This window comes from Cupriavidus sp. 05N38 (genome assembly GCF_056397345.1).
Genome location: NZ_JBFTNF010000055.1, coordinates 1 through 49,192 on the forward strand (window position 1 = coordinate 1; position 49,192 = coordinate 49,192).

The following is a 49,192-nucleotide window of genomic DNA, read 5'->3' on the forward strand; positions in this document are numbered from 1 at the left end:
TGGCGCCGCCTTTCGCAACCATAGTGGGACCATAGTGGGCGTTGGGAGCCGTTGCCAGGCGCAGGCTCGCTCGACGAGATGGCCCAGGTGGTCGTCACGCTCCTGGAGCCGTACCTACAGCCTGATAATTATTAAATCTATTTACGGGATGTTGTACTAGAGCGCCATCCCGCCTACTCGCTGCGCCGTGAAGCCATCGAATCCGCACGACGAAAGGATGACAGAGTGAATGTGACACCCCGCCAACTCCGGATCTTCCTGGCCCTTGCCAAGTCGCTCAACTTCAGCCGCACGGCCGAGCAGTTCTTCGTGACGCAACCATCGCTGCGCAAGGCCGTGAAGGACCTGGAGGATGCGCTGGGCGTCGTTCTGTTCGAGCGCTCGACGCGCTCGGTGCGCCTGACGCCGGTCGGCGAGCGCATGACCTCGCTGGCAAGGCGCGTCGTAGGCGAATTCGACAGCGGCCTTCAACGCCTGCAGAGCCTGACCGACCTGGAGGCCCACCATATGGCCATCGCCGCTATCTCATCGCTGGCGAACACCGTGCTTCCGGGCGTGTGCGCCAAACTGGAGAGCCGCTTCGCCGGGACACGCTTCACCATCTACGACGGCACCAACGCCTCCACGATCCAGCGCCTGATCAACTACCAGGTGGATTTCGCCCTGGCCTCCGCCGCCCCCTCGCACCCCGAACTGGAGTACGAGGAAATCATGCGCGACCGTTTTGCCCTTCTGGCACCAGCAGCATGGAAAAAGATGGTGCGGCCAGTCATGCGCATGGAAGAGCTTCCCGAACTGCCGCTCATCAGCGGCACCGACGCAAGCACCGCCAAGGAGTACGTGAACGCGGCCTTCCTGCAGCGAGGCATCGTCTTCCGGCCGAAGCTCTCGTTTGACCAGGTGGCCACCGCAGCGGGGTTCGTGCGCCAAGAGGTGGGAATCGCGATCCAACCCTACCTGGGCATCATGCCGTTGCTGGATTTGCGGGGCATGCGCCTCTGCCAGATCGAGGATGGCCCGATCCGATCCGTCGGCATCGTCAGGCGCAAGGGCTCATCCTTGTCGCCCATCATCGAGCAAGCCGTGGCAGAAGTGCGCGCGGCGGCCAAGCAATTAGTGCAGCAGCTTCCGGCCTGGATTCATCCGCCCGCGGCTTCGTGAGCGGTTCTCCTGAAGCGACGGCCTTCGACCATGATATCCCGCGGAGCCCACGCATGCGTCGTCATGCTCGGCGGCGATGGAAAAACACGGTTTCTCAACAGGAATCAATTGCGGGGCCGCCGATCTACCGCGAGCGAGGCGGAAGGCACAGCGGTCCGATTGTGTCCGGTAGCAATGTGGCACAGCCACAGCCATTGAGAAAAGGCACTGAATGCGCAGGCACTCATACTGCGGGTCGACGCTCGCAACGCGCCAAGGTGATGTATGGGACAAAATTCGTGAAAGGGTGCTACGAGGCATCGCCCACGCAAGACAGCGAGGGTATTGCACCACTGTCTGCCAACCCGGCCAGCCGCTTGGCGTCGGGACTACTTTTGTAGGACCAGATCGGGAACTGCCGGATACCATACGCACGGATACGAACCTGAGCCAAAGGCCCGCATGGCAAGAGAAGACATCAATGATTTGCTCGCTTTCGTCCATGTTGCGCGCGAGGGCAGCTTTACGCGCGCGGCGGCGAAGCTGGACGTGACACCGTCCGCGTTGAGCCATGCAGTGCGGGGACTCGAAGCCCGGCTTGGCGTCAAGCTGCTGGTCAGCACGACGCGCAATGTCTCGACCACCGAAGCCGGCGCGCGCTTGTTCGCCAGCGTCGCGCCACGGTTCGACAACATCGACGCCGAGTTGTCCGCGATTGGCGAGTTCCGGGACAAGCCGGCCGGCACGATCCGGATCAATTCGGCCGAACACGCCGCCAACAGCGTGTTGTGGCCAAAGCTGTTGGAGGGCCTGAAGGACTATCCCGACATCCACGTCGAGATTACGGTCGATTACTCGCTGGCGGACATCGTGTCGCAGCGCTACGATGCAGGCGTTCGCATTGGCGATCAGGTGGCGAAGGACATGATTGCCGTGCGTATCGGCCCAGACCAGCGCATGGCCGTGGTCGGCTCCCCGGCCTATTTTTCCGGACGCAAGCAGCCGAAGCATCCACAGGATCTGTCCGCACACGACTGCATCAATCTCCGGCTGCCAACCTACGGTAGCCTGCTGCAGTGGGAATTTGCCAAGGGCAAGCACAGTCTCAAGGCGCGCGTGAACGGGCGCTGGACCTTCAATAGCAGTTCGCCAATGTTGCGCGCGGCGCTGGCCGGGCAAGGCCTGGGCTATGTGCCTGAAGGCATGGCGCTGGAGCATATCGCCAACGGCAGCCTGATCCGCGTGCTCGACGACTGGTGCCAGCCTTATCCCGGCTACTACCTCTACTATCCCAGCCGCCGGCAATCGTCCCGCGCACTCGCCATCGTGGTCGAGGCGTTGCGGCATCGGCGCTGATTCCGTTCGGTGATGGCGTCCGGGGGCGGCCAAACTGGACGCCATTCATGAATCTGGCTCAAGATCACATGCGCCGTTGCTGTCTTAATCTGCGGCTCGGCAGTCCGTAGCATTGGGGTAACCAAAAACGCCCAGTTTGGGGGCAAACCCGCCCCTGCTTTCAGAACGCATGATCCCGCCCCAGTCACCGACCGCCCCGACCCACGCCGCACAGCCCGAGGCAACGCTGCGGCTGATGCTGATCCTCAGCGCGCTGATGTCGTTCGCATCTATCTCGACGGACATGTACCTGCCCGCGCTGCCGACCATCAGCCGGATGATGCATGCGAACCCGGCCAGCCTCCAACTGACGTTCTCCGCATTCCTGATCGGGTTCAGCATTGGCCAACTGATCTGGGGCCCCGTCGGAGACCGTCATGGCAGGCGACTGCCCATTGCACTCGGCCTGGTCCTGTTCACTATTGGTTCGGCCGGATGCGCAATGTCAACGAGCGTTTGGCAGATGATGGGATGGCGGGTGGTCCAGGCCCTCGGCGCCTGTGTCGGGCCGGTGCTGTCACGTGCCATGGTCCGCGATCTGTACGCGCGCGACGATGCGGCGCGCGTCCTGTCGACGCTGATCCTGATCATGGGCGTGGCGCCGCTGCTGGGCCCCTTGCTCGGTAGCCAGATCCTGGCGTGGTGGTCCTGGCAAGGCATCTTCTGGAGCCTTGCCATCGTGGGCCTGCTGACGATGTTTGCATTGCGGGCATTGCCGGAAACGCTGCCGCCCGCCCGCCGGACGACCACGCCGATGCGCCATGTCGTGCGGGACTACCTCGCGCTCGTCAGCGACCCGCGGCTGATCGGCTATGCCTTCTCGGGCGGATTCTTCTATGCCGGGGCCTATACGTTTATTGTCGCGACGCCGTTTGCCTACATCGACTATTACCATGTCACCCCTCGGGCTTACGGCCTGCTGTTCGGCGTGAACATCATTGGGATGATGGCGGCCAATTTTGTCAACGCACGCCTGCTGAAGACACTTGGAAGCGAGCGCCTCTTTCACCTGGGCACCTGGGTCCTGGCGATTTCGGGTGTGGTCCTTGCGCTGGACGCCCGCTTCGGCTGGGGCGGTCTGACCGGCCTGGTCCTGCCTATCTTCGTGTACATGTCCATGAACGGCTTTATCGTCGCCAACTCGGTGGCCGGCGCGCTTGCCGCGTTTCCGCACAAGGCTGGCTCGGCATCGTCGGTAGTCGGCGCCATGCACTACGGCAGCGGCATCCTGAGTGCCGCCATGGTTGGCTGGTTTTCGGACGGCACCCCCTGGACCATGGCATGGATCATGGGTGCGGCCGGCATCGGCAGCCTGGCTACGTCACTGCTCTCGCGGCACCTCGCCGCGCAAAGGGCGGGGGCGTCGTGCCCGACATAGTCATTGACGGGCCGGCATGAACGTCTCCGACGCCAGTTTTGCCAACGGAACCATCCGGGCGAACGGCCGCAGCCGCTCCCTGGCATCGTTGGCCGGCAAGGACGGCATCGTTGCGCAAGACCACATCGAGTTCGGCGATCTGGCGCGGCGATTCCAGCAATCGACGGCCGATGCGCCCGTCGACCGTTCACACGTTCTCGCGCAGCGCCTCCACCAGCACGGCAAGCGCGCGCGACGAGTGTCGGCTATTGGGGTAGTAAAGGTGATAGCCCGGAAAGACCGGCGACCAGTCTGCCAGCACCCGCACCAGCTGGCCCTGCGCAATGGCCGTATCCACGGCGCTCAGTGGCACATAGCCGATCCCGAATCCGGCCAGACATGTCGCAACGATCTGCGCGACATTGTCGAGCACGAGCTGGCCATTCACCCGCACCTGCAATGAACGCCTCCCCTTCTTGAATTCCCACGCATACAGGCCACCTTGCGTCGGCAAGCGCAGGTTGATACAGCAATGCCCGGTCAGCTCCTGTGGAGCCGCAGGTTGCGGCCGCGTCGCAAAGTATCCTGGGGTGGCGACCACCGCCATTGGCATATCCGGGCCGATGCGTACGGCGGTCATGTCCTTGGCCACTTGGTCGCCCGGCCGAATCCCTGCATCGAACCGGTTCGCCACAATGTCGGTCAGCCCGTAGTCAATGCAGACCTCGATACGGATGTCCGGATACCGCGGCAGCACGTCCACCAGTCTTGGCCACAACACCGTATTGGCCGCATGCTCGGTCGCGGTGATGCGCAGCGTTCCGGCGGGCTTGTCGCGCAACTCACCCACGTTCGATAACTCCGCCTCGATCTCTTCAAACTGCGGCGCAACGGACTGAAGCAAGCGTTCGCCCGGCGCCGTGGTCGACACGCTGCGCGTCGTACGTGTCAGCAAACGCACGCCAAGGCGGGATTCCAGAGACCGGATCGAATGGCTGAGCGCCGACTGCGAGACGCCCAGCTGCCCCGCGGCGCGCGTGAAGCTGTGCTCCCTTGCGACAGCAATGAAGGCCAGCAGATCATTGAAGTTTTCGCGTGGCATTCACGAATCCAGCTCAAGAAGATGTGTGGATTCTATCGGCTAGTTGTCTCACATCCAAGCCGATGCAGTGGTGGCACAGTCAGGGCTGCAGCAGCACCTTGATCGCCCGGCGCTCGTCCATCGCCTTGTAGCCCTCGGCCACCTCGGCGAGCGGCAGCTTCAAGTCGAACACCTTGCCCGGCTCGATCTTGCGCTGGAGCACGAGATCGATGAGGTCTGGCAGATAGCGCCGCACCGGGGCGGGACCGCCATGCAGCCGCGTCTGGGTGAAGAACAGCCGCTGGCCTTCCAGCTCGACGCCATGCGGCACCCCGACATAGCCAACCGATCCGCCCGGCCGTGTGGCATCGATGGCTTGCATCATCGCTTCGCGCGTCCCGACGCATTCCAGGACTGAATCCGCCCCGATACCATGAGTCATTTCCTTGATCCGCTGCACACCGGCATCGCCGCGTTCCGTGATGATGTCGGTCGCACCGAACTCCAGCGCAAGGTCCTGGCGCGTCTTGTGGCGGCTCATCGCAATGATGCGCCCGGCGCCCATCTGCCTGGCGGCCAGCACGCCCATCAGCCCAACGGCACCGTCGCCAACCACGACTACCGTAGAGCCCGGCCGCACGTTTGCCGCGTCCGCCGCATACCAACCGGTTCCCAGCACATCCGACACCGCTAGCAGGCTCGGTATCAGATCCTCGGGCGGCAGCTCCGCCGTCGCGATCAGCGTGCCATCGGCCAGCGGCACGCGCGCGCGCGGCGCCTGCGCACCGCTCATGAATTCGCGCTGCTGGCATGAGGACTGATATCCGAAGCGGCAATGTGGGCATGTGTTGTCGGAAAGGCAGAACGAACCGACCACAAACTGACCCGGACGCACCGACGTGACCTCGCTGCCGACCTCCTCGACGATGCCGCAATACTCGTGCCCCATCGCCTGCGGTTCCGTGACCTCGTTGAGCCCGCGATACGGCCAAAGATCAGAACCGCAGATGCAGCTCGCCGACAGGCGGATGACGGCGTCGGTTGGTTTCAGAATCCGCGGCTCCGGGCGCTCTTCGTAGCGCACGTCGCGCGGGCCATAGAGAACGGTGCCAAGCATAGCTATGTTCCTCGTTGATGTGATGTCACCCACTCGACATGCTATCGAGCGGTCCCCTGTCAGGCGCTCCCCTCGTACTGCTCGGCGCAAACTTGTTCCATCCAGTCCACTACCTTGCCATCGAGAGACTCCGCGATGGCGATGTGCGTCATGCTCGTGGCCGCCGTCGCGCCGTGCCAATGCTTGGTGGATGGAGGGATCCAGACCAGATCCCCGGAGCGGATCGTCTGGACCGGCGCGCCCCATTGCTGCACGAGGCCCGTGCCTGCCGTGACAAGCAGCGTCTGGCCGAGTGGATGGCTATGCCATGCAGTGCGTGCTCCCGGCCCGAAGATCACTGTCGCACCGCCGACGCGCGCCGGCGCTTCCGCCTGAAAAAGGGAATCGATTCGTACGCTACCGGTAAAGAATTCCTCCGGCCCGTCCTTTGATGGTTGTGAGCCGATCGGTGTCACTTTGATCATCATTACTCCTGGTGTGCCGGCGCGAGTCATGCTCGCCATCAGACTGCGCTACGGAAGCGACCGGCATTGATCCACGAAGGTTACCGTGGCAGGAGAGTTGGAACTAGCCGGGAATATCGGCAAGTTGTCGTGAATTCTATTCATGAATCCTGGCGCCCCACGCCGCCCGTCCCGACCGCTGCTTCAGGCGCGCGAAAACCATCGCGACAATAGCTGGTTGACTTCGAGCGGGCGTTCATACTGGACCCAATGCCCCGCTCCGGGTACCACGCACCAGTCGCGATGCGATACTCCGCTGGCGAGTTGCTGTGCGGCCTCGACCGCCTGCGCAGTGACATCGTGCTCGCCCCACATCAGTAGCGTCGGGCCACTGAAACTCGATAGCGCATCGCGCAGCAGCGGCTTTCTGGAAAGCGCCTTGCTATGGAACCGGGTGGCCTTGCACATGCGCTCATGCAGATCCATGGCAAGTGCGTCGATGCTGCCCTGGTCGTGCAGCATGAGCGCGCCCAGGTTGTGCCTGAGCGCAGCGAGCATCTGGCCGCGGTCGTCCGTGCGCCAGTTGACCATTTCCGCCCCCTGGCGCCGGGGGCCGCCATGGCCGGCGGAGCCCAGCAATGCCAGCCGCTCGACATTGGGCATGCTTGCCGCCATGTGAGCCGCAACGACCCCGCCAAAGGAAAAGCCTGCAAGCCCGAACCTGCTGGTGCGACCCAGTAAATCGTCGAGGCTGCCTGCCACTGTGCCGACCAGCCGCGCAAGGCGGTCGGTGGCGTGCGGATCGCCGTCGAGGGTGCCGGAGTCGCCAAAGCCGGGTAGGTCGGGCAGCCACAGCGTATGCTCCCTGCCTAGCGCCTCGATATTCCTGATCCAGTGCATCCAGCTACCATGCCCGCCATGGATCAGCACCAGCGGCGAACCTTGCCCGAACTGCCGCCACACGACCTGCGCGCCGCCGCACTGGACCCGGTGAACCACGGCCATGGCATCGAGCCGGCTGAGCAGGTCATCGGTCCCTGGCCTGTTGCAAGCGGGCGATGCCCTTGTCACCACTTCAGCACCAGTGCATCTACCGCCAGTACCCCGTGGCCTTCCGGGAACACCATGAGCGGATTCACTTCCGCCTCGGCAATCCGCAGGTCCGGCTTCACTGCGAGCTGCGAGAGTGCGGAAACGGCCCTGGCGAGGGCTTCCAGGTCCCCCCGCTGTTTACCCCGCAAACCCGAGACTGTTTTCAGCGCCTTCACCTCGGTAATCATTTCACGCGCTACCTCGACGCTGACCGGCGCGAGCCGGATACTGCGGTCACGCGCGACTTCGGCCCAGATGCCACCGGCCGCCAGCATCACGATCGGACCCGCTTCGGCATCGACGCGGTAGCCTACGAGCACTTCCGTCAGACCCTTGCTCATCGGCTGCACCAGGACTTCATCGCAGCGCTTGCCCGGCGCGCGCTCCGCCAGGTTCTGTCGCAGCGTCGCCAGTGCCGCGTCAAGCTGGGCGTGGTCCTGAATACCGAGCACCACGCCGCCGACTTCGGTCTTGTGCGGAATCTCTTCCGAGCATACCTTCGCTACGACCGGGAAATCGAACGGAAGCCGGCCTGCCGGCCCGGCCAACGGCAGCGTGACTGCAGGTGCATGCGGCACACCGACCTCGTCCAGGATGCCGTATGCCTGCGCCTCGTTCAGCGGCGTTGCCGATACCGCTGGCGCAACGCCAGCCGTGGGCTGCACCCCCGGTAACCTGCGGGCAAGCACGGACGCAATTGCATCCGCGCAGGCCTCCGGCGACCGGAAGCACGGCACGCCTGCCTTGGTCAGCGACGCAAGCGCTTCGGGCGCGTCCGGCACCAGCATTGCCGCGAGCGGCTTGCGGCTCGCCGCGCTGTCGGTGATCGGCTTGACTGCGAGCTGGGGCTGGAAGCGAGCAGAGGAGCCCACCACCGCCAGCACCACGTCAAACTCGGGGGCGTCAAACATAATGTCGAGGGCACCTTTCATGACGCCATAGTTCGTGCCGGCCAGGGTCAGATCCAGCACGCGGCCGGCGGAGACAGCGATTCCGGCTGCTTCGAGCCTGGCCAGCGTGGCCGGCGATGCCGGCTCTACCACCACGTCGCGGATGCCAAGTTGGTCGACCACCATGGCTGCGCCGCCGCCCGTCGTGGTGACGACCCCGACGCGCCGCCGCGGGGCACCCTCGGCTTCAAGCGGAATGCGCCTGGCCAGCGGGAACGCTTCAAGCAGCGCTTCGATAACGCCAACGCGGGCAATGCCCAGATCCTTCAGGAAGGCATCGGCAATGTCGTCTTCGCCCGCCAGCGCGCCGGTGTGGGTGGCAGCCATTTCAGCGGCTGCAGCTGAGCGCCCCAGCTTGTAGGCAATCACCGGCTTGCCCCGTTTGGCCGCCTCCAGCGCAAAGGCTCGCAATTTGTCACCGTGGCGCAGGCTTTCCAGGAACAGCAAATAGCCTTCGATACCCGGATCGTCCAGGGTTGCGGCACAGATCTCGCCGACACAGAGATCAGCCTCGCCGCCAACCGATACCAGGCCGGCGAAGCCCACGCCACGTGCCTTGCCCCGTGAGACCAGCGCGCCAATCATGCTGCCGCTGTGGGATGCCACGAAGACCTTCCCGCGCGGCAGCTCCGGCTCGGCAAACGCGGCATTCGCGGTGAGCACGAGCCCCGCCTCCGGATTGATTACGCCAAGACTGCTTGGCCCCAGCACGCGGACCCCGGTGGCGCGGCTCAGTTCGCGCAGCGCTTCCTCCCGTGCGGCGCCATCCGGCCCGGATTCCGAGAACCCGCTCGCCAGGATGGTGACGACCTTGACGCCAAGACGCGCGCATTCGCGCACCGCATCCAGCACCGTGTCGGTCGGCGTCAGGATAAAGACATGCTCCGGAACCTCCGGCAGCGCGGCCAGGCTCTGATATGCGGTCTCGCCCTGGACAGTCTGCCGGTTCGGATTGACCGGGTAGACCTTCCCTGCGTATCCCGCGGCACGCAAGAACTTCAGGGGCCGCCCTGCAGTCTTCGCAGCATCGTCCGAGGCACCGAACAGTGCGACGCTGCGGGGGGCCAGCAGAGCTTGGGCGAGTGCATGATCAGGTTGGTTCGAAGCGGTATTCATGTTTAGTCCAACGTTACTTTCACTGTCTTGAAGGTCTTGGCCATGTGCTCGACATCCTTGTCGATATAGGCCTTGAACTCACTCGATGTATTGCCCACCAGCACAGCCCCTTGCGGCTGCAGGTTGTCCCGCATTTCCGTGGTCCCGACCGCCTTGATGACAGCCTGCTGCAGCTTCTCGACGATAGGTCGCGGCGTACCAGCCGGGGCGAACAGGCCGCTCCAGGAATCCACTTCGAGTCCGGGCACACCGGCTTCCGCCATGGTTGGCACGTTGGGCAGCAGCGCCAGCCGCTTCGGCGCCGTCACCGCGATGGGACGGAATTGCCCGGCCTTGAGATACGGCATCGCGGAGACCGAGGTCATGAATGCCATGGAAACATTGCCTGCGATCAGGTCGGTAATCACGCCCGACGCGCCCTTGTAGGGGACATGGATCATGTTGATGCCGGCGTGTTGTTTTAGCATTTCCCCGGCCAGGTGCTGGGTGCCGCCAGTCCCGGTCGAGGCAAACGACAGCTTCCCCGGTTGCTTCTTGGCGAGCGCGATCAGTTCCGCAACCGTATGCACAGGCAAGGTCGGGCTCACTGCCAGGATCGCAGGTGCCGACATGACCTGCGAGATCGGCTCAAAGCTCTTGCGGACGTCCCACTTCAGATTCTTGTAGACGAATCCGTTCGAGGCGATCGGCGCTGCAGCAAACAGCAGCGTATAGCCGTCGGCCTTGGCGCCGGCGACCTGGTCTGAGGCGATATTGGAGCCGGCGCCGGGCTTGTTCTCCACCACGAACGGCTGCCCGAACGTAGTCTGCAATTGCTTGGCCAGCAGCCTCGCAACCACATCGGTAGGGCCGCCTGCCTGATAGCCAACGACCACGCGCACAGGCCGGTTCGGATACTCAGATGCGGGGTCCGCGCTGGCGCCGCCGCTTCCCAGTGCCAGCACCAGCGAAGCCAGCGAGAGCGCTGGGGCGCGGCTTAGTCTTGCAAACATGGTTGTCTCCGGTTCGATTTTGATTATGGGGTGCGGGCGCGTCAGCCAGCCTTGGGGGGGCGCTGCGAGAACGAACGCTCGAACACGCCTTCGGCAATCCGGTTCTTCAGCATTTCAATCGAGCCGCCGGCGATCATCCAGCCGCGGATCCGGCGCAGGCAGTATTCGACAATCGACTCCTGGCTGTAGCCCATACCACCCATTACTTGCAGCGCTTCGTTGGCGACATCCCATCCGGCCTGGTTGCAAGCCAGTTTCGCCATGGCCGTGCTATGCGCCGAAGGCAGGCCATGCTCACCCTCCATGGCGGCGCGGTACAGCAGCAGTTGCGCGGATTCCAGCTTCAATGCCATTTCGGCAAACTTCCACTGGATCCCCTGGAATTCGCACAGTTCGCGACCAAATTGCTTGCGAATCCTGGCGTGCTCCCGGGCGACGTTGAAGCAGTGGCGGCCCAGCGCCAGCGATCGCGACGAATTGCCGAGACGTTCAACGTTGAAGCCGGAAATCTGTCGCTTGAAGCCGCCTTCACCAAGCAAGAGGTTGTTGGCCGGAATGCGGCAGTCCTCGAAATAGAGCTGGCACCACGCTTCGCCGCTCATGAATTTCGACGGCTCACCCACCTGAAAGCCCGGCGCGCCGCGCTCCACCAGCACCGAGCCAATCCCGCCGACGCCCGGACCAAAGCGCACGTAGATCAGGAACAACTCTGCCTCGGGACTGTGCGTCGAGAAGATCTTGCTGCCGTTGATCACATAGTGATCGCCGTCACGCCTTGCCGAGGTCTTCAGTTCCGTGACGGCCGAGCCGGCTTCCGGTTCGGTCATGCCGAGCGCAATGAGCTTTTTCCCTGCCAGCAGGTCAGGCAGGAAACGCGCCTTCTGCTCCGCCGTTGCGTACTCCACGAAGGTGCGGATTGGACCGAAGTTGCCCGCCTGCACGATATCCGCGCTCTTGGGACACACCAGGGCCACTTCCTGGATCGCGATCACGGCGTGCATCAAGGTGCCGCCTTGTCCGCCATCTTCCTCAGGGAACGCGATGCCAAGCAAGCCCTGTTCTGCCAGCATTTGTGCGGCATCCCAGGGATATTGGGCGGAATGGGCACGTTCGAGTGCACCGGGGGCTAGCTTGTCCTGGGCGAAACGCCGCACCGATTCCGCAAACGCCTGGTGCTCTTCGCTGAGTTCAAAGTTCATGTCTGCCTCGCTTATCTGGACTGTTGACTGTTGTCAGGATCGTCCATCGGAGCAGCGTTGTGAACTTCGCGTTTGGCACCCAGCCAGAACAAAATGTAATGTCAGCTAACCTGTGTCGCCCATGRCGCCATGCGTCGAGGGCTCACCGGTCGTTCGCCCGGCCGGCCTCCATCGCGACCGTTTCAAGAAGCCAGTCGCGAAACACAGCGATCTTTCTGGCCTCACGCTGCACCTTCGGGCGTACCAGGTAGTAGGCCTTCTCACCGCGGTAGGGCAGCGCGAAGGGACGTACCAGCCGCCCTGCCTCAATCTCGGCTTTCAGCATGGCAATCTGGCCGATGGCAATGCCCAACCCGTCAAGCGTCGCCTGCCAGGTAAGAACCGAACTGCCGAAGCTCATTCGCTCGGTGCCTGTCGCGGCTTCGGCCATCCCGGCAAATATCAACCAGTCGTCCCAGTCGTTGCGGCGATAGTGGGAAACCAGCAGGCGGTGGTGCAGTAGCGATTCCAGCTTCCCCCGCGGTCCACGATGCCCCTTCAGGTAATCCGGCGTGCACACCGGCTCGATCTCGTCGGGAAAAAGAAAGTCGCTGTTTACTCGTGGCCAGCGTCCGTCACCAAATTGGATAGCCAGATCCGCGGGATCACGGTCAAAGTCCACATCGGGCGTGGCGTTGTCTATGCGCACCTCGATGCTAGGATGCTGTCGACGAAAATCGTGCAGCCGCGGAATTAGCCACTTTGCAGCGAAGGTGGTATAGGTTCGCACGCGCAAGGCGCCCTGCGAGGTACTGCCCAGCAAACGGGCCGTCGCGCCGGCGATGGCATCGAAGGCAGGAACGACTTCCTCGGCATAGTCTTTCCCCATCCGGGTCAGCGTGACGCCGTGACGCTCCCGCCGGAACAGTTCGACGCCCAGGTAGGTCTCCAGCACGGCGATCTGGCGGCTAACCGCCGATTGCGAGACATGCAACTCCTGCGCCGCCAGCGTCAGGTTCTGGGTCCGCGCAACGACCTCGAACACGCGCAAGGGATTCAGGGGGGGAATGCGTCGCGCCATGCGGCCATTGTCATGAGGAATGACTTTTTATTATATCTGAACGCATGCCCCCCAGCGCTCGCATGCCGGCCTGGCTCGCCAGTGCCCGCCCTTTGGCAAGTGCCGGATCCTTCAGAGAAGGATCTGTGCGCCTTCTCCTCGGTGTACGGCTAGAGTTCATCTAGCCCCCGCTCGCGGCCAAACGGTGGACATGGCGCCAGCCTACCCCTCCTTTGCCAACCGCGCCGCTGCGAGGTGCAGCCTCAACGGCGTCCCAGCTTCACGTAGCGTGCCAGGTGGTAGTCCTCGTCGCCCAGCGCGTGGTCGGTCATGACGAGGCCCTTGGCAAGGTGCGAAAGTGGCAGCTCCCACGTCATGCCGATACCGCCGTGCATCTGAATGCACTCCTCGGCCACGCGCGTGCCCACGCGGCCGAGCGTGACCTTGGCGGCCGACAGAGCCCGCTCGCGCTCGATGCGCCCAGCCTGGAGCGCGTTGGCCGCATTGATGACGCTCGAGCGCGACTGCGCGATGCCCAGCCAGAGGTCGACCATGCGGTGCTGCAATGCCTGGTTGCTGCCGATAGGTGCGCCGAACTGCTTGCGCGTGCGCAGGTAGTCGAGTGTCCTCGCATTGGCGGCCTCCATCGCGCCGAGTGCCTGTGCACACAGCGCCAGCACACCATGCCCCAGGGTGCGCTCGATGGCGTCGAAGGCCTCGCCCTCGATGCCGATCAGCGCCCCGTCGGAAAGGCGCACGCCGTCGAGCACAAGATCGGCACCGCGCCCCCCGTCCACAAGTGCATAGCCGCGCAACTCCAGCCCCGCAGTGTCCGCCGGCAACACGAAGAGCGACAGGCCCGCCATCTCGTCGTCGTTGCCCGCGGTGCGCGCCGAGACGATGAAGAAGCCGGCCTGTTCGCCGTGACGAACCACCGCCTTGGCACCGTCGAGCACCCAATGCCCTTTGACACGGCGCGCCCGCGTCGCCACGCGCGCGTGCTCGTACCGCGAACCAGGCTCGCCGTGTGCGAAAGCCGCCAGGACGCGACCGCCGAGGATGTCGGCCAGCAAGTCGCGATGCGCACCGCTGCTGTTTAGCGCGAGGGCCGTGCCGCTCATCAGCGTAGCCAGGAACGGTTCGAGCACCAGTCCGCCGCCAATGGTCTCAAACACCACCGCGATGTCAAAGCCACTGCCGCCGAAGCCACCATCGATTTCCTCGAAGAGTGCGCCGACCGCGCCCAGTTCGACGAAGCGCTGCCACAGCGCTGCGCTGTAGCCCTCGGCCGATGCGGCGATGCGCTCGCGCCGCTCGAAGCTGTACTGCTCCGCGATGAAGCGGCGCAGCGTGTCGGCCAGCATCCTCCGCTCGTCGGTCAGTTCGAAGTTCATTCGCCCTCCTTCACAGGTGCAGCATCGTCTTGGCGATGATGTCGCGCTGAATCTCGTTGGAGCCGCCGAAGATCGACAGCTTGCGGTTGTTGAGGTATTGCGCGCTCGCGGTCGCGGCCTCCACCGGCCCACCCGCCAGGGCCTGCGCATCGCCCAACTGCGGCTGCGCGTATGGCCCGACGGCGCGCCGGATGAGCGAGGCCAGTTCCTGCCGGATCTCGCTACCCAGAATCTTCAGCGCGGAGCTTTCCGGTCCCGGCGCGCCACCGTTCGCGACCGCGGCAGTGACGCGCAGATTGGTCGTCTTGAGGTTCTCCAGGTCGATCTCGACGCGCGCCATGCGTGCCGCGAAGGCCGGGTCGTGGCCCAGCGGCTGGCCGTTGCTCATGACCTTGGCCGCTACCGCCTTCAGGCGCTGAAGCGCCACGACCGAGAAGCCGATACCCGCGTTGCGCTCATGCGTGAGGAGATACTTGGCGCAGGTCCAGCCGTCGTTCTCCTCACCCACAAGGTTTTCGACCGGCACGCGCACGTCGGTAAAAAACACCTCGTTGACTTCATGCTCGCCATCCAGCGTGACGATCGGCCGCACCTGGACGCCGGGCGAAGTCATGTCGATCAACAGGAAGCTGATGCCGGCCTGCTTGCGCTTCTCCCTGGCGGTGCGCACCAGGCAGAAGATCATGTTGGCGTGCTGCGCCAACGTGGTCCATGTCTTCTGGCCGTTGACGATGTAGTGGTCGCCGGAGCGCACGGCCGTGGTCGTCAGTGACGCCAGGTCCGACCCCGCTCCGGGCTCGGAATAACCCTGGCACCACCAGTCGGAGCCGTCGAGGATGCGCGGCAACCAGTGCTTCTTCTGTGCCTCGGTGCCATACCGGATCAGCACCGGCCCGAGCATGATCAGGCCGAACGGCACGGTGCGCGGCGCATCGGCCAACGCGCATTCGTACTCGAAGATGTAGCGCAGGACCGCGTTCCAGCCCGGCCCGCCGTGCTCGCGCGGCCAGTGGCTCGCGAGCCAGCCGCGCGACTGCAGGATGGCGTGCCACTGCTGCATCTCGGCTTTGCCCAGCGTCCGGCCCTCGGCCACCTTGGTGCTTAGCGAGGCGGGCAGCCGCTCCGCGAGGAAGGCGCGCACCTCGGCCCGGAAGGCCTCTTCGGCGGTAGTGAAGTTCAAGTCCATCGCAAGCCTCGGAATATTTCAAAGAGCCCGGCCGCACCCATGCCGCCGGAGCACATGGTCACCACCGCATACTTCGCCCTGCGGCGCCGTCTTTCGAGCAGCACGTGACCAGCCAGGCGCGCACCGCGTGGGCGGCCAGTGCCGGACCGGGCGTGATGTTGAACTCGCCGCGAAACGACCTGGTGAGCGGCGTGCGGGCAGTGGCGACGATAACGGCTTCGCGCATGACCTTGGCCTCATTCCAGCGCGATGCCGCCGATGCGCTGGATCAGTTGACCCCACACCTGCGTGTCCTGTTGCACTGTCTTTGCGAAACCGGCGGCGGACGGGCCGCCTATCTCGTAGCCAACCTGCGCGAGTGCGGAGCGCATGTCCGCGGTCTTCATCACGCTCCCAAAGTCGGCCACGAGCGCATCGACCAGCGGCTTGGACATATTGGCCGGCCCGAAAATGCCGAGCCAGCCGACCAGCGGGCCGAGCGTGGGATAACCGGCCTCGGAAAAGGTCGGAACAGTGGGATATGCCGTGATTCGCCGTGTGCCGGTGATGGACAGGCCGCGCAGTCGGCCGCCCGGCTGCAGGAAAGCGGCGGATGAACCGATGTCGCAGAACACTGCGCTCACCTGCCCGCCGATCAGGTCATTGATGGCAGCGGCACAGCCCTTGTAAGGCACGTGGACCAGGTCGACGCCAGCCTCGTGCTTGAAGACCTCGCCGATCAGGTGGCCGAGCGTGCCGTTGCCATAGGAGCCATAGCTCAGCGTGCCGGGCCTGGCCTTGGCCGCGGCGACGAAGTCGGCGAGATCTTTCGCCGGGCTCTCGGCCTTGACCAGCATCACCAGCGGCGTGACACCGATCTGTGTGATCGGCGTGAGATCCCTGGTCGCGTCGTAGGGCATCTTCTTCATCAGATGCGGCAGCACCGTGATGGTGGAGCCCGCGGCCAGAATCAGCGAACTGCCATCCGGCGCCGACTTGACGATGTTGTCCACGCCGAGCATGCCCGATGCGCCTGGCCGGTTCTCCACGATCACCGGCTGTCCGACTGCGGGCGCCACCTTGGCCGCCAGGCGGCGCGCAATGGTGTCGATGCCACCACCCGGCGGCACCGTGACGACGATGCGGACCGGCTTGCCCGGCGTCGGGGTGGCCGTGGCAGCTTGCGCCCAGATGGGCGGCTGCAGGGCGAGCGCGCCGGCCAGGCACAGCGCGGCCTTGATCCTGATTTTCTTCATGCTTGTCTCCTTCTGTTGTCCCCGGCAAAGTCGAACTCAGATTCGACGGGCTTGATCGCGCCAGTAAGGCTCGCGCAGCAGGCGCTTGAAGATCTTTCCCGTGTCCTCTCGTGGCAGCGCCGCGTGGAAGTCGATGACGCGCGGTACCTTGAAGTTGGCGACGTGCTCGCGCAGGAAGGCCTTGATCCCGCTCGCATCGAGCCGCGCGCCGGGCCGCAGTTGCACCGCCGCCGCGACGGCCTCGCCGTACTCGTCGTCGGGGATGCCGAAGACCGCGCAGTCGGCCACCCCGGGCATGCCCTGCAGCACGGCTTCGACCTCGGCAGGGTAGATGTTGACGCCGCCCGAGATGATCATGTCGGTGCGGCGGTCGCAGATGTACAGAAAGCCCCGTGTGTCGAGGTAGCCCACATCGCCGAGCCCCACCAGGCCATCCATTTCCATCGCGTCGCGCGCTGCCTGGTTGTTGACGTAGGTAAAGTCGGGCAGCGCGGGCTGGCGCACGTAGATGGCACCGACCTGACCGGCCAGCAGCGGTTGGCCCTCATCATCGAGGATGCGCAGCTTCGCCGGCCCTAGCGCCCGGCCGACCGAGCCGGGGTTCTCCAGCCAGGTGGGCGAATCGATGAAGGTGACATAGCCGGTCTCGCTGGCGCCATAGGCCTCGGTGATCACCGGGCCGAACCACTCGATCATCCTGCGCTTCACCTCCGGCGCGCACGGCGAGCCCGTGGACGCCACGTGGCGCAGCGTGGCGACGCTGTGGCGCACACGCTCCGCATCGCCGAGCGCGAGAAGCCGGCGGTACATGGTGGGCACCAGGTAGGCGTGCGTCACCGCGTGTTGCTCGATGAGCTGGAGCGTGCGCAGCGCGTCGAAGGCCGGCTCCAGGATCAGCGTGGCACCAGCGTCGCAGGCCTGTACCAGGTACTGCGTCGACGCGCTGTGGTAGATCGGCGCGCAGAGCATAGCGGTCACCCCGGGCGCCATGCCCGAGGCGATGCGCCCGATGCGGCGCGACTCCTGCTCCAGCTCTTCGCGCACTTCGGGAGACAGCGCCAGGCGCCGCACGCCCTTGGGCTTGCCGGTGGTGCCTGAAGTGTATTGCACCGAACCGAAATGCAGGCGCGGCCGCGGTGCCATCGGCGGTGCACCGACGCCGAAGGTGGCCCACGACGCAGCGCGCCCCGAGACATCGGGCAGTGGCTTCGCTTCGTCGGCCGACACGCTCACGATGGCGACGCGCTCGGGCACGCCCGCGATCACCTGGGCGATCAGGTCGTCGTGGACGAAGAGCAGGCCGGCCCCGCTGTCCTCCAGCATGAACGCTGCCTCCGGCGCCTTGCAATGCCAGTTGAGCGACACGAAGTACACGCCAGCACGCCGGCAGGCCAGGATCAGCGCAGCATAGGCCGGGCAGTTGCGCATCATCACGGCCACGGTCTGTCCGTGCTGCACGCCGGCTGCCTGCAGGCCGGCGCTCACGCGCTCGACCTCGGCTTCCATCCACTCGGGCGTGAAAACCCGCCCTGAAAAAATGATCTTGGGGTAGCTCACTTTGTTGTCTCCTTTTTCTTCTCGCCGAGGGATGAGATGGCGTCAACCGGTCCGCGCCGTCGGGGCAAGTTGCGCGAACGCGTCCTCCGCATGGCGCGCGCCGACGGTCAGAGCCCGCCGCAGGTACAAGCCCGCGTCGTGCTCGTCGGCGAAGCCGATCGCGCCGTGGAACTGCACCACCTCCTTGGTGACACGCAGCGCAGCCGCGGCGGCGCGGTGCACGCTCRCAGCCGCAGCCCAAGCCTCGCGCCCGCCGCCGAAGGCGCGCGCCGATTCGTGCACCAGCGCGCGCGTGGCCTTGAGGTCCACGTAGCAAGCGGTGGCACGGTGCTGCAGTGCCTGGAAGCTGCCGATGGGCACGCCGAACTGCCGGCGCAGGCACAGGTAGTCGAGGGCAAGGCGCAGCGCCGCGTCCATCAGGCCGCAGAGGTAGGCGGCGTCGCCCAGCCACAGCAGGTGCCTACCGCTCTGCCATGCCGCCTGCCCGACCGAGCCCGACAGCACACGCGGCGCGTCGCTCCAGGCGGCGTGATCGATGGATAGGTCGGCGAGCCGGCTGCCGTCTACCGCGGCGCGGGTGTTGCAAACTATTCCAGGCAGGCCCCTGCGCAACAGCCGCACCTCGAAATCACGACCCTCGCCTAGTGCCACCAGCCACTGGTTGGCGGCGTCACCGTCCGGCACCAGCGGCGCCCTGACCGTGGCATCCGTCCCGACCGCAGCGGCCGCAAACGCGACGTGCCCCGCGCCCATCATCAGCGTCTGCAACGCCTCCTCGGCGGCGCCCTGGCCTTTGGCAAGCAAGAACGCGGCGGCCATGCCCATCGTCAGCGGTGGCGTCATCAGCGCGCGCCCGGCCTCTTCCGCGACCACTGCGGCGGCCGGGGCGTCGAGCGCAAGTCCTCCATTCGCCTCGGGCACCGCGATGCCTAGCCAGCCGAGTCCGGCGATGGCCTTCCACGTGGCCGCCTCCAATGCCGCACCGCCCTCATGCACCTGCCGTGCACGTGCGGTACCGCCGTGCGTGGCCGCGAAGCCCGCGGCGCTCTCGCCAATCATGCGCAGCTGCGCGGCGTGTTCGGCGTTCATGCCTTGCTCCCAGCGACGGGCAGGCCGAGCACCCGCGTCGCGATGATGTTGCGTTGCACTTCGCTGCTGCCGCCATAGATGCCGAGGCGGCGTGCCTGCAGGAACATTTCCGTGGCGTCGAGCAGGTCGTCGCCATGGCGAATGGCGTCGCGCAGTGCGGCGCCCTGGCCCGCCACCCGCTGCACCAAGTCGAGCAGCAGGTGCACGGTGTCGGTAGCGAGCAGCTTGAGATAGGAGCTGTCGGCGGCGACACCCTGCTCCGCGGCTTCGGCGGCTTCGAGATAGGCGGCGACCAGCGTCTCGACCTCCACCTCGGCCAGAGCGGCGGCCTCGTGCACGCTCTCACGCAAACGGCCTTCCGGCGCGGCGCGCAGCATCATGCGCAGGCGCTCCAGCGCGCGCAGCGCCTGGGCCGGGGAGCCGATGCGCAGACGTTCTTCGCTCAGCACCGCGGTCGCCACCTGCCAGCCCTTGTCGATCTCGCCGACCACGTTCTCGATCGGCACCACCACGTCGTCGAAGAACACCTCGRCAAACTCCTCGTCGCCGGCGATGGTGCGGATCGGCCGGCGCCGGATGCCCGGCGTCGTCATGTCGATCAGCACGAAGGTGATGCCGTGCTGCGGCTTGCCGGCGCTGGAGGTGCGCACAAGCGCGAACATCCAGTCGGCGTGGTGGCCCCAGGTGGTCCAGATCTTGTGGCCGGTGATGACCAAGGTATCGCCACGCAGCTCCGCGCGGGTGCGCAAGCTGGCCAGGTCCGAGCCCGAGCCGGGTTCGGAATAACCCTGGCACCAGATCGCGTCGCCAGAGAGGATCGGCGGCAGGTGGCGCCCCTGCTGCGCCGGTGTGCCGCGCGCGATCAGCAACGGGCCGATGTGGTTCAGGCCCTGCGTGGGAAAGTCAGGCGTGCCTGCGCGCGCCATCTCCTCCATGAGGATGACCTGTTGCACCGGGCTGGCCCCCATGCCTCCGTGCGCGCGCGGCCAATGTGGTGCGATCCAGCCGCGCTGGTAAAGAGCCCTGTACCACTGCATGCCTTCTGCGGGCAGCGGCCTGAAGGTCTTGTGACGCAATGCATCGGGTACATGGGCGGCGAGCCATTCGCGCACCTCGTGCCGGAAGGCTGCTTCCGTGGTCGATTCGGGTCTCAGCATTTTGCAATAGCGGCGGCGTCAGAGGCTGCCGATCTCCTGATAGACATGTTTGATTTCGAGGAAGTCGTGCATGCCCTCGGCGCCATGGAGGCGACCGAAGCCGCTTTCCTTATAGCCACCGACCTCGGCCTCCGCGAAGAGCTTGTTATGCGCGTTGATCCACACCGTGCCGCAGCGAAGTTCTCTGGCGATACGATGCGCCCTTACGCTGTCGCGCGACCACACGCTGGCCCCCAGACCGAAGCGCGTGGCATTGGCCAGCGCGAAGCCGGTGCGGTCGTCGTCGAACACCTCCAGCGTCATCAGGGGCGCGAAGTGCTCGGCCTGAACGGCTTCGCTTTGCGGATCGTCGACTTCGACCAGCGTCGGCGAAACAAACGCCCCATGGGCCGGCAGATTAGCCACCGGGCCGCCCCGCACCAGCATGCGATGGCGGTCGGCAAGTTCATCGACAAGGGCGAGGATCCGGTCGCGGTTTGCCATATCGATGACGGCGCCCATTTGGCTGTCCGGCAGATGGCCCGGCCCGACGGGGAAGTGCCGCATCGCCGCGACCATGGTGTCGCGGAAATCGTCATAAATCCTCCTGTGCACCAGGATGCGGCTCGCCGCCGTGCATTGCTGGCCCGACAGGATTGTCCCCGCTTCGAGGATGGCTGGGATAGCAATGGCCAGATCCGCGTCGTCGCACACCACGCAGGGCGCCTTGCCGCCGAGTTCCAGCGACAGACGCTTTAGCTGCGGCGCCGCCGCGGCCATGATGGTCTTGCCAACGGCGGTGCTCCCGGTATAGCTGACCACGTCGACATCAGGCGAGGCGACGAACGCCTGAGACACGTCGCTGCCAGGCTCATGCACAACGTTGATCGTGCCCGGTGGCAGATCCACGGCTTCAGACAGGCGTTGCGCCACGCGATGCATAAAGAGCGCTGTCTGCGGCGCCGCCTTGACCACCACAGTACAACCCGCTGCAAGCGCGGGGGCTAGCGAGCGCACGAAGAGAATCAACGGCGCATTCCAGGGCACGATGATCGCCACTACACCCGCGGCCTCGTGCGTAATCAGCGAGCGCACGCCTGGCATGGGCTCCACCACGCGGCCGGCCGCACTCCGAGCCATACCGGCGTAATAGCGCAGCTCTGACGCAGCCCCCTCGACCTCGCCGGCCGACTCGCGCAGCAACTTGCCGTTCTCCAGTGTGAGTAACCGCGCAAGCGCGGGAGCATCGTTCTCCAGCCGGAAGGCCATGTCGAGCAGTACCCGAGCGCGCAGACGCGGACTGTAGCGCCAGGCCGTGGTATAGAAGACATGCCGGGCTGCGTTGACCGCAGCCTTCGCCTCGGCCGTTCCCCCAGCCGGTGCGCTTCCAATCAGCGAAGCGTCGGCCGGGTTGGTCGAATCGAAGTACGCGCCCGAAGACACCCACTCGCCTCCTATCCAGTGCGACGCCTTTGCATCCAGACGAAGCTCCATGTTCATGTTACCGGCTGTGCCAGCCGCGCAAGCGCGATCTCGCGCAGATCGGCCTTGAGCACTTTGCCAACGCCGTTGCGCGGCAGCGCGTCGACGAAGAAGACATGCCTAGGCTTCTTGTAGCTGGCGATGCGCGACTTGGTATGTTCCTGGATCGCATCCACGCTCAACGCCCTGCCGGGATGCCGCTCGATGAAAGCGGCCACCGCCTCTCCGAAGATGTCATCGGGCACGCCCACCACGGCCGCATCGGCGACGTCGGGGTGCTCCGCCAGCACTTGCTCGACCTCTTTCGTATAGATATTGAAGCCGCCGCTGAGCACCATGTCCTTCTTGCGGTCGACGATATAGAGGTAGCCGTCGGCGTCGAAGCGACCCATATCGCCCGTGTGAACCCAGCCATCGACGATCGTCGCAGCAGTCGCCTCCGGCCGCCCGAAATACCCCTTCATTGTGGTGAACCGACCTGCCTCGCCGGACCGCACCAGAATCTCGCCGACATCATCGACGGAGACCTGCTGGCCCTTCTCGTCAATCAACTTCACCTGCACACCGGGTGTCACGCGACCGACCGACGCAGGGTGCGTGAATTGCTCCTCGTGATTGAGGACCGTGACAGATCCCACCTCCGTCATCGCGAAGAACGAGTGAAGCCGTGCCTTTGGCAGATGATCGATCATCCGGCGCTTGAGTTCCACGGGAAATGCTTCGCCGGTGACGATGATGTGGCGCAGGCTGGCACAGCGCGCGGCCTGCTGTTCGAGCACCGGCATCAACATGCGCGCGACGGTGGGCACCATGCCGGCAGCACTCACCTGCTCGCGCTCGATGATGTTAACCGCCGCCTGGGCGTCAAAGCGCTCCATTACCACCAGCGTGGCACCCAGGCCCATGGAGTTCATCAGGCGCGCAAGGCCCGTGCGATGCGCCAGTGGCGTGGTGACGAGAAACACATCGTCGGCCGTGACACCCCACTCCACCGCGTTGACGAAGGCATTGCCGATCACGAAGTTGGCGTGCGTAAGAATGGCACCCTTGGGCTTCCCGGTCGTGCCCGACGTGTACAGGATCATGGCGTCGTCGGGCGTCAATGCCAACTCGGGCAGCCGTTCGTCGGAACGCGTCAGGAGCGTCTCGAGGGATTCGGCGCCGGCCACGTCGCCACCGACCGACAAGCGCCGAACACCCATGAACTCGGAAGATAGCTCTTCGATCGCCGCCGCGCTCTCGGCGTGAAACACCAACATGCGCGCCTGGCTGTCCTGCGCGAAATAGACCAGCTCGCGTGGCGTGTTGCGCGTGTTCACCGGGATGACGATTGCACCTAGCGTGAACGCCGCATACATGACCTGCACGAACTCGATGCAGTTGGGGAGGTACACGACGATCCGGTCGCCTTGCACCACGCCGGCGCGCCGTAGCCCGGCGGCCAGGGAACGCGAACTGCAGAGCAGATCCTCGTAACTCAACCGCTTATCGCCGACGACCACGGCCGCCTTCGCTGGCGTGCGCAACGCATGCGCCGCCATAAATTGTTCGAGACGCATGGCGTTCCTTATTCGAGTTCGAAGGCCGGGTACGGATGCTCGGGCGCCAAGTGGTCGATGGCCAGCTTCACGCGCTTGCCGATCGCCATGTCACTTGGCGCGCATCTCAAGACATTGGCGATGATGCGGACGCCCTCGTCCAGTTCGACGGTCGCGACGCACAACGGAATGCGCCCCTCGACACCGGGGCCGGCGATTCGCACCACGGTGCACGCGTAGATCGTGCCCTTGCCGGAGACTTCGCGCCACTCCAGCGTGCGTCGGCCCGTGAAGCCGCTGACCGGCTTCGGATAGTGCTGGAAGCGCTGGGCGACTGTGCAGTACTGCAGCATCAGCTTGCCTTGCGCGATGCCGTCCCAGAACGGCTTGCTGTCGACAAAGACGCCCTGCTTCGGGATCGGGCGGGACGGGGGAGTGTTCATCGTTTCGTTCATGCTGTTCATGCCTCCAGGACCATGGCCGAGCTGGTACCCCAGTTCCGACCGTAGGGAATGACGCCAATGCCGGTAACCAGCGCGTTGCGCGGATCGTTCACCTGGCGGGCGCCGCCTTCGCCGAACATCTGGCGCACGGCTTCCGCAAGGTTGAGCCCGCCGCTTGCGAGTCCTGGCTGGCCGGCGGAAATCTGGCCGCCGCCAGTGTTGAGCGGCAGGTCACCGTCGAAGGAAAGATCGGTGCGCAGCGTGTAGGCCGAGCCCTGGCCGCGCTCGCAAAAGCCGAAGGCCTCGAACTGCATCATCACGGCAATCGTGAAGTCGTCGTAGGGCTGGAACATGCGGACGTCCCTGGGCGCAAGCTCTGCCTTGCGCAGAACCTCGGGGCCTATCCTGGTGAAACCGGACAGCGTGATGTCGGCCAGCGGATCGGCCCCGTTGAAGTTGGTGACCTCCCCATAGGCGACCGGGTAGACCATCTTCTTCAAACCCAGGCGCCTGGCATTCGCCTCGGTGGTGACGATAAAGGCGTTGGCCCCGTCGCAGAACATCACGCTGTCGAGTACGCGCAGCGGGTCCGCGATGACACGCGACTGCATGTACTCCTCCATGGTGAGTTCTTTCTGGAACTTTTTGTAACCGTTCGGGTTGTGCAGGGCATGCGCGCGCTGCGTGATCGCGATCTTCCCCAGCGCTTCGGGGTCCAGCCCGTACTGGTGGATATAGCGACTCATCAGCAGGCCGAAGGTGGCGGGCGGCCCCTGCACGCCCGGAGGGTCCTGGAACTCGCTGCGGTAAGCGCCGTAGTTCGAGCGCCAGTCGGAACTGGGCGCATCGGAGGACATCACGACAGCCAGCTTGCACATGCCGTCGCGGATTGCCGACATGGCACGCGCCACGCCACCCGTAGCCGAGCAGCCGCCGATACCCCCGTAGTTCAGCCATGTTGGTGTCAGGCCAAGCGCTTCGGTCATGTAGACAGCGAAGAACGGATTCTGGGCTTCCGACAAGGCGGTGGTTACCGACAGCCCATCAATCTCACTCTTGTCGATGCCTGTCTTCGCAAGCAATTGGTCGAGTGCTTCCCCGGCCAGGTCATACGCGCTGCGGCCCGTCTTGTAGTCGATGGGAGTTTCTGCGTATCCCCCAATCACGATATCCTTTTGCTTCATGCTCTCACTCTCCTCGGAAATCCGGTGTACGCTTTTCGCGGAAGGCATTCAGACCCTCCTGGCGATCTTTTGTGAAGTACAGCATGAAGGACACATCTCCTTCCGCCGCCATCCCTTCCATGAGCGGAAGGTCCATCCCGCGGTCGATGACCGTCTTGGTAAACATCACCGACAGAGGTGCATTGCCGCTGATCGTGCGGGCTAGTTCGCGCGACTTCTCCAGGGCCATGCCTGCTTCGGTAACGTGGTTAACCAGCCTGTACTCGCGCGCTTCGGCAGCTGTGATGCGTCGACCGGTCCACATGAGTTCCTTGGCCAACGCGGGGCCAACAAGACGCGGCAGCGTCTGCGTGCCGCCGCCACCGGGCATCAGGCCCAGCCGGATCTCGGGCAGGCCGAACTTCGCGTTGGCGCCAGCGACAATCAGGTCGCCGACAAGCGCCAGTTCCAGCCCTCCGCCTAGAGCGAAACCCTCAATGGCGCTGATGATCGGCTTCGAGAAACCAGGGAGTTCCCGGAACAGTTGGTTCACCTTGCGCAGGCGCCGACGCTTGCGATAGAAGTCAAAATACTCGTTGTCACCGATCGTGAACTCGCTGGTGTCGATACCCGTGCAGAAGGCCTTTTCACTCCCCTTGAGAATCACGGCCGCTATGTCGCGACGCGATTCCACCTCGCTCAGCACGCCCAGAATCTCTTCCGCGGTCGTCTCTCGCAGCGAGTTCAGTTTCTCCGGGCGATGGATGGTGATCTCCAACCAGCCTTCTACTTTTTCGACAATGATGTCCTGATGGTCCTGATTTTCCCGATGGTCCTGATGGCTCATGTGATGCTCGCTTTCTCACTTAGTCTGGGTTGTTGTGGCTTTGGCTAGGTCGACCTGGCGGTCGGGTTGCGTGCCCCCTAATGCACAAGTGACTCGCCTCCGATAGCACGCTCGATTTGTTCATGCATCTCGGCCATGCGAGTGGCATCTCTTCTCTGTTCTGCGTCAATGGATAGCTCAAGACAGACCCGGGCAGGTGCCGCGAGCACAATCACCCGATCAGCAATCTCCAGTGCATCTTCAATACGATGCGTGACGAAAACACAGGTCTTGCGTTGCTCACGCACGATCTCGGAGAAATCGCGTCGCAATGTTTGCGAGGTGACGTGATCGAGCTGACTGAACGACTCGTCGAGCAAGATAAGTGCTGGATCGACTGCCAGGGCACGAGCTAGCGATACGCGCTGGCGCATGCCTCCCGAGAGTTCCACAGGGTACTTATTGCATGCGGAACCAAGTTTCACTCGATGCAGCCATTCCTGTGCGCGCTGCTGTGCCTGCTTCCTTGGGTAGTTCAACAACAGCAGGCCAAGCTCGACGTTTTCTTGCGCAGTGCGCCACGGCAGTAGCCGATCCGTCTGAAAGCTAACGGCCAACTTGCCACGAAGTGCCGTGAACTCGCTAGCTGGATCGACACCAGCAACCATTACCGAGCCCGCATCCGCGGTGGCCGTTCCCATCAGCAGCGACATTACCGTGCTCTTGCCGGCGCCAGTTTGACCAAGCAGCGCAACGGTTTCACCCTCCCGGACCGCCATCGAGAGGTGGTCGATCGCCGTGTAGCTGCCGAAGCGCTTTACTACATCGCGCAGTTCAATAATCAGACAATTCGAATCTTTCATTAGCGCACCTTTGCTTCCTTACGCCAACCGAGGAGCCGGCTTTCCGCGAATGTGGCCACCCACTGAATCGCCAGGTTCAATAAGACCAGAAGGAATGTCCACGCCATCACCTGATCAATCCGGAACGTGGACTGGGCGAAACTCATTCGTGACCCTATTCCGAAAGCCGACGCCACCAGTTCCGCGAAGATCACCATGCGAATGGCATAACCGATCACGGATTTTGTCGTCAGGAATATGTACGGGATAATGTGCGGCGCAACCAGGAAGCGCAGCATCTGCCAGCGTGATGGCCGGAAGCTTTCCAACATGTCAATCCATTCTGTCGAGAGAGCACGAACACCTTCGTACACATTCATGGCATAGAACGGCAGCAAGATCACCGTGAGTATGAAGAAGATGCGGGCTTCCGGATCTTTGAACCAGAAGACGGCAAGCAGCATCCATGAGAGCGCAGGAATGCCTGTATCGATCATTACGATGGCTTTCAAGTAGGGGCCGACGCGCTTCGAGGTTCCCATGAGGAGTCCGACAACGACCCCCGTCACGGCGGAAAAGACGATGGCCGCCACAAGTCTCCCGAGCGTGATCGCTATGTGCAGCAGATCGGCCCCGATCAGCTCGGTTAGCGCCCTGGCAATGACTACCGGAGAGGGCATCACGTAGTCGGGGACGTACCCGCTAGCTACCTGCATCAGAATGCAAAGTAACGCCACCACAATGACCAAGGCTTTCGCGTCGCGACGGTCGTGTTTCCTGGCCGTCGTGCTGGACTGCTTGGTCGAGGAATCCAAAGACTCCACTGGGGACTCGGCGACGTTGGTCCCCGTGATATCTGCCTGCTTCATAGCGCAAAGAATCCGTTGTCAACCGTCTTGGCCAGGGCGCCATTGCGCACCAGGAACTCACTCGCCGCGATAACGGAACGGCGGCCCTCTTCTGTCTGCATCGATGCGTGCTTGAACTCCAGGCGCCGGGAAGCAATTGCCGCCTTTAACACATCCGGCGGCGTTCCGGAGTTCACTCCTGCAATTGCGACGGCTTCATCGGGTCTTGTGGTGATGCCCTCAATGCATTGCGCAAAGGCTTTGTTCAACCTCGCGACAAGAGTGGGGTCACGCGCGATCGCTTCCTTGCGAGCCGCAACGCCAAAATAGGGCAGATCGAGATTGAGCTTGCGGCGATATTCTTCGCCAGCGTTGTAGAGAACGCGCATGTCGGGAACGCGCTTGATCCCCACAGATACATTGGGTTCCCAAGTGAGTCCCGCATCGGCGCGGTTGGCCATCACCAGGGTGATTGCGGCGGCTGGATTGTCGACGTTCTGAACGACTGCGTGCTTCTCGATATCGATCCCGCTGAGCTCTTTTACAACGGCACGCATCATGCGGTACGTGCCTGTCGACTGCGGAGCGGCAAGGGTCTTTCCTTTGAGGTCTCTGACAGCGGCGAGTCTCGTTTCCCGCGTTACGATACTGATCATGTTGCCCGTGGTGACGGAGCAAACGTACTGCAGCGGCACACCCGAAAGATAACGGGATGCAAAGGTGTCCCAGCTGCCGATACAGATATCGTAATTTCCCGCAACGAAGTCGTTGTAGTAGGTCGTAACCGATGTGTAGGCCGTGGGTCTTCCCAGCTGGAGACCGTTTGCCCTGTCGATCCCCTTGGCAACCATGTATTCCGTCAGCAAGGTGGTAAAGCCAGGCGCGAGGTTGGCCCATCTAAGCGGCGTTTGAGCCAAGGCACGTGGAATTCCGAAGGCGCCGAGTCCGAAGGCTGCAGCAGGTGCAAAGACGGATGCCTCCTTCAGCAGCGCCCGTCGCGAGAGTGTGCGTCTGTTCATTGGTTGTCTCCGTATTGTTCTTTTCTGTTCGGGCGCATCGGCGAAGCATTTGCGTCCGGTGTCAAGCTGTGGCCAATGGTAGGATGGTGTCTGCGTTCCGAATAGCTGCAAAAATGGGCGGGGCGTTCCAGTTGTGGAACGCATTGCCGGTGCCTCGCTGGAATGTGCAGCGACTTATCCTGTGTTCCAAATTTTCCCGGTCATGGCAGAAAAACTGGATCTCAACTCCCTTCGTCTCTTTTTTGACGTGGTCAATGCGCAGAGCATCACGCGCGCCGCGAACGAGCTGGGTCTGCCCAAGTCGACGATCAGCCGCAAGTTGACGCAGCTCGAGCAACACATGGGGACAGCGCTTTTAAAAAAAGGCCCGAGGAAGCTGACCACGACGGAGATTGGGGCACGCCTTTACGAACATTGCCGCCGCGTAGTGGATGAAGTCGAACAGGCGGGTCTGGATACGCTCGAACTTCAAACAGAGATGCGTGGGGCCCTGCGAGTCAGCATCCCCATCGATTTCGGGGTGTCCTGGATCGGCCGGGTGATATCCGAATTTGTGCTGGCGTATCCCGAGATTGAATTGGAGGTGGATGTGAACAGCCGCACGGTCGATCTCCGTGAAGAGCCGTACGACCTCACCATCCAGCTCGGCCCACTCAAGGACACCGATTTGACCTATCGGCGCATTGCGACGCTCACCCGCGGTGTCTATGCGAGTCCGGAGTACCTGGCTCGTCGTGGCACGCCGTTGGCGGTGGACGATTTGCACAGGCACGATTGCATCATCACCGCTCAGCAACGCCTGGATGGCATCTGGACTCTCCGCAATCAGGCAACGCACCGCTTTGCCACGATCCACGGAAAGGTGGTGGTGAACAATATCTCCATTGCGCGAGAGATGGCCATCGGCCATGTTGGCATGAGCATGCTACCCAACGTCATGTGTGCAAATGATTTGCGCACGGGCCGGTTAAAGCGAGTGCTGGAGAACTGGGAAAGTCCCTCGATGCATGCGACTGCCATGGTCCTGGGCCGGAAGGGAATGCCCAGCAAGATCCGCACCTTCCTGGACTTTCTTGCCGATCGCCTGAACGTAGACGAATCGAGCCTTCGGCAACGCTAGGCGGGAGCCAGTGATCCGGGCGCCAGGAACAGAAGAATGGCGTTGGCCACGCAGATGATCCAATGGGGCCCGCGAGGTTCCATTATTGCTTTTGGGGCAACCTCACTGCCCAAATGCAAAATGCAGAACGCCCCTGGGATCTTTCATCCCCGGGGCGTTTTGCTACTGCATGGTCGCACTCACGCGGCAAAGAACATGTCGTCCCGGGACACCGCGGCATGCCCCCAGGCGGCCCGGGCGGTCACCGGCCTCAGCAACAAAAAGCGCTGATCTCTGGCCGGCAGCCCGCCCGAGCCACCACGATTTCCCCTCTCTTTACGCCAGCCATGGAAGGCTGTTCAGTGCGCCGCCCATTCGATTTTCGAAAGGTCTGTCCCTTCCTGGTACATCTCCCACAGCGGGCTGAGACTGCGCAGCTTCTCGACGCATGCGCGTACCTGCGCGACAACGGCGTCGACTTCCTGCTCCGTGGTGAAGCGGCCGAGCGTGAACCGGATCGAGCTATGGGCCAGCTCATCGCTGCGACCCAGTGCACGCAGCACGTAGGATGGCTCCAGCGAAGCCGAGGTGCAGGCGGAGCCCGAAGACACGGCGATGCCCCGGAGCCCCATGATCAGCGACTCGCCCTCGACGAAGTTGAAGCTCAGGTTCAGGTTGTGCGGGATGCGGTGTTCCAGGCTGCCGTTGACGAAAACCTGCTCGAGATCGCCCAGGCCTTGCCAGAGGCGGTCGCGCAACGCACTCACCCGGCCCGCCTCGGTGGCCAGCTCTCGCCCCGCCAGGCGGAACGCTTCGCCCATGCCAACGATCTGATGGGTCGCCAGGGTGCCGGACCGCATGCCGCGTGCGTGGCCTCCGCCATGGATCTGCGCTTCCAGCCGGACCCGGGGCTTGCGCCTGACATACAAAGCGCCGATGCCCTTGGGGCCGTACACCTTGTGCGCGGTGACGGTCATCAAGTCGACCGGCAAGGCAGACAGGTCGATCGGGAGCTTGCCGGCCGCCTGTACGGCGTCGCAGTGAAAGACGATGCCGCGCTCGCGACACAGGGCGCCGATCTCGCCAATCGGCTGGATCACGCCGGTTTCGTTGTTCACCATCATCACCGAGACCAGGATGGTGTCGGGCCGCAGAGCGTTTCGCAGCACGTCCAGATCCAGCAGGCCGTCCGGGCCGACATCGAGGTAGCTCACTTCAAAGCCCTGCCGCTCCAGTTCCCGGCAAGTGTCGAGCACCGCCTTATGTTCGGTGCGGACAGTGATCAGGTGGCGCCCCTTGCCGCGGTAGAAATGCGCGGCGCCCTTTAGCGCCAGGTTGTTTCCTTCCGTCGCCCCGGACGTCCAGACAATTTCGCGCGGGTCGGCGCCCAGTAGTCGGGCCACGTGCTCGCGCGCTTCCTCGACCGCCGCCTCCGCTTCCCAGCCGAAGGCATGGCTGCGCGAAGCCGCATTGCCGAATCGCTCATAAAGGTAGGGAACCATCTTCTCCACGACGCGCGGATCGACCGGCGTGGTGGCACTGTAGTCCATGTAGATCGGCGTGTCGGGGGCTGGCATGGCGGAAGGCTTTGGGGATATGGGAAGGGAGTCGGGAATGCACTGGCGGCCTTGGCAACGCGCCTGTCGGTCATGCCGGCGCGGCAAGGCCGCGCCATGTGCCGGTTCCCGATGCTGGCTCAGGCAGCGAGCTTCAGGTCAAGCAGCGAGACATCCTGCTCGACGTATGCGCGATACAGCTCGCCCGTGTAGAGCAGGCGCATCTGCGCGCCGTTCTCGCAGGCCTTCAGGCAACGCTGCTGCAGCTCAGGCGTGGTCGCATGTTCCAACACGATCTGGTAACCGCGCTCGCCGTGGATCTCGTCGGAGACGATGTGGAGATCGAAGAACTCTGCCTCTTCGTCCGTGAAGCCATATTGTTCCCGCAGCGCAGGCGCCTGCTTGCGGTAGATCGATGGCACCTGGGACTCCAGCCCGATCACGATGCCCGCCACCGCCACGACGGGGTCTTCCCGCATGGCCATCGCGTAGCACCAGCTCTGCAGCCCGCGCGTGGCTGCCAGCATGTTGTCCGGATTGACGATGCGCTCGCGCGTGGAGCCGCAGGCCTCGGCAAAGCGGATGAGCAAGTCGGTATGGCGGTCCCCGCCGATCTCTTCCTCGTACATGTTCGCCAGCAGGAAGTCCTTGACATCGGTATAGCCATCGGCCGGCGTGCGCGCGTAGATGTAACCCAGGTAGTCGGCAAACGGGCCGACGTACTGGTAGTGGTTCTCAGCCCAGCGTGCCAGGTGCGTGCGGCTGAGCTTGCCCTGGGCCCAGGCCTGGCTGAACGGCGACAAGTTGGCACTTTTGCCCCGCACGAGGTCTTCGAGGACGGTTCGGAAGCTGTCTTTATCGAGCAATTGGGTCACGGTTGTCTCTCCTTGGGGAATGGGTAGTGGCTCAGGCACACATTGCAGCGATGGCCGGGGCGTGCTTCACAGCATAGTTACAGATGATTTAATAATCAATACGTATCATTTTTTATGATACTTATATCAGCGAGTCTGATTTGCGTCAGGCATCTTTCCTCATCTATGCTTTGCAACAAGTTCACTTGCGATGATGAACAGTCAAAGTGAAATCATTTTCAAGAATGGAGAGGAGGCATATGCCGAAAGTGACCTTTCAGAAGGATGGCGTTGCCCACGAGGGCGAGGTGCGCGCCAACAGCAACCTCGTGGTGCGCGCGGGCATCAAGCAGTTTCCGCACCCCCACCTGCGCTACGCCTGCGGGATGGGCAAGTGCGCCAGTTGCGCGTGCAAGGTGGTCAGCGGGGCCGAGCACCTGCCGGCGCCTAACTGGAAGGAGAAGAAGATGCTCGGGGACCGCCTGGAAGAAGGTTTCCGCCTGGTGTGCCAACTCTGGATCAACGAGGACATCACCCTCAACCAGGATGTGGATCTGCGTCCGGCCGTGGCCGCCAGCGCCACGGCACAGGCCTGAACATACCGTGGAGACCCTGATGTACGTGATTCTCTCAAGCCGTGACGGCCACTACCGGACCGAGCTGGATGGCAGCATGGCGCCGGTTGAAAGCTACGACTACCTGTTCTACGGCCGCCGCCGCGCGCGCTTTGTGATCGCCAGCCTGGCGCAGCCGGTCAAGGTCCGCATCGTTGACTGCGGTCCGCCCGAACGCGTGAGCCTGGTTCCCTCGCGACTTTTGCCGCAGTACCCCACGCTGGAAGCGGCGCGCAGCGCGCTGAACGAACTGGTTAGCTTCGGCACGCTCGACGTGCGCCTGGAGCGCAGCGCAGTGGATGCCACCGGAGAGCCCGCATGATCCGCATCACCTTTCTCAGCAATCAGGAACGGGTCGCCGAAGTGCCCGAGAACAGCAACCTGCTGCGGGCGTCGATGCGCCATCAGGGCGGCATCCCGTTCAAGTGCGGCGGGGGCGTCTGCGGGACGTGCAAGTGCCGCATCGAGACCGGTGTAGAGCATGCCGACGCCGTCAAGCCAAAAGAGCGCAAGCATCTCAACGACGCGGATATCGCCGCGGGCTACCGCATGGCCTGCCAGACTTTCCTGAGTGGAGACGCCAGCGTTTCCTGGGAGGCGCGCGCAGTGGCTGCCAAGACCGCCCCTCAGGCCGTCCCGCAGCCCGCCGCCGTCACGAGCTAGCTTGTTCGCCGCCCAGCGCGCGGATGCGCTCGGTGAGCAGCGCGACGAAGGCAGCGGTTGCCGGTGGCAGCGGGCGGCGCGGGTTGGTCACCGCCACGACCAGCCGCGACAGCCGTGGCGACACCACGGTGCGGGCATGCAACCGCCCCTGCTCCAGCAAGGCGCGCACGGCGACACGGGGCAACACCGTCGCCAGTTGCGAGGACTCGACCAGTTCCACGATGGCGTTCAGCGAATCGGTTTCGAATACGGGCGACAGTTCCATGTTCTCGCTCTGCGCGAAATGCTCGAGCAACGTGCGCAGCCCGTGCTGGCGCGTCGGCAGGACCAGCTTCAGCGAGGCCAGCGTGCGCAGCGGCGTCTGCTGCGGCAGCGACAATTCGCGCTGGGCACTGGTGAGCAAGAGCAGGTCCTCGTCAACGATCGGCTCGATCTGCAAGGGCAAGGCGCGCCGCGGGTTGTTGATGATGGCGGCCTCGAGCTGGCCACCCGCCACCCAGTCGGTCAGAACGCTGCTGTAGCCCTCGGTGACCGACACAGTGACGCGCGGGTTCAGTTGGGCAAAGTCGGTCAGTGCGCCCGCCAGCACGCCCTGCGCGATCGAGGCGATCATGCCCACCCGCACATGGCCGCTGAGCTCGTCGTCCACGCGCAGGATCGCCTCCTGGGCGCTGGCAAAGTCCTGCAGCACTGGCTGGAACAGGCGGTACATCTGCAGACCGGAAGCGGTCGGCACCATGCCCTGCGTACTCCGCTCGAACAGCTTCTGGCCCAGCTCCTGCTCCAGCTTGCCGATCTGCATGCTAAGCGCGGGCTGCACGATGCCGAGCCGTCGGGCGGCGCGCGTCACACTGCCTTCCTCGAACAAGCAGGCGAAATATTGGATCTGCCGGAACTCCATCGTTTCTCCTTGACACGCCGATGGGCAATTCTACTGATTTTTCCCTGCTTCAAATCAGAATTTCTGATGTGCCCGGCGAGCGGCAGTCCTCGCCACCCAGCCATATTGCCCAAGAATGCGACCAATCATCACATCATTAATATTGATATACACCATCATACATGATTATTTGACGTGATATTAGGTTGGATCTAGAATCGATTCACAACATGCCGGATCCCACGGGCAGACAGCGCGGCATCGGTTCCACGACGCAGGCCGCGCCAGCGCGCGGCGACGCGCCAACAGACAAGACAAGACAAGATCGACTGGAGACAACCCCATGCGCTTTACCCGCCCCTTCCGCATCGCCACCTGCCTCATGTTCGGCGCGCTCGCCCTGAACGGGCGCGCCACCGCAGCGGACGCCCCCGCCAGCTATCCGGCGAGCACCGTGCGTATCGTCGTCCCCTACCCGCCAGGCGGTTTCAACGATACCCTGGGCCGCGTCGTCGCCAACGAACTGTCGAGGACCTGGGGCAAGCCGGTCATCGTCGACAACAAGCCGGGAGCCGGCACGATCCTGGGTACACAGGCAGTGGCCCGCGCCCCGGCCGACGGTCTCACGGTGCTGGTGGCGCAATTCCCCTTCGCCGCCAACCCCTGGCTGTACCAGAAGCTGCCCTACGACAGCATGCGGGACTTCACGCCGGTCGTACTCGCCGGCCATTCGCCGATGCTGCTGGTCGTCAACGCCGGCTCCAAGGTGCGCTCCGTCAATGACCTGCTGAGCGCAGCCCGCGCGGCACACGGCAACCTGCCGTACGGCTCCTCGGGCAGCGGTTCGTCCAATCACCTCGCCATGGCGTACTTTGCGCGGATGGCGAAGGTCGAAATGAACCAGGTGCCTTACAAAGGCAGCACGCCAATGCTGACGGATCTCGCGGGCGGACAGGTGGAAGTCGCGTTCGACGCCCTGCCGCATGCCCTGCCGTTCATCCAGTCGGGCAAGCTGCGGCCTATCGCCATCGCCGATGCGAACCGCTCGAGCCTGATGCCGGACATCCCGACCGTGGCCGAGAGCGGCGTGCCGGGATACGACGTGTCGTCGTGGCATGGCTTCATGGTGCGCACGGGCACGCCGCAAGCGATCGTCGACAAGCTCAACGCCGACATCAATGCCATCCTCCGGCGCCCGGAAATCCAGAAGCAGTTCGCGACGCACGGTGTAGCCGTCGACGGCGGTAGCCCGGCCCAGTTCCAGGCCTTCATCGGCCACCAGATGGTGCTGTGGAAACGCGTGGTCGCGGATGCACACATCCCTGCTCAGTAACCGCGAACTCGTGCGCTAGCCCCGAGCGCACGGCTTCCCGGCATCGTCCCCTCCCGCCGTTTCGCGCATTTCGCGCGGGCGGGTGGCAACGTTCATCCCAGCCTTTCTAATTTTCGCTACCCACAATGAGCGACTTTCAAGCCCCCAACCTGATTGGCGGCCAATGGCAGCCTGCTGCCTGCGGCGCCACGGCCGTTAGTCTCAATCCCGCCGACGGCACCTCGCTCGGCCACCTGGCAGACAGTGGCGAGACCGATGCGCGTGCCGCCATCGCGGCCGCCCGGGAAGCTTTCGAGAAGCCGGGCTGGTCCCAGAATCCGCGCTTGCGCCAGATGGTGATGCTGCGCTGGGCCGACCGCGTCGAAGCACGCGCGGAGGCGCTGGCCAACCTGCTGACGCGCGAGAACGGCAAGGTCCTGGCGCAGGCCCGCGCCGAGATCGCCGGCGCGGTCTCGGAGATCCGCTACTACGCCGGCCTGGCACGGCATATCCCCGGCCATGCGCTGGAAGTCGAGCCGGGCGTGTTCTCCACCATGCTGAAAGAGCCTGCCGGCGTGGCTGGCCTGATCATTCCGTGGAATGCCCCGGTCGTGCTCCTTGTGCGCGCACTGGCACCCGCGCTGGCGGCCGGCTGCACCTGCGTGATCAAACCCGCCGCCCAGACCGCGCTGATCTCGACCGAAATCCTCCGTGCCTTGCACGCGGACGAGGCGCTGCCGCCAGGCGTCGTCAACCAGGTCAACGAGACGGGCAGCGCGGTGGCCCGCTGCCTGGTCGCCTCGCCCGAGGTGGACGTCATCAGCTTTACCGGTTCCAACGCCGTGGGCCAGCGCATCATGGCCGATGCCGCGTCCACCATGAAAAAACTGTCGCTGGAACTGGGCGGGAAGTCCTGCTGCCTCGTGTTCGAGGATGCCGACATCGCCAGCGTCGCCCCTCAGCTGGCACGGGCGGCCACGGTGATTTCCGGCCAGCAGTGCACGGCAGCACGCCGCGTGCTGGTGCACGGCTCGCGCTACGACGAGATGAAGCAGGCCCTGGCGCAGGCGCTGCAATCGCTCGAGATCGGGCCCGGCTTGGCCTCGGGCGCCGCGATGGGCCCCCTGATCGACCGCGCTGCAGCCACCCATGTGGCCAACCAGATGGCGGCCGCGATGGATGCCGCCGACGAGGTCATCGTGCGCGGCGGCCCGCTGGGCGGTGCGCTGTCCGCGGGGCACTTCGTCAGCCCTGCCCTGGTCGCGCAACGCGACACCAGCGCCTTCTTCGTGCAAGAGGAAATCTTCGGCCCCTTCGTTGTGCTGGAGCGCTTCGACGACGAGGCCGAGGCCGTGGCCCGCGCCAACCATACCGAGTTCGGCCTGTCCGCCAGCGTCTGGACGCACGACGGCGCGCGCGCATGGCGTGTCGCCCGTGCATTGCGCAACGGGACGGTCTGGCTGAACGACCACAACAAGCTGTTCGCGGAGGCCGAGACCGGCGGCTACCGGCGCAGCGGCATCGGCCGCCTGCATGGCTATGACGCCCTCATCGACTTCGTCGAGATCAAGCACATCTACCACAGCGTCGGCACGATCCGGATGCCAGGTTGACTTAGCCACGACGCGCCTCCCGAGCGCGCGCCAGAACAGACTCCAGGAGACAACCGCCATGAAACCCATCCCCCGCATCCTGACGCTTGCCCTCGGCGCGCTGATCGCCGCTGGCGCGCATGCCCAGCCTGACAGTTATCCGTCCAAGCCCATTACCATCGTCGTGCCGTACACCCCCGGCGGCTTCAACGACACCATGGCGCGCGTCTTCTCCCGCAAGCTGCACGCCGCCCTCGGGCAGCCCGTGGTGGTGGAGAACCGGCCCGGTGCCGGCACCATCGTCGGCACGGAGTTCGGCGCACGGGCCGCGCCAGACGGCTACACCCTGACGGTGGTCGGCTTTCCGCTCGTGGTGAACCAGTATCTCTACAGGAAGCTCGCCTACAACGCGGACCGCGACTTCGCCCCGATCATCCTTGGCGCCCAAACCCCGAACCTGCTTGTCGTGCGCAAGGACTCACCCTACAGATCGATGCGTGAGCTCGTGGACAGGGTCAAGGCCACGCCGGGCAAGGTCAACTACGCCACCGCGGGCAACGGCACCTCCAACCACCTGACGATGGAGTACTTCAAGAGCCTCACGTCCACAGATATGCAGCAGATCCCCTACAAGGGCAGCTCGCCCATGGTGAGCGACCTGCTGGGAGGCCAGGTTGACGTGATGTTCGACAACACGCCCAACGTGCTGCCCCACCTGCGTGCGGGCAAGATGCGCGCGCTGGCGGTGACCAGCCCCCAGCGCTCGCCGCTGACGCCAGAGGTGCCGACGGTGGCGGAACAGGGATACCCCGGCTTCAATGTCTCGGTCTGGTACGGGCTGGCGGCGCCCGCCGGCACCCCGCAGGCGATCGTGACCCGACTGAATGCGGAACTCAACAAGGCACTGCAGTCGGACGACGTCAGGCAGGTGTTCACCCAGCAGGGCGTCATGCCGATGGGCGGTTCGGTCGCCGATTTCAAGACCTTCTTCCAGGCGCAGTCCCGGCTTTGGGAAAAAGTCATCCGCGACAACCGGATCTCGGCGGAATGACAGACATGGCAGTCCTGGAGACGACGCGATGAGCGCACCACGGATACTCTCGCTGGCCGATCTGGAGCGTGCCGCGCGGCGGCGCCTGCCGGCCAGCGTCTTCGGCTACGTCAGTGGCGGCAGCGAGGACGGCAGTTCCCTGGACGGCAACCGCGCAGCGTTCGCCCGTTGGCGGTTCCTGACACGGCCGCTGGTCGATGTGTCGGCGCGCTCGCAGTCCGCAGAGCTGTTCGGCACGCGCTTTGCCGCGCCGCTCGGTATCAGCCCCATGGGCGCCAGCGTACTATGCGGCTTCGACGCCGACTGCGCGCTGGCCGCCGCGGCGCGGCTCGCGAACGTGCCGTTCGTGCTTAGCGCGGCCTCGACCACGCCGTTGGAGAGGGTGGCGAAGGTCAACCCGGACATGTGGTACCAGGCCTACCTGCCGGCGCGCACGGAGGTGATCGATCCCCTGCTGGAGCGGCTGCGCCGGGCTGCGGTTCGTGTGCTGGTCGTGACCGTCGACGTACCGATTGCGTCCACCCGGGAGAACGAGATCCGCAACGGCTTCAGCCTGCCCCTGCGGCCCAGCCCGCGCCTGATCCTGGGCGGTCTCGCACGCCCGCGCTGGCTGGCGGGAACCTTCGCCCGGACGCTGCTGCAACACGGCGTGCCTCACTTCGAGAACTTCGCCGCCACGCGCGGCGGCCCCATCGTGACCGCCATGAAGGGGGACCACCGTGCAGGCCGGGCAGCTCTCACGTGGGAGCACATCCGCCATATCCGCAAGGCTTGGCCGGGCACGCTGCTGCTCAAGGGCATCCTGCGCCCGGAGGATGCACTGGCCGCACTGCGAGCCGGCGCCGACGGCATCTTTGTCTCCAACCACGGTGGGCGACAGCTCGACGGCGCGCTTGCGCCGCTGGACGCCCTGCCGGCCATCGCCCACGCCGTGGCCGGCAGCGGCCTGAAGCTGATCCTGGATGGTGGCATCCGGCGCGGCACCGACGTGCTCAAGGCCCTGGCCCTGGGTGCCGACGCGGCGTTCTGCGGCCGCCCGCTGCTCTATGGACTGGCGACGGGTGGGCGCGCCCTGGCGCAGGAGGCGCTGGAAGTGCTCAAGCGCGAGATCGATGTCAATCTCGCGCTGCTCGGCTGCCCCGACGTCGCGGCGCTCGACCCGTCCTATCTGTGCGCCATCGGCGCCCCCGCCATGCTGGCCAGCGCAGCCTCTATGGCCACTCATCGACACGAACATGCGGAGCTTCCCCATGCAGCCTGACCTCAAAGACCGCACCGGCGGCCAGATCCTTATCGACGCCCTGCTCGCCCAGGGTTGCGACACCGCTTTCTGCGTGCCCGGCGAAAGCTTTCTCGCGGCCCTCGACGCCATGCATGATGCGCGCGCGCGCCTGCAACTGGTCGTCTGCCGGCAGGAAGGCGGTGCCGCCCACATGGCCGAGGCCTACGGCAAGCTCACCGGACGCCCCGGCATCTGCTTCGTGACACGTGGGCCGGGCGCGACCAATGCCAGCATCGGCGTGCATACCGCCAGCCAGGACTCCACGCCGCTGATCCTGTTCGTCGGCCAGGCCGCGCGCGGCCATCGCGGGCGCGAGGCATGGCAAGAGATCGAGTTCCGCCACATGTTCGGCCACATGGCCAAGTGGGTGGACGAGATCGACTCGCCCGCACGCATCCCGGAACTGGTAAGCCGCGCCTACCATGTCGCCATGTCGGGCCGCCCCGGTCCGGTCGTGCTGGCCCTGCCCGAAGACATGCTGGAAGAAGTTGCCTGCGTGGCCGACTGCCCGCCGGCCAGGCCTGCCCAGGCGTGCCCGGATGCCGATGCGATGACGCGACTGCAGGAACTGCTGGCCGGGGCGCGCCATCCTCTGATGGTGCTGGGCGGCGGCGGTTGGACCGAACAGGCGTACGCCGACATCGCGGCCTTCAGCGAGCGCCACGCGCTGCCCGTCATTTGCGGGTTCCGCCGCCAGGGCCTGTTCGACAACCGTAGCCCGCGTTACGCCGGCGAAGCGGGACTGGGCATGAACCCCGCCCTGGCGCGCCGGATCACCGAAGCCGACCTGATCCTGTCCGTGGGCGCCCGCCTGGGCGAGACCAGCACGAACGGCTACACGCTGTTGCAGGTGCCGCGCCCCGCGCAGACGCTGGTGCACGTCCACGCCGATCCGGATGAACTGGGCCGTGTGTACTGGCCGGAGCTGCCGATCAACGCCACCATGCCGGCCTTCGCCCGCGCGGCGCGCGCGCTGCCCGCCCCAGCGGCGGCGCCCTGCTGGCAGGCCTGGACCGAGGCCGCCAATGCCGACTACCGGGACTTCCTGCGTCCCACCGCCATGCCCGGCGAAGTCAACCTCAGCGAGATCATGGCGTGGCTGCGCGAGCGGCTGCCCGCCGACAGCATCCTGACCAACGGCGCCGGCAACTACACCCTGTGGGTCCAGCGCTTCTACCCGTACCGCGGCCTCAACACCCAGCTTGCGCCGACCAGCGGCACGATGGGCTACGGCCTGCCCGCCGCCATTGCCGCCAAACTGCGCCATCCCGGCCGCACCGTGGTCTGCTTTGCCGGCGACGGCTGCTTCCTGATGAACGGCCAGGAGTTCGCCACCGCCATGCAATACGGCGCCAACGTCATTGTCGTGGTGGTCAACAACGGCATGTACGGCAGCATCCGCATGCACCAGGAGCGCCACTATCCACGCCGCGTGTGCGGCACCGACCTGTGCAATCCCGACTTCGCGCGGCTTGCCGAGTCCTACGGCGGTCACGGCGAGGTGGTGGAACGCACCGCCGATTTCGCCGCCGCCTGGGATCGCGCGGTGCAGGCGGGACGGCCCGCGCTCATCGAGTTGCGCACCGACCAGCAGGCGCTGACCCCGCGCCTGACCATTGCCGACCTGCACAACACGGGCACGACGCGCTGAGTGCCCGCGCCAGACTTTCACCGCCTTATGGAGACTCCCATGTCGGATTCCGAAACCTTCACCGCCCGTATCCTCGCCACCCGCACCATCGCCGAACATACCGTCGCCTTCGACCTCGAACGCCCGCCCGGCTTCGAGTTTGAAGCCGGCCAGTTCCTCAGCGTGCAGATTCCGGGCTTCACGCCCACCGAGGAAGACGATGGCGAACGCATGCTCTCCATCGCCAGCGCCCCGCACGACGGCCATCTCACGGTGGCGATGCGGATGCGCGATTCGGCGTTCAAGCGCCATCTCGGGCAAGGCCAGCCAGGCGCGTCATCGGTGCTGATCAGTCCGGCGATGGGCGACTTTGTCCTGCAAGACGACCAGCGACCGGTAGTCATGGTGGCCGGCGGCATCGGCATTACGCCGTTCTACAGCATGCTGCGGCACCTGCAGCGCAACGGCGCAGGTGCTGCGCGCCGGGTCACCCTGCTGTACGGCAACCGCTCGCCGGCTAGCGTGGCCTGGCGCGAAGAACTGGACGCCCTGACGGCCGAACTGGAGAACTTCGAAGTGGTGCATGTGTTCAGCGAAAGCAGCGAAAGCAGCGAAGGCTGTGGCGAACACGACGCTGCGCACGCGAAGGTGCGCACGCGCGGCGGCTTCATTGACGCCGGGCGCATCCGTGCCGACGTGGCGGACTGGCAGGACAGCATCTACTACGTGGTCGGGCCGACCGCGATGGTGGGTGCGCTGCAAGACTCGCTGGACGCCTGCGGCGTGCCGCCCGAACAAGTGGTTGCCGAGTTCTTCGCCGGCTATTGAGGAGAGCACGATGCCTGACTTCACCCCCCGCATCACCACCGTTGCGCTGTCCGGGCGCGGTCGCCTTCATGTCGTGCGCGCAGGCGACCCCCGCGCGCCGGCGGTCTTTCTCAGCCATTCGATCCTTTCCAGCCACGCCATGTGGGACGCCCAGGCAGCACTGCTCGCCAGCCGCGGCTGGCAGGTCGTTCGCGCCGACATCCGCGGCCACGGCGACTCGACCGTCGACACCGCGCCGGCCAGCATGGACGACCTGGTGGCCGATACCGTGGCAGTCCTGGATACACTGGACCTGGAACAAGTCCACTACGTGGGCTTGTCACTTGGCGGCATGATCGGCTTCGGCCTTGGCCTGCACCACGCCGAGCGCCTGCTCAGCCTGTGCCTGTGCGATGCCCGCGCCGATGCACCGCCGGAAGTCGCCGCGCCGTGGGATGCGCGCATCGAGCAGGCCCGCGCAGGCGGTTGCGCCGCATTGGCCGATGGCACCCTTGAGCGCTGGTTCGGCCTTCCGTTCCTGACCCGGGAACCAGAGACCGCGGCGCGGCTACGCGCCATTGCGGCTTCAACCTCAGTGACCGGCTTTGCAGGCTGCGCCCGGGCCATCCAGCAACTGAACTACCTGCCGGCGCTCGCCGGAATCCGCACCTGCACCACCCTGCTGGTCGGCGCGAATGATGGGGTACTGCCGGAAGCCAACAAGGCAATCCAGACGATGATCCAGGGAAGCCGGCTCGACCTGATCGAAGGGGCGGGCCACTTGCCGAATATCGATCAGCCGGAACGATTCAACGCGGCCTTGCTAAGACATTTGGCAAGGAAAGACTAGGACGGCCAGGGCGGACAAAGGTCACCGCCCAGAGGTCAAGTGTCTGATCCCGTGCGCGGTCCTGCAGTTGGGCAACCCGCTGTCCTCGCTCACGCACGAATCTGCTGTCGCCGCTGCCACTGTTCCGGCACATGAAGCTACCTGAAACCCCTCTTTTGGAATGCGAAATTGGCGAGGCGCTGAAGATAGCCGATGCTCGACGCCTGCCAATGCAAAAGTTGGCGATACCGCAAGCGCCCCACCCCGGGAGGGGCCGCAAGACCAAACGGAGACAAGGCACATGATGCAATCGCGCACCGTCGGCGACCTGAAGATCACCCGCATCCTCGAATACGCGGGACCGACGCACGACCCCGCCTTCCTCTTTCCGGACATCGACCGCGCCGTGCTCGACGCCAATGCCGGCCTGATGGCGCCGCACCATTGGATACCGCACATGAACAAGCTGATCGTGACGATCCAGTTCTGGGTGGTGCACGCCGGCGACGACATCATCGTGGTCGATACCGGCGTGGGCAACTTCAAGCCGCGCGCCGGCATTGCGCGCATGAATATGCTCAACACGCTGGTGCGCGAGTGGATGATCGCCGCCGGCGCGCCGCCGGAGAAGGTCACCCATGTGGTGATGACGCACCTTCACGCGGACCACGTCGGCTGGAACACCACCTGGCAGGACAACCGCTGGGTGCCAACCTTCCCCAATGCGCGCTATTACATCCCCAAGGATGACTTCGTCTTCTGCGACGAGGGCCGCAACAAGGAGCCGGGTGTGGTGGACGTGTTTGGCGAGTCCTTTTTTGACAGCGTCATGCCAGTGGTCACGGAAGGTCTGGCGGAAATGATGGTGCCCGGGCAGGAGATCGCCGGCTGCCTGCAGGTCGAGCCCGCCGAGGGGCACAGCCCCGGCCAGGTCGCGTTCCGCATCCGCTCGCGGGGCGAGGAAGCGATCTTCTGCGGCGATATCCTGCACAGCCCGCTGCAAATCGTGCGCCCTGACGTGAATTCCGGCTACTGCATCCGCCCGGACCTGGCGCGCAGTACGCGCCTGGCCTTCCTCAACCAGGCCGCCGACCGCGAGGCGCTCATCCTGCCGGTGCATTTCGGCGAGCCCTACTGTGGCTATGTCAGGCGCCAGGGCGCGGGCTTCCGCTTCGAGCCGGCCACCTGGTAGCTACGGGGCGGCCGCTTGCCCGCCGCGTGCCTTCCCGCCGTCACGGGTATGATCGTGGCACACCCAGTTTGCCGCGAGTCCAGCAGCATGGCCGTTCCCTTCGACATCACCGATTTCCGCCTCTTTGTCAATGTAGCGGAAACACGAAGCCTCACCCGTGGTGCGGAGCGCTCCTTCCTCTCCGTGCCGGCGGTCAGCAACCGCATCAAGAATCTCGAAGACACGCTGGGCGTGCGCTTGCTGGAGCGCTCGCCCCAGGGCGTATCGCTGACAGCGGCCGGCGAGGTTTATCTCCAGCACGCCCGCGTCGTGCTCGCCGAGCTAGAGCGGCTCACAGGCAATCTCCAGCCGTTTACCGCGGGCCTTTCGGGGCAGCTCAAGCTGGTAGCCAACACCACGGCCATCACCGAGTACCTGCCCCCGGTGATCGGCGACTACCTCGCCAGCCACCCGGACGTGCGCATCGACGTGCGCGAGCGCCTGAGCGACGACATCGTCCGCCTGGTGCGCGAAGGCGCCACCGATCTCGGCATCATCTCCGGCAATGTGCCCACCGCGGGCCTGCAAGCGGTGCCCTTCGTCAAAAGCGCACTGATTCTGGTCGCGCCGCTCGGCCATCCGCTGCTCGCGCAACGCGAGGTCTGGTTCGAGCAGTTGCTGGAGTACGCCTTCGTCGCGCTGCTCGAAGGCAGTGCCTTCCAGATGTTCATGATGCGTGCTGCCGGCGCGCTGCACAAGCCCATGACCATCCGGGTGCATGTGGCCAGTTACGATGCCATCTGCCGCATGGTCTCCGCCGGGGCCGGCATCGCCATCATGCCAAAGGCCGCGTTCGCGCGCCTCAAGGGCGAGCAGCCGATCGGAGCCTGTAACCTGCGCGATGACTGGGCCATACGCACCTTCCAGGTTTGCGCACGAGACCTGGAAGGCCTGTCCAGCTTCGCCCGTGAGTTCGCCAACCGGCTGATCGGCCGCTACGCACCGGGCGGCATCGCCAGCTAGCTCGCGCCCTTCCCTGCTTGCACCTGCCCCCGCTCGATCTCCGCCCCGAAACTGGCTAGCGGGGCGCGGTGTCGCCCGCGCTTCGAAGCAGGGACTCTGACAACGCAGCCCTTCTCAACACGCAACCGGGCGTGCAGTCGCCCCGCTTCGCCACGCCTTAAGCCAGCGCTAAGGCAGCTTGCAGAACCCGAAATTGTTAGGCCGCCGACTGCATGGCAACCTAGTCTCGCCAAACAACAATGAAGCGAGACATGATCGATAAGCTCTACAGAACGGCGCGCGAAGCCGTGGACGATGTCCACGACGGCGCCACCATCGCGATCGGCGGATTCGGCGGCGCCGGCATGCCCGATGCACTGATCGACGCCCTGATCGAACAGGGCGCCACGGATCTCACGGTAGTCAGCAACAACGCCGGCAACGGCGACCACGGGCTGGCCGCACTCCTCAAGACCCGCCGGGTACGCAAGCTGGTGTGCTCGTTCCCGCGCCAGCGCGATGCCTACGTCTTCGAAGCACTGTACCGCGCCGGCCAGATCGAGCTGGAAGTCGTGCCACAGGGCACGCTGGCAGAGCGCCTGCGCGCCGCCGGCAGCGGCATCGGCGCCTTCTACACGCCAACGGGCTTCGGCACGCTGCTGGCTGAAGGCAAGGAGACACGCCAGATCGACGGACGCGGCTACGTGCTCGAGTACCCCATCCACGTCGACGTCGCGCTGATCAACGCCGCGGCGGCCGACCGCTGGGGCAACCTCGTCTACAACAAGACCGCGCGCAACTTCGCGCCCGTCATGGCGATGGCGGCAAGCCAGACCATCGCCGCGGTAACGCGGGTCTGCGAGCTGGGCGAGATGGACCCGGAAGCCATCGTGACCCCCGGGATCTTCGTCAGCCGCGTAGTGCTGCGCGACAACGCCGGCACGCAAGCGGCACTCTTGCAAGCGAGTTGAACACCATGGACCAAGTGGCAAAGAACCTTCTGGCCGCGCGCGTGGCGCGGGATATCCCCAACGGCTCTTATGTGAACCTCGGCATCGGCCTGCCGACCCTGGTGGCCAACCACCTGCCCCGCCACCGCGAAGTCATCCTGCACAGCGAGAACGGCGTACTCGGGCAATGGTCGGCAGCGGAGCCGGGACAGGAAGACTGGGACCTGATCAATGCGGGAAAGGAGGCGATCCGGCTGGAGAAAGGCGCGGCCTTTTTCCATCATGCCGACGCCTTCGGCATGATGCGCGGCGGCCATCTCGACATCTGCGTGCTCGGCGCCTTCCAGGTATCGGAGCGCGGCGACCTGGCCAACTGGCACACCGGGGCGCCCGATGCCATTCCGGCCGTGGGCGGCGCCATGGACCTGGCCATCGGCGCCAGGCGCGTGTTCGTCATGATGGACCACATGACCAAGGACGGGGCCAGCAAGCTGCGCCACCAATGCAGCTATCCGCTGACGGGCCTCGCCTGCGTAAGCCGCATCTACACCGAACTCGGCACCTTTGCCATCGGGCCACAAGGCGTCTCGGTCATCGAGATCATCGGTGACATGTCGCCGCAGGCCCTCCAGTCAGTCACAGACGTAGCGCTCGACTTCACCACCCTCGCCATGGCAGAGCCTGCCTGATATCCGCCGGAAAGGCCGGCGCTCGAGGCAGCGATGCCTCGGAACGCGGTGGCACAACACTGACAAAGAACGAGACACAAACAGGAGACAACCATGCTAGCTTGGTACAAGACTGGGACACCCCAGCAGAAGAAGACGTTCTGGGCCTGCTATTCGGGCTGGGCGCTGGATTCCTTCGACATGCAGATGTTCAGCTTCCTGCTGCCTGCCCTGACGCTTGCGTGGGGGCTGACCAAGGCGGAAGTCGGCGTGCTTGGGACCGTGGCGCTCATCGTTACCGCCGTTGGCGGCTGGGGTGCCGGCATCCTCAGCGACCGCTACGGCCGCGCGCGCATCCTGGTGCTGGCGATCATCTGGTTCACGTGCTTCGGCGTGCTCGCCGGCTTCGCCCAGACGTATCAGCAACTCGTGGTCGCCCGTACGCTCCAGGGCCTGGGCTTTGGCGGTGAATGGGCGGTCGGCGCGGCGCTGATGGCGGAAGTGATCGACCCGAAGCACCGGGGCAAGGCCATGGGCTACGTGCAATCCGGCTTCGCGCTGGGCTGGGCGCTGGCGGTCGTCGTGGCCACGCTGCTGCTGGCGTGGCTGCCTCACGAGATGGCATGGCGCGTGGCGTTCTGGAGCGGCATCATCCCCGCGTCGATCGTGCTGTTCATCCGGCGCCATATCAAGGACGCGCCGATGTTCGAGCGCGCCCGGCAGAGCCACGCACCGCGTGCCACGCTGGCATCGGTGTTCAACCGCAAATACGGGCGTTCACTGGTCCTGTCGAGCATCCTGGTAATCGGGCTGCAGGCCGGCTGCTACGCCATCCTGGTCTGGTTGCCGTCCCTGCTTAACCAGCGCGGGGTCGCAGCCACATCGATGATCGTGACCGTCTTCATCATGGCCTTCGGCTCCTTCTGCGGCTTCGCGGTGGCGGCCGACCTTTGCGACCGGATCGGCCGGCGCCCCACGCTGATCCTGCTCTCCATCTGCGCATGGATCGTCACCGTCAGCTATATGCTGCTGCCGCTGAATACCACGATGGCCACCATCCTGGGCTTCCTGGTCGGCTTCTCCGCAATCGGCATGTTCGCCGCGCTCGGGCCCTTTCTCAGCGAACTGTTCCCCACCCATGTGCGCACCACCTGCATGGGATTCGCCTATAACGTAGGCAAGTCGGTGGGAGCGGGCTCCGTCGTCGGCGTCGGCGTGCTGTCCACCCATATCGGCCTCGCCAATGCCATGGGCACCTTCTGTCTGGTGGCCTATGCCTTCGCAGTGTTCGGCATACTGCTATTGCCCGAGACGCGCGGCATTGCCATCGAGAGCATCGGCGAAGAGGACGAGCGCCATGCAGCGGCACCGCTGGCCGCACCGGCGCAGGCGCATACCTGACACGCAGCGCGCTCCCGGCAAGGAGCGCATAAACACGACTGAGCCAACCCCAAACCGAGAGGAGCCAACATGATTCGCCTGCTGTACCTGCTGGTCAAGCCAGAAGGCATGTCCGACAAGACCTTCCGCGCGGAATGCCTGCGCCACTACGAGATGTCGCACGATGTGCCGGGCCTGCACAAATATGAGGTCCGCCTCGTCGCCGCGCAGCCCACCGATACCCATGTGCCCTTCTTCGACATCGGCCACGTCGACGCCATCGGCGAATGCTGGTTCGAGAACGAAGCTGCCTACGAGACCTACCTGGCGTCGGACGTCCGCAAAGCCTGGTTCGAGCATGGCAAGACGTTTATCGGCCGCCTCAAGCCTTTCCGCACAACGCCTGTCACCGGTGACGACAGCGCGGGCTGAAGGCCCGTCCACCCCACTTTCAACAAACAAGGAGACACCATGCTTTACTGCGTACAGATGGACGTGAAGATCCCCGACTCGCTCGCGGCGGAGCGCGCCGAGGCCATCAAGGCTGCCGAGAAGGCGCGCGCCATCGAGATCCAGAAGTCTGGCAAGTGGCCCCACCTGTGGCGCGTGACCGGCCGCTATGCCAACGTCAGCATCTTCGATGTGGGAAGCAACGATGAACTGCACGAACTGCTGTCTTCGCTGCCGCTGTTTCCCTACATGACCATACAGGTCACGCCGCTGGCGCGGCATCCGTCGGCGATTTGAGAACTAGTTGTGATGCGTCAAGACGTTATTTATCGAGGCTGCGAGTGGGGCTAAATCGGCCTGATGTGCGTTTTGTCACAACTTGCCCTCCCGTCCTGGACGGACGGGAGGCAACAGCATGTCTCCGTGCAAGCACGCCAATATCAATCCGCCGGCTTCAACTCGATCAGCAGATCCTTCGCGGCCACGCGGTCACCCTGCTTCACATGCACTGCGGCAATCTCGCAGTCGCGATCCGCGGTGATGTGGGTTTCCATCTTCATCGCCTCCAGCGCCATCAGCGTCGTACCCGCCGCCACGCGCTGTCCTGGCTGGACCGCCACCGTCACGATCGAGCCCGGCATGGGCGCGGCGATATGCAGCGGATTGCCGGGCTCGGCAACCGGACGGCTGCTGCGCACCACGCTCGCATGCGTGGTACTACGC

48 protein-coding genes are annotated in these 49,192 nt (G+C 64.7%); 21 read left to right on the forward strand and 27 right to left on the reverse strand.

Features of this window, described 5'->3' with window-relative positions; all coding sequences use genetic code 11:
• The first annotated feature begins 231 nt into the window (after positions 1 to 231).
• The 3 genes from AC1DK4_RS30205 (at position 232) to AC1DK4_RS30215 (ending at position 3,913) form a co-directional block, all read left to right on the forward strand.
• Entirely contained in the window at positions 232 to 1,161 is a 930-nt protein-coding gene (locus AC1DK4_RS30205; RefSeq protein WP_441622373.1) for a LysR family transcriptional regulator, read from the forward strand.
• Positions 1,162 to 1,602: 441 nt separating this feature from the next.
• Positions 1,603 to 2,496 (forward strand): LysR family transcriptional regulator, encoded by an 894-nt coding sequence (locus tag AC1DK4_RS30210; protein WP_441622283.1) that lies wholly within the window; start codon positions 1,603 to 1,605, stop codon positions 2,494 to 2,496.
• Between the two features lie 169 nt (positions 2,497 to 2,665).
• Positions 2,666 to 3,913, forward strand: coding sequence for a Bcr/CflA family multidrug efflux MFS transporter (locus AC1DK4_RS30215; protein ID WP_441622285.1), 1,248 nt, complete (start codon positions 2,666 to 2,668; stop codon positions 3,911 to 3,913).
• A gap of 187 nt (positions 3,914 to 4,100) precedes the next feature.
• Here AC1DK4_RS30215 and AC1DK4_RS30220 read toward each other — a convergent pair whose 3' ends face one another.
• From AC1DK4_RS30220 to AC1DK4_RS30330, 23 genes are all read right to left on the reverse strand, one after another.
• Complete coding sequence (locus AC1DK4_RS30220; RefSeq protein WP_441622287.1) at positions 4,101 to 4,994, reverse strand: LysR family transcriptional regulator; 894 nt, start codon at positions 4,992 to 4,994, stop codon at positions 4,101 to 4,103.
• A 79-nt stretch (positions 4,995 to 5,073) separates the two neighbouring features.
• A complete protein-coding gene (locus AC1DK4_RS30225; RefSeq protein ID WP_441622289.1) occupies positions 5,074 to 6,090 on the reverse strand; it encodes a zinc-dependent alcohol dehydrogenase family protein in 1,017 nt (338 codons plus the stop codon).
• Between the two features lie 59 nt (positions 6,091 to 6,149).
• Entirely contained in the window at positions 6,150 to 6,557 is a 408-nt protein-coding gene (locus AC1DK4_RS30230) for a (R)-mandelonitrile lyase (protein ID WP_441622291.1), read from the reverse strand.
• Between the two features lie 180 nt (positions 6,558 to 6,737).
• The gene (locus AC1DK4_RS30235; protein ID WP_441622293.1) at positions 6,738 to 7,463 is read right to left on the reverse strand and encodes an alpha/beta fold hydrolase; all 726 of its coding nucleotides are present in this window, start codon (positions 7,461 to 7,463) and stop codon (positions 6,738 to 6,740) included.
• A gap of 137 nt (positions 7,464 to 7,600) precedes the next feature.
• Positions 7,601 to 9,691, reverse strand: coding sequence for an acetate--CoA ligase family protein (locus tag AC1DK4_RS30240; protein WP_441622295.1), 2,091 nt, complete (start codon positions 9,689 to 9,691; stop codon positions 7,601 to 7,603).
• Between the two features lie 2 nt (positions 9,692 to 9,693).
• The gene (locus AC1DK4_RS30245) at positions 9,694 to 10,635 is read right to left on the reverse strand and encodes a Bug family tripartite tricarboxylate transporter substrate binding protein (protein WP_441643562.1); all 942 of its coding nucleotides are present in this window, start codon (positions 10,633 to 10,635) and stop codon (positions 9,694 to 9,696) included.
• A gap of 89 nt (positions 10,636 to 10,724) precedes the next feature.
• Positions 10,725 to 11,882: an acyl-CoA dehydrogenase family protein gene (locus AC1DK4_RS30250; protein WP_441622299.1), complete on the reverse strand. Its 1,158-nt coding sequence runs from the start codon at positions 11,880 to 11,882 to the stop codon at positions 10,725 to 10,727.
• A gap of 142 nt (positions 11,883 to 12,024) precedes the next feature.
• Positions 12,025 to 12,942 carry a transcriptional regulator GcvA gene (gene gcvA, locus AC1DK4_RS30255; RefSeq protein ID WP_441622301.1) on the reverse strand — a complete coding sequence of 306 codons (918 nt, stop codon included), beginning with the start codon at positions 12,940 to 12,942 and terminating at the stop codon, positions 12,025 to 12,027.
• 242 nt (positions 12,943 to 13,184) lie between these two features.
• Positions 13,185 to 14,315 carry an acyl-CoA dehydrogenase family protein gene (locus tag AC1DK4_RS30260; RefSeq protein ID WP_441622303.1) on the reverse strand — a complete coding sequence of 377 codons (1,131 nt, stop codon included), beginning with the start codon at positions 14,313 to 14,315 and terminating at the stop codon, positions 13,185 to 13,187.
• 10 nt (positions 14,316 to 14,325) lie between these two features.
• Positions 14,326 to 15,501, reverse strand: a complete 1,176-nt coding sequence (locus AC1DK4_RS30265; RefSeq protein ID WP_441622305.1) for an acyl-CoA dehydrogenase family protein — start codon at positions 15,499 to 15,501, stop codon at positions 14,326 to 14,328.
• A 58-nt stretch (positions 15,502 to 15,559) separates the two neighbouring features.
• A complete protein-coding gene (locus AC1DK4_RS30270; protein ID WP_441622307.1) occupies positions 15,560 to 15,727 on the reverse strand; it encodes a hypothetical protein in 168 nt (55 codons plus the stop codon).
• Positions 15,728 to 15,737: 10 nt separating this feature from the next.
• On the reverse strand, positions 15,738 to 16,736 hold the full coding sequence (locus tag AC1DK4_RS30275; protein WP_441622308.1) for a Bug family tripartite tricarboxylate transporter substrate binding protein: 999 nt from the start codon (positions 16,734 to 16,736) through the stop codon (positions 15,738 to 15,740).
• A gap of 36 nt (positions 16,737 to 16,772) precedes the next feature.
• On the reverse strand, positions 16,773 to 18,293 hold the full coding sequence (locus AC1DK4_RS30280) for an AMP-binding protein (RefSeq protein ID WP_441622310.1): 1,521 nt from the start codon (positions 18,291 to 18,293) through the stop codon (positions 16,773 to 16,775).
• Between the two features lie 42 nt (positions 18,294 to 18,335).
• Complete coding sequence (locus AC1DK4_RS30285; protein ID WP_477131968.1) at positions 18,336 to 19,382, reverse strand: acyl-CoA dehydrogenase family protein; 1,047 nt, start codon at positions 19,380 to 19,382, stop codon at positions 18,336 to 18,338.
• Positions 19,379 to 20,539: an acyl-CoA dehydrogenase family protein gene (locus AC1DK4_RS30290; RefSeq protein ID WP_477131969.1), complete on the reverse strand. Its 1,161-nt coding sequence runs from the start codon at positions 20,537 to 20,539 to the stop codon at positions 19,379 to 19,381. The genes AC1DK4_RS30285 and AC1DK4_RS30290 overlap by 4 nt, the downstream gene beginning before the upstream one ends.
• Before the next feature lie 18 nt (positions 20,540 to 20,557).
• Complete coding sequence (locus tag AC1DK4_RS30295) at positions 20,558 to 22,018, reverse strand: aldehyde dehydrogenase family protein (protein WP_441622316.1); 1,461 nt, start codon at positions 22,016 to 22,018, stop codon at positions 20,558 to 20,560.
• Positions 22,015 to 23,559 carry a class I adenylate-forming enzyme family protein gene (locus AC1DK4_RS30300; protein WP_441643564.1) on the reverse strand — a complete coding sequence of 515 codons (1,545 nt, stop codon included), beginning with the start codon at positions 23,557 to 23,559 and terminating at the stop codon, positions 22,015 to 22,017. Before AC1DK4_RS30300 ends, AC1DK4_RS30295 begins: the two co-directional genes overlap by 4 nt.
• Before the next feature lie 8 nt (positions 23,560 to 23,567).
• On the reverse strand, positions 23,568 to 24,002 hold the full coding sequence (locus tag AC1DK4_RS30305; protein ID WP_441622320.1) for a Zn-ribbon domain-containing OB-fold protein: 435 nt from the start codon (positions 24,000 to 24,002) through the stop codon (positions 23,568 to 23,570).
• Positions 23,999 to 25,165: a thiolase family protein gene (locus tag AC1DK4_RS30310; RefSeq protein ID WP_441622322.1), complete on the reverse strand. Its 1,167-nt coding sequence runs from the start codon at positions 25,163 to 25,165 to the stop codon at positions 23,999 to 24,001. Before AC1DK4_RS30310 ends, AC1DK4_RS30305 begins: the two co-directional genes overlap by 4 nt.
• A gap of 4 nt (positions 25,166 to 25,169) precedes the next feature.
• Complete coding sequence (locus AC1DK4_RS30315) at positions 25,170 to 25,991, reverse strand: enoyl-CoA hydratase/isomerase family protein (protein ID WP_441622324.1); 822 nt, start codon at positions 25,989 to 25,991, stop codon at positions 25,170 to 25,172.
• A gap of 77 nt (positions 25,992 to 26,068) precedes the next feature.
• Positions 26,069 to 26,833: an ABC transporter ATP-binding protein gene (locus AC1DK4_RS30320; RefSeq protein ID WP_441622326.1), complete on the reverse strand. Its 765-nt coding sequence runs from the start codon at positions 26,831 to 26,833 to the stop codon at positions 26,069 to 26,071.
• On the reverse strand, positions 26,833 to 27,681 hold the full coding sequence (locus tag AC1DK4_RS30325) for an ABC transporter permease (RefSeq protein WP_441622328.1): 849 nt from the start codon (positions 27,679 to 27,681) through the stop codon (positions 26,833 to 26,835). Before AC1DK4_RS30325 ends, AC1DK4_RS30320 begins: the two co-directional genes overlap by 1 nt.
• On the reverse strand, positions 27,678 to 28,679 hold the full coding sequence (locus AC1DK4_RS30330; protein ID WP_441622330.1) for an ABC transporter substrate-binding protein: 1,002 nt from the start codon (positions 28,677 to 28,679) through the stop codon (positions 27,678 to 27,680). The genes AC1DK4_RS30325 and AC1DK4_RS30330 overlap by 4 nt, the downstream gene beginning before the upstream one ends.
• Positions 28,680 to 28,812: 133 nt before the next feature.
• Between AC1DK4_RS30330 and AC1DK4_RS30335 the strand changes: the two genes are divergently transcribed.
• Entirely contained in the window at positions 28,813 to 29,799 is a 987-nt protein-coding gene (locus tag AC1DK4_RS30335) for a LysR family transcriptional regulator (protein WP_441622332.1), read from the forward strand.
• Between the two features lie 338 nt (positions 29,800 to 30,137).
• Here the strand turns inward: AC1DK4_RS30335 and AC1DK4_RS30340 are convergent, their stop codons facing one another.
• Both AC1DK4_RS30340 and AC1DK4_RS30345 read right to left on the reverse strand, forming a co-directional pair.
• Positions 30,138 to 31,355 (reverse strand): IscS subfamily cysteine desulfurase, encoded by a 1,218-nt coding sequence (locus AC1DK4_RS30340; protein WP_477131970.1) that lies wholly within the window; start codon positions 31,353 to 31,355, stop codon positions 30,138 to 30,140.
• A 119-nt stretch (positions 31,356 to 31,474) separates the two neighbouring features.
• Complete coding sequence (locus AC1DK4_RS30345) at positions 31,475 to 32,209, reverse strand: iron-containing redox enzyme family protein (RefSeq protein ID WP_441622336.1); 735 nt, start codon at positions 32,207 to 32,209, stop codon at positions 31,475 to 31,477.
• A 239-nt stretch (positions 32,210 to 32,448) separates the two neighbouring features.
• On the opposite strand from AC1DK4_RS30345, the gene AC1DK4_RS30350 reads away from it, so the two are divergent.
• From AC1DK4_RS30350 to AC1DK4_RS30360, 3 genes are read left to right on the forward strand one after another with little or no spacing between them, the layout of a single operon-like run.
• Positions 32,449 to 32,784, forward strand: coding sequence for a 2Fe-2S iron-sulfur cluster-binding protein (locus AC1DK4_RS30350; protein WP_441622338.1), 336 nt, complete (start codon positions 32,449 to 32,451; stop codon positions 32,782 to 32,784).
• A 19-nt stretch (positions 32,785 to 32,803) separates the two neighbouring features.
• Entirely contained in the window at positions 32,804 to 33,124 is a 321-nt protein-coding gene (locus AC1DK4_RS30355) for a ferredoxin (RefSeq protein WP_441622340.1), read from the forward strand.
• Positions 33,121 to 33,465 carry a 2Fe-2S iron-sulfur cluster-binding protein gene (locus tag AC1DK4_RS30360; protein WP_441622342.1) on the forward strand — a complete coding sequence of 115 codons (345 nt, stop codon included), beginning with the start codon at positions 33,121 to 33,123 and terminating at the stop codon, positions 33,463 to 33,465. Before AC1DK4_RS30355 ends, AC1DK4_RS30360 begins: the two co-directional genes overlap by 4 nt.
• Here the strand turns inward: AC1DK4_RS30360 and AC1DK4_RS30365 are convergent.
• Positions 33,455 to 34,366 carry a LysR family transcriptional regulator gene (locus AC1DK4_RS30365; protein WP_441622343.1) on the reverse strand — a complete coding sequence of 304 codons (912 nt, stop codon included), beginning with the start codon at positions 34,364 to 34,366 and terminating at the stop codon, positions 33,455 to 33,457. The genes AC1DK4_RS30360 and AC1DK4_RS30365 overlap by 11 nt on opposite strands.
• Before the next feature lie 322 nt (positions 34,367 to 34,688).
• On the opposite strand from AC1DK4_RS30365, the gene AC1DK4_RS30370 reads away from it, so the two are divergent.
• The 14 genes from AC1DK4_RS30370 to catC all read left to right on the forward strand — a co-directional run bounded on the left by AC1DK4_RS30370 (position 34,689) and on the right by catC (position 48,766).
• Positions 34,689 to 35,678: a tripartite tricarboxylate transporter substrate binding protein gene (locus AC1DK4_RS30370; RefSeq protein WP_441622345.1), complete on the forward strand. Its 990-nt coding sequence runs from the start codon at positions 34,689 to 34,691 to the stop codon at positions 35,676 to 35,678.
• Between the two features lie 125 nt (positions 35,679 to 35,803).
• Complete coding sequence (locus tag AC1DK4_RS30375; protein WP_441622347.1) at positions 35,804 to 37,270, forward strand: aldehyde dehydrogenase family protein; 1,467 nt, start codon at positions 35,804 to 35,806, stop codon at positions 37,268 to 37,270.
• Positions 37,271 to 37,328: 58 nt separating this feature from the next.
• Complete coding sequence (locus AC1DK4_RS30380; RefSeq protein WP_441622349.1) at positions 37,329 to 38,300, forward strand: tripartite tricarboxylate transporter substrate binding protein; 972 nt, start codon at positions 37,329 to 37,331, stop codon at positions 38,298 to 38,300.
• A 28-nt stretch (positions 38,301 to 38,328) separates the two neighbouring features.
• Positions 38,329 to 39,561 (forward strand): alpha-hydroxy acid oxidase, encoded by a 1,233-nt coding sequence (locus tag AC1DK4_RS30385; RefSeq protein WP_441622351.1) that lies wholly within the window; start codon positions 38,329 to 38,331, stop codon positions 39,559 to 39,561.
• The gene (locus AC1DK4_RS30390; protein WP_441622353.1) at positions 39,551 to 41,233 is read left to right on the forward strand and encodes a thiamine pyrophosphate-binding protein; all 1,683 of its coding nucleotides are present in this window, start codon (positions 39,551 to 39,553) and stop codon (positions 41,231 to 41,233) included. The genes AC1DK4_RS30385 and AC1DK4_RS30390 overlap by 11 nt, the downstream gene beginning before the upstream one ends.
• A gap of 39 nt (positions 41,234 to 41,272) precedes the next feature.
• The gene (locus AC1DK4_RS30395; RefSeq protein WP_441622355.1) at positions 41,273 to 42,040 is read left to right on the forward strand and encodes a ferredoxin--NADP reductase; all 768 of its coding nucleotides are present in this window, start codon (positions 41,273 to 41,275) and stop codon (positions 42,038 to 42,040) included.
• A 10-nt stretch (positions 42,041 to 42,050) separates the two neighbouring features.
• Positions 42,051 to 42,869 (forward strand): alpha/beta fold hydrolase, encoded by an 819-nt coding sequence (locus AC1DK4_RS30400; RefSeq protein WP_441622357.1) that lies wholly within the window; start codon positions 42,051 to 42,053, stop codon positions 42,867 to 42,869.
• A gap of 280 nt (positions 42,870 to 43,149) precedes the next feature.
• Entirely contained in the window at positions 43,150 to 44,040 is an 891-nt protein-coding gene (locus AC1DK4_RS30405) for an MBL fold metallo-hydrolase (RefSeq protein WP_441622359.1), read from the forward strand.
• Positions 44,041 to 44,127: 87 nt separating this feature from the next.
• Positions 44,128 to 45,042, forward strand: coding sequence for a LysR family transcriptional regulator (locus tag AC1DK4_RS30410; protein ID WP_441622361.1), 915 nt, complete (start codon positions 44,128 to 44,130; stop codon positions 45,040 to 45,042).
• A gap of 251 nt (positions 45,043 to 45,293) precedes the next feature.
• The gene (locus AC1DK4_RS30415; RefSeq protein WP_441622363.1) at positions 45,294 to 45,992 is read left to right on the forward strand and encodes a 3-oxoacid CoA-transferase subunit A; all 699 of its coding nucleotides are present in this window, start codon (positions 45,294 to 45,296) and stop codon (positions 45,990 to 45,992) included.
• A 5-nt stretch (positions 45,993 to 45,997) separates the two neighbouring features.
• Complete coding sequence (locus tag AC1DK4_RS30420) at positions 45,998 to 46,660, forward strand: 3-oxoacid CoA-transferase subunit B (protein ID WP_441622365.1); 663 nt, start codon at positions 45,998 to 46,000, stop codon at positions 46,658 to 46,660.
• Between the two features lie 93 nt (positions 46,661 to 46,753).
• A complete protein-coding gene (locus AC1DK4_RS30425) occupies positions 46,754 to 48,040 on the forward strand; it encodes an MFS transporter (protein ID WP_441622367.1) in 1,287 nt (428 codons plus the stop codon).
• A 69-nt stretch (positions 48,041 to 48,109) separates the two neighbouring features.
• On the forward strand, positions 48,110 to 48,451 hold the full coding sequence (gene mmlI, locus AC1DK4_RS30430) for a 4-carboxymethyl-4-methylbutenolide mutase MmlI (RefSeq protein WP_441622368.1): 342 nt from the start codon (positions 48,110 to 48,112) through the stop codon (positions 48,449 to 48,451).
• Positions 48,452 to 48,490: 39 nt separating this feature from the next.
• The gene (catC, locus tag AC1DK4_RS30435) at positions 48,491 to 48,766 is read left to right on the forward strand and encodes a muconolactone Delta-isomerase (protein WP_441622370.1); all 276 of its coding nucleotides are present in this window, start codon (positions 48,491 to 48,493) and stop codon (positions 48,764 to 48,766) included.
• A gap of 143 nt (positions 48,767 to 48,909) precedes the next feature.
• Here catC and AC1DK4_RS30440 read toward each other — a convergent pair.
• The coding region (locus AC1DK4_RS30440; RefSeq protein WP_477117554.1) for a biotin/lipoyl-containing protein at positions 48,910 to 49,192 on the reverse strand (283 nt) is incomplete at its 5' end.

Bases quoted from the DNA above. Each gene is read 5' to 3' on its own strand.
- AC1DK4_RS30210 (WP_441622283.1), top strand. From the start codon at position 1,603: ATGGCAAGAGAAGACATCAATGATTTGCTCGCTTTCGTCCATGTTGCG.
- AC1DK4_RS30215 (WP_441622285.1), top strand. From the start codon at position 2,666: ATGATCCCGCCCCAGTCACCGACCGCCCCGACCCACGCCGCACAGCCC.
- AC1DK4_RS30220 (WP_441622287.1), bottom strand. From the start codon at position 4,994: ATGCCACGCGAAAACTTCAATGATCTGCTGGCCTTCATTGCTGTCGCA.
- AC1DK4_RS30225 (WP_441622289.1), bottom strand. From the start codon at position 6,090: ATGCTTGGCACCGTTCTCTATGGCCCGCGCGACGTGCGCTACGAAGAG.
- AC1DK4_RS30230 (WP_441622291.1), bottom strand. From the start codon at position 6,557: ATGATGATCAAAGTGACACCGATCGGCTCACAACCATCAAAGGACGGG.
- AC1DK4_RS30240 (WP_441622295.1), bottom strand. From the start codon at position 9,691: ATGAATACCGCTTCGAACCAACCTGATCATGCACTCGCCCAAGCTCTG.
- AC1DK4_RS30250 (WP_441622299.1), bottom strand. From the start codon at position 11,882: ATGAACTTTGAACTCAGCGAAGAGCACCAGGCGTTTGCGGAATCGGTG.
- gcvA (WP_441622301.1), bottom strand. From the start codon at position 12,942: ATGGCGCGACGCATTCCCCCCCTGAATCCCTTGCGCGTGTTCGAGGTC.
- AC1DK4_RS30260 (WP_441622303.1), bottom strand. From the start codon at position 14,315: ATGAACTTCGAACTGACCGACGAGCGGAGGATGCTGGCCGACACGCTG.
- AC1DK4_RS30265 (WP_441622305.1), bottom strand. From the start codon at position 15,501: ATGGACTTGAACTTCACTACCGCCGAAGAGGCCTTCCGGGCCGAGGTG.
- AC1DK4_RS30270 (WP_441622307.1), bottom strand. From the start codon at position 15,727: ATGCGCGAAGCCGTTATCGTCGCCACTGCCCGCACGCCGCTCACCAGG.
- AC1DK4_RS30275 (WP_441622308.1), bottom strand. From the start codon at position 16,736: ATGAAGAAAATCAGGATCAAGGCCGCGCTGTGCCTGGCCGGCGCGCTC.
- AC1DK4_RS30295 (WP_441622316.1), bottom strand. From the start codon at position 22,018: ATGAACATGGAGCTTCGTCTGGATGCAAAGGCGTCGCACTGGATAGGA.
- AC1DK4_RS30300 (WP_441643564.1), bottom strand. From the start codon at position 23,559: ATGCGTCTCGAACAATTTATGGCGGCGCATGCGTTGCGCACGCCAGCG.
- AC1DK4_RS30305 (WP_441622320.1), bottom strand. From the start codon at position 24,002: ATGAACAGCATGAACGAAACGATGAACACTCCCCCGTCCCGCCCGATC.
- AC1DK4_RS30310 (WP_441622322.1), bottom strand. From the start codon at position 25,165: ATGAAGCAAAAGGATATCGTGATTGGGGGATACGCAGAAACTCCCATC.
- AC1DK4_RS30315 (WP_441622324.1), bottom strand. From the start codon at position 25,991: ATGAGCCATCAGGACCATCGGGAAAATCAGGACCATCAGGACATCATT.
- AC1DK4_RS30320 (WP_441622326.1), bottom strand. From the start codon at position 26,833: ATGAAAGATTCGAATTGTCTGATTATTGAACTGCGCGATGTAGTAAAG.
- AC1DK4_RS30325 (WP_441622328.1), bottom strand. From the start codon at position 27,681: ATGAAGCAGGCAGATATCACGGGGACCAACGTCGCCGAGTCCCCAGTG.
- AC1DK4_RS30330 (WP_441622330.1), bottom strand. From the start codon at position 28,679: ATGAACAGACGCACACTCTCGCGACGGGCGCTGCTGAAGGAGGCATCC.
- AC1DK4_RS30340 (WP_477131970.1), bottom strand. From the start codon at position 31,355: ATGCCAGCCCCCGACACGCCGATCTACATGGACTACAGTGCCACCACG.
- AC1DK4_RS30350 (WP_441622338.1), top strand. From the start codon at position 32,449: ATGCCGAAAGTGACCTTTCAGAAGGATGGCGTTGCCCACGAGGGCGAG.
- AC1DK4_RS30355 (WP_441622340.1), top strand. From the start codon at position 32,804: ATGTACGTGATTCTCTCAAGCCGTGACGGCCACTACCGGACCGAGCTG.
- AC1DK4_RS30360 (WP_441622342.1), top strand. From the start codon at position 33,121: ATGATCCGCATCACCTTTCTCAGCAATCAGGAACGGGTCGCCGAAGTG.
- AC1DK4_RS30365 (WP_441622343.1), bottom strand. From the start codon at position 34,366: ATGGAGTTCCGGCAGATCCAATATTTCGCCTGCTTGTTCGAGGAAGGC.
- AC1DK4_RS30370 (WP_441622345.1), top strand. From the start codon at position 34,689: ATGCGCTTTACCCGCCCCTTCCGCATCGCCACCTGCCTCATGTTCGGC.
- AC1DK4_RS30375 (WP_441622347.1), top strand. From the start codon at position 35,804: ATGAGCGACTTTCAAGCCCCCAACCTGATTGGCGGCCAATGGCAGCCT.
- AC1DK4_RS30380 (WP_441622349.1), top strand. From the start codon at position 37,329: ATGAAACCCATCCCCCGCATCCTGACGCTTGCCCTCGGCGCGCTGATC.
- AC1DK4_RS30385 (WP_441622351.1), top strand. From the start codon at position 38,329: ATGAGCGCACCACGGATACTCTCGCTGGCCGATCTGGAGCGTGCCGCG.
- AC1DK4_RS30390 (WP_441622353.1), top strand. From the start codon at position 39,551: ATGCAGCCTGACCTCAAAGACCGCACCGGCGGCCAGATCCTTATCGAC.
- AC1DK4_RS30395 (WP_441622355.1), top strand. From the start codon at position 41,273: ATGTCGGATTCCGAAACCTTCACCGCCCGTATCCTCGCCACCCGCACC.
- AC1DK4_RS30400 (WP_441622357.1), top strand. From the start codon at position 42,051: ATGCCTGACTTCACCCCCCGCATCACCACCGTTGCGCTGTCCGGGCGC.
- AC1DK4_RS30405 (WP_441622359.1), top strand. From the start codon at position 43,150: ATGATGCAATCGCGCACCGTCGGCGACCTGAAGATCACCCGCATCCTC.
- AC1DK4_RS30410 (WP_441622361.1), top strand. From the start codon at position 44,128: ATGGCCGTTCCCTTCGACATCACCGATTTCCGCCTCTTTGTCAATGTA.
- AC1DK4_RS30415 (WP_441622363.1), top strand. From the start codon at position 45,294: ATGATCGATAAGCTCTACAGAACGGCGCGCGAAGCCGTGGACGATGTC.
- AC1DK4_RS30420 (WP_441622365.1), top strand. From the start codon at position 45,998: ATGGACCAAGTGGCAAAGAACCTTCTGGCCGCGCGCGTGGCGCGGGAT.
- AC1DK4_RS30425 (WP_441622367.1), top strand. From the start codon at position 46,754: ATGCTAGCTTGGTACAAGACTGGGACACCCCAGCAGAAGAAGACGTTC.
- mmlI (WP_441622368.1), top strand. From the start codon at position 48,110: ATGATTCGCCTGCTGTACCTGCTGGTCAAGCCAGAAGGCATGTCCGAC.
- catC (WP_441622370.1), top strand. From the start codon at position 48,491: ATGCTTTACTGCGTACAGATGGACGTGAAGATCCCCGACTCGCTCGCG.